Below are 56,327 nucleotides of genomic sequence, written 5' to 3'. Positions count from 1 at the left end.
CTGGCGCAGGGGTATCTATGTGTAAAAAAACCAATGCCAAATCATCTGTTCATGCAAGGAGTGCGAATTAATTCACCAGGTTTAGAGCTCGATCAAAGTTTGAAATTATTTCCGGTGTCGAGTGTAGAAATTTCACTGCAGGAACAATTTTCCGAACTGCTCTTAAATGACCGTGAAAGGTGACGATTCTCGACAGATCACCGAGGCCGCAAGCATGATTTCTCCGTGGAGATGCGTCCGCATCAAAGATGCTCATTTCTTCAAATCATCCTGTGCTTTGATGAAGAGCAAAAGACGAATTTGGAAATCAGGTTTTCGTCATTGAATATGGAATGAGGCTGCCGATGTTTCACCGACAGCCTGGGATATTCTTCCCAAGCCGAACGTCCGCCGATCAATGCTGACCGGCGGATGGCGCTCGGGGAATGTGATGGAGCAGGCTTGCCTGAGAGGCTGAATCCTCAGCCGACGAGGCGGCCGTATTTGTCCAGCGTCACCAGGTCCACATAGCGCGAGCCCTGGCTGGTGCCGGCGAATTCCACCTTGTAGCCGCCGAGGTCGCTGCGCAGTCCGGCCAGCGCTTCCTTCATGCGGCCGCGGGTCATGTTGCCGGCCTTGGCGGCGGCCATCGTGGCATCGACGGCGGTGCGCCCGGCGATGTAGCCCTCCAGCGTGGTGATCCCCATGCGCGGGTTGTCGCTCAGCAGCGCCAGGTCGCGACGGCACTGGGCCACCACGTTGACGCCCAGGGCGGTGGGGCGCGGCACGACCATGCTCATCACGCAGCTCTGGTGCCGGCTGGCCAGCGTGTCCAGAAGGTCTTGGCCGGCATAGGACGAGGCGTAGAACAGGCCGGGGTACTTGGCCTTGGTCATCTGGTCGATGATGGTGGCCACCGGACCGGCGTTGGCGACGAAGAGCACGCAGTCGGGCTTGGCCGCCATCAGTTCAGCCGTGACGCTGTCGAAGTTCGTGGCCAGGCGGTCGATGCTGATCGCCACCTTGGGATTGATGGAGACCGACGACAAGGCGTTGTTCATCGCCTCGAGGTTGGCCGGCGCGGTGTCGGCGAGGCGCACGAGGGCGACCTTCTGCAGGCCGACGTCGCGCAGGTAGTTCGCCATGCGCTTGAATTCCGCGTCGTAGCCGGCGCGGACGTGGAAGACACTGTGGGCGCCGGGGGTGCGCAGGCCCATGTTGCCGCTGGCGGTGCCCAGCATGGCCAGCTGGGCCTGGTCGATCATCGACACGCAGGCTTCAGCCGCCACGCCGTTGGTCAGGCCGATGAGTGCGGTCACGCCCGAGTCCAGCAACTGCGTGGCATTGGCGATGCACTTGCCGCGCACGCCGCCATCGTCGAGGCTGGTGAGTTCGAAGCGGACGCCGGTGGTGGCCTCCGCGGTGTTGGCCGCCGCGAAGGCCGCGGCAATGCCCGTTTGCACGTCGCGGCCATAGACCGCCTGGCCGCCGGTGAGTGATGCCGACTGTCCGAACCGGACGACACGGCTGGCTGAGGCGCGCGATGCGCTGACAGGCCACACGGCCGAGCTGCTCACAGCACCTGCGGCCATCAAGAAGGTTCTGCGCTTCATAGACACACTCCCAAATCACAGCGTCATGACGACGCGTTCCGGTCTTCGGCGTGTGTGAGGTGGGACTTAATACCGGGTTGCTCAGCCTTACCCGCGTAGCACTTTGTTTCCGCAGAATCAGTCGAGAAGAAAGCCTTTGGGAAATCACTCCCAATTGATTGACGAAACGCGGCAGTTGTTGACGAAGTTCTCCACCTCAGGCGTGTTCGATGCGCTGTGCGGACAAAGGTGTCTTCGGCTCATGAGACTTCATGACAGCCCCGAGATACGCTTGCCGGCGTGTGGAGCCTGCATGAATAACAACACCGATCCCGTGGTCACTGCTGCCTTCGAGCGCTTCGCCGACAAGGAGTGCGGCGACGAGCCGCTGTATGCCGCGCTGTGCCGCGTGGCCGTTGCCGAACCGGTGGTGCTGTCGCTGATGAACGTGGCGCCGCGCGAGCAGCGGCGCGCCAACCTGCTGCTGGCTGCGGTGCACTACCTGCTGCTGTCGGGCGTGAAGCATCCGCTCGCCGCCTATTACCCCAGCGTGGGCGGTAGCCGCGGCATCGACTCGGCGCTCCATGGCTGCTTCGTGGACTTCTGTTCCTCGCAGCGCACTGCGCTCGTGGATCTCATCGCCGTGCGCACCACGCAGACCAATGAGGCAGGCCGCTGCGCGGTGCTGTGGCCCGTGCTGCAGTGGATCGCGAAGCGCCGCGGCTTCGAGCGCATTGCCTTGCTGGACTTCGGCTGCAGCGCCGGCCTGAACCTGGGCGTGGACCGCTACCGCTACGACTACGGCCGCATGCACCTGGCGCCGGGCGGGCGCGACGCCTCGGTGCTGGTGTCGTGCAAGCTGGTGGGCCCGGCAGCCCCGCGTGCGGACCTCGGCCTGCGGCCGCGCATCGAGCGCCGGCTGGGCATCGACGTGGACCCCATCGACGTGCGCGACGACAAGGCCTCGCGATGGCTGCAGGCCTGCGTGTGGCCCTTCGACGCCTTGCGCCGCGAGCGCCTGCAAGGGGCGCTGCGCATCGCCCGCGACCACGGCTGGCCCGTGCAGCGCCACGCCGACTGCAGCCTGGCGGTGGAGCCCTGGGTGCGCGGCATCGAACCCGGCGTGCTGCCGGTGCTGCTCAACAGCTGGGTGCTCACCTACCTGACGCGCGATGCCCGCGAGGCCCACATCGCCCGCATGCGGCAGCTGGTGCAGCAGCACGGCATGGCATGGATCTCGGCCGAGTCCTCGGAGATCGTGATCGACCCGCAGATGGCACCGCCGGACGAACGCATCGCCATGGCGCAGGGCGGCACCTCCACGCCCTGGACGCTCACCATGCCCGGCGACGGCCGCACGCACTCGCAGGTGGTCGCCATCTCGCATCCGCACGGCAAGTGGATGCAGTGGCTGGTGGATTGAACCTGCCGCCTCGCTAAGATCGCGTCGCATTGGTCGTTTCCGAAGGGGGACCGAATGAGACGCCAGCGATTGCGCCTGTCGGCGCGCTTCACCTTGTCGTTCACGATGGCTGCTGCGCTGGCCGCGTGCGGCCTGCTGCCGCTCATTCCCGACCCGCAGGCCACCGCGCCGCGCCTGCCGGGCTATGGCGTGGTCGACCTGGCCGTGACCACCTCGTCGGCCGAGGCCCGCGAGCGCTTCGAGCAGGGCATGGCGCAGGCCTATGCCTTCAACGAAGCCGAGGCGGTGCGCATGTTCAAGGCGGCGCTCGCGAAAGACCCGGCCTGCGCCATGTGCGCCTGGGGCGTGGCCTACCAGCTCGGCCCCAACATCAATGCCCCCGAGCGTGGCGACTTGAGCGACGCGGTGCGCTATGTCGACCACGCGCTGAAGGATTCACAGGGCGTCTCTGCCAAGGAGAAGGCCTTGATACAGGCGCTGGCCCTGCGCTACGCCCACCGCAGCGAGGCCAGCAACACGGCCATGCTGACCGCGCCGACCTGCGGCGGCAAGGCCGGCGAGGAGAAGCCCGATCCGCTGGACGTGGCCTACGCCGAGCGCATGCGGGCCCTGGCCGACCAGTATCCCGACGATGCGGACATCGTCTCCATGTATGCGGAGGCGGAGATGATCGCGACCAAGGGCGACTGGTGGGACAACGACACCGGCAAGCCCGCCGGCCGCATGGGCGAGGTGGCGGATCGGCTGGAAGCGGCACTGAAGGCGCATCCCGACCACACCGGCCTCAACCACTACCTCATCCACGCCACCGATGCCTTGCCGGCGGCGCAGCGCGCGGCGGCGGCGGCCGACAAGCTTGGTCGTCTCGCGCCGAACTCGCCGCACCTGCTGCACATGCCGTCGCACACCTACGTCAACCTCGGCCGCTATGCCGATGCGAGCCGCGTGAACGAGCAGGCGTTGGCGGCAGACCGGACGCTCGCGGCCGACCTGGGCCAGCAAGGCTTCAGCGTCAGCAAGGACTGGCGGCAGCACAACGGCAGCTTCTTCTGGTACGCCGCGCTGATGGAAGGGCGCGGCGACGCATCGCTGGAGATGGCGCGGCAGCGCGCGGCGGCCAGCAAGGGCGACCATGAATTCGCCGAACTCTCGCGCAGCCGGCCGCTCCTGACGCTGCTGCGCCTGCAGCGCTGGGACGAGGTGTTGAAGGAGCCGATGCCCACCGGCGGCAAGGGCATGGCCGCGCTGCTGGGCCATCACGCGCAGGGCGTCGCCCAAGCGCGGCTGGGGCAACTGGATGTGGCGGGCAAGTCGCTCTCACAGGTGGAGGACGAGGCGGCGGCGCTCATCAAGGCACACGCCGGCACGTCCTTCCCGGACAAGATGATCCGCAGCGTGGCCACGGTCTCGCTGGAACGGCTGCGGGCAGAGATCGCCTTGGCCGGTGGACATTTCGACGATGCGGTGAAGCACCAGTCGGAGGCGGTCGCCGCGGCCAAGGATGCCGATTCGTCAGAGCCGCCGCTGCTCGGCGCAGGCATGCGGCTGGCGCTGGGCGACGTGCAGTTGAAGGCCCGGCGATGGACCGATGCGGAGCAGACCTTCCGCGCGGACCTGAAGGAGCATCCCCACAGCGGCTGGGCCTGGCGCGGACTCGTGGCGGCGTTGGAAGGGCAGGGCAAGTCGGCCGATGCAGCGGCCGCGCGTGCATCCTGGACCGCGAGCTGGAAGCAGGCCGATGCGGCCTTGCTGGCGATGAAGTGATGAGCCTGCCTGCAGCCTTCATTGAACGTGTCGAGTCGCTGCTGCGGCGCCCGCGACGCGTCGTCCTCGGCCTGGCTGGTCCGCCGGGTGCAGGCAAGTCGACGGTGGGCCAGTGGCTGCTCGAATCCTTCCGCGGGCGCGCGCAGCTCCTGCCCATGGACGGCTTCCATCTCGCGCAGGCCGAGCTCGAACGCCTGGGCCGCGCACAGCGCAAGGGCGCGCCCGACACCTTCGACAGCGAGGGCTACGTGGCCTTGCTGGGCCGTGTTCGCGCACAGTGCGCAGGCGAGGTGATCTACGCCCCCGAATTCCGCCGCGAGATCGAGGAGCCCATCGCAGGCGCGATCGGGCTGCGGTACGAGACGCCGCTGGTCATCACCGAAGGGAACTACCTGCTGGTCGACGATGGCCCGTGGGCCCGCGTGCGTGCACTGCTGGACGAGGCCTGGTACATCGACGTGGACGATGCCTTGCGCCGGCGGCGCCTGGTGGCGCGCCACATGCGCTTCGGGCGCACGAAGGAAGAGGCCGAAGCCTGGGTGGAGTCGACCGACGAACCCAATGCGCGGCTCATCGCGCGGGGCCGTTCGCGGGCTGATGCGGTGCTCGCAGTCTGAGCTGCGAACCGGCACGGCCGTTCGTTGACAGGGCAGGGCGATGATGTTGTCATCGCCCTCCCAGAACGAGCAAGGAGGAAGCGATGCGACACCCCATGCAATTCACCCGCCGCCGCCTGCTGGCCGCCGCGGGCCTGGGTGCCCTGGTCGGACATGGCCGCGCCCAGACAAGCACTGAACTGCCTTTCGCCAACGGCACGCGCCAGCTCGTGGCCTACCCCGAGAAGCGGCCGATGATCGTGCTCACCTCGCGGCCGCCGCAGCTGGAGACGCCCTTCGAGGTCTTCAACGAAGGCGTCATCACCCCCAACGATGCCTTCTTCGTGCGATACCACAACGCCGGCATCCCCACCTCCATCGACCCGGATGCGCACGTCATCAAGATCGGCGGCAACGCCGTGGGCAAGCCTTTCGCACTGACGCTGGCGGACCTGCGCACGCAGTTCAAGCCGGTGGAACTGGTGGCGGTGAACCAGTGCTCGGGCAACAGCCGCGGGCACTTCAGCCCGCGCGTGACGGGTGGGCAGCTCTCCAACGGCGCCATGGGCAACGCGCGCTGGACCGGCGTGCCGCTGAAGGACGTGCTCGCCAAGGCCGAGTTGAAGAACACGGCGCGGCAGGTCACCTTCAACGGACTGGACGAAGCCCTGTTCGGCGGCGGCGACTTCGTGAAGTCGCTGGACGTCGGCCACGCGATGGACGGCGAGGTGATGGTCGCCTGGCAGATGAACGGCGCCGATCTGCCCATGCTCAACGGCTTCCCCGTGCGGCTGGTGGTGCCGGGCTACTACGGCACCTACTGGGTCAAGCACCTGAGCGAGATCGAGGTGATCGACTCGGTCTACGAAGGCTTCTGGATGAAACCCGCCTACCGCGTGCCCGACAACGACTGCGCCTGCATCGAACCCGGGACCACACCGGCGGCGACGCGGCCCATCGGCCGCTTCAACGTGCGCTCCTTCATCACCTCGGTGCGCGACGGTGCTCGGGTGCAGGCCGGGCAGGCGCTGGCGGTGCGCGGCATGGCCTTCGATGGCGGGCAGGGCATCCGCGAAGTGGCCTGGTCGGCCGACGGCGGCCAGACCTGGCGTGGCGCGAAGCTGGGCGATGACCTCGGCCGATATTCCTTCCGCGAATTCAGCTTCGGCTTCACGCCGGCCCAGGGCGGCCACGACCTGCGCGTGCGCGCCTGGAACCGCTCCGGCCAGAGTCAGCCGATGGACGCGCTGTGGCAGCCCGCGGGCTACATGCGCAACGTGGTCGAGTCGGTGAAGATCGTCGCTGCTTGAAGGAGGACTGCATGAAGACACGTGTGTTCATCGCGGCCCTCGCCGCCGTGGCTGCCACCGCCATGCCCCAGGCGGCCACCAAGTCCATCACCCTGCCGCCCGACGGCGTGCAGCTCAAGGAGAGCATCCTGCCCGGCTTCGCCAAGGCGCAGGCGAGCTGCGTGGCCTGCCACTCCGCCGAATACATGCGCTACCAGCCGCCGACCGCCGCACGGCCGTATTGGGACTCCATGGTCAAGCGCATGAAGGTGGTGTTCAAGGCGCCCATCGACGACGCCGACATGCCCGCCATCGTGGACTACTTGGTGAAGACCTATGGCAACGAGCAAGGCAAGTAGCCACCAGCGGTTGCGCCTCCGCTAGAATAAATAAAGTTTGTAGATTAATCGGGATCCCGGGCGATGGAGACGAGTCAGATGTTCGCGGTGTGCGGCGAGGCCCTCATGGACGTGTACCCCAATGGCGCCAACGCCACCGGCATGGCGCTGGATGCACGCATCGGTGGCTCGCCCTTCAACGTCGCGGTGGGCCTGGCCCGCATGCGACAGCCGGTGTGCTTCGTCTCGGCCGTGTCCACCGATTTCCTCGGCGAGCGGCTGATGCGTGCCCTGTCCGATGAAGGCGTTGACTCATCCACCGTGGCGCGTACGGACGCGCCCACCACGCTGAGCATGGTCGGCCTGGACGAGCGCGGCGTGCCGTCCTATGCCTTCCATGGGGCGCATGGGGCCGACCGCCAGCTCGGGCTGAAGGACATCGAGACCCTGCCCGATGCCGTGCGTGCGCTGCACTTCGGCTCCTACGCGACGGTGGTGGAGCCGGTGGGCAGCACGCAGCGCGCGCTGGTGGAGCGCTCCAAAGGCCGGCGCTTCATCTCCTACGACCCCAATGTGCGCTTGAACGTCGAACCCGATGTCGACGTCTGGCGACGGCACCTCGCCTGGATGCTTCCACGCACCGACCTGCTCAAGGTGAGCGACGAGGACCTGGGCCTGCTGGTGCCTGGCGTGGCCCTGGACGACTTCGGCGCACAGGCCCTGGCTCAGGGGGCACGCCTCGTGGTCGTCACCCGCGGTGGCGAGGGCAGCGTGGCGTTCACGCGCCAGGCCCGTGCGAGTGCCCCGCCGGTGCCGGTGAAGGTGATCGACACCGTGGGCGCCGGCGACACCTTCCAGGCCGCGCTGCTCACCTGGCTGGCCGAGCGGCAACTGCTGGATGGCTCGGTACTGGCCGGCCTGCCGGCACAACGCCTGGGCGAAGCCTTGCAATTCGCGGGTGCTGCAGCGGCCATCGTCTGTGGCCGACGCGGTGCTGACATGCCGCGGCGTTCCGAACTGCAGGCCTGACAGGGGCCTTCGACAAGCCGATCGCGCCAGCTCAACTGTCGGGCTTGATCTTCGCCCGCGCCACCACCGCCTTCCAGCGCAGCTGCTCCTGGCCGATGAACTTCGCGAACTCGGCCGGCGAGCTGCCCACGGCGATGGCCGCGTCGGCCGCCAGCCGGTCCAGCAGCGAGGGCTCCTTCATTGCTTGCGCGCTGGCGGTCGCGAGCTTGTTGATGGCCGCCTGCGGCAGGTTGGCCGGCGCCAGCAGCCCGTACCACTGCGTCATCTCGAAGCCCGGATAACCCTGTTCGGCCACCGTGGGCACATTGGGCAACTGCGCAATGCGCTGCGTGGTGCCGGTGGCGATGCAGCGCAGCTTGCCGGTCTTGATGAACTGCAGCACCGCCGATGCACCCACGGAGGCCGCATCCAGGCGGCCGGCGATGAGGTCGGTGAGCTGCGGCCCCGTGCCGCGGTAGGGCACGTGGGTGATGAAGGTGCCCGTGGCCATCTTCAGGTATTCCATCGCCAGGTGGCCGGCGCTGCCGTTGCCGGCCGAGCCATAGTTCAGCTTGCCGGGACTCTTCTTGGCCAGTGCCACGAACTCCTTCAGGTCCTTCACCGGCAGGTCCGGGTGCACGAGGTACAGGCTGGGCACCTTGGCCAGCAGCGACACCGGCTTGAAGTCCTTGGTCGGGTCGTAGGGCAGCTTGTCGAAGATGTAGGGGTTCACCGCCAGCGTGCCGATGTGCCCGAGGATGATCGTGTGCTGGTCCTCGGCGCGCGCCACCTCGGCCATGGCGATGTTGCCGCCGCCGCCGGGGCGATTGTCCACGTACACCGACTGGCCCAGCAGCTTGGTGAGCTCCGCCGCCGAAGAGCGCGCGATGATCTCGGAGCTGCCCCCGGGTGCGAAGGGCACGACCAGCCGAACTGCCTTGGACGGCCACGCCGGCTCGGCACGGGACAAGGAGGGCAACGCGAGTGCCGCGCCGGCGGCCACGAGTTGTCGGCGGCTGATGAGCGTGTCGGTCATGGCAGCATCCTTCGAGGTGTGGGATGCGGCAGCTTATCGGCCGGTGGCCGCCTGCGGCCACGTAGAACTGCGTATGTCCATGACGACGTTGCCCCGGGGCCTTCGGACGGCGGAGCCCGCATCTGCGCGGGGGCATTGCGCGCGGGCATGGCGTCCAGTTGCGCTTGGCAGTACAAGAAGGCCCCCGGTCCCGCCTCGAAAGGAACAGCCATGGCCCAAGTTCGCAACGTCGCCGTCATCGTCGGCAGCCTGCGCAAGGATTCGATGAACCGCAAGCTCGCGCTCAACCTCGCCAAGCTCGCGCCCGACGGCCTCAAGCTGCACATCGCGGAAATCGGCAGCCTGCCGCTGTACAACCAGGACGACGATGCCAACCCGCCGGCGCCGTCAGTGGCGTTCAAGAAGCAGATCCAGGAAGCGGACGCGGTGCTCTTCGTCACGCCGGAATACAACCGCTCGGTGCCGGGTGTGCTCAAGAACGCCATCGACGTCGCCTCGCGCCCCTACGGCAAGAGCGCCTGGGACGGCAAGCCGGGTGCGGTCATCAGCCTGTCGCCGGGCGCCATCGGCGGGTTCGGCGCCAACCACCACCTGCGCCAGTCGCTGGTGTTCCTGAACGTGCCGGTGCTGCAGCAGCCCGAGGCCTACATCGGCGGCGGGGGCGATCTTTTCGACGAGGGCGGCAACATCAAGAAGCCCGAGACGCAGGAGTTCCTGCGCAAGTTCATGAATGCCTTCGCGGCGTGGGTGGAAGCCAACCCGGCCAAGCTCAAGTAGCGCCGAAGCGCTTGAAGGCCTCCTGGCGGTAGCGCTGGACCAGGCCTTCGGCCTTCATCTGTCGCAAGGTGGCGGCCAGCAGCGGCGCGATGTCCTTGTGCCGCTTGTTCAGGTGCGGGTACAGCGGCAGCACGTCGGCCACGTCGATCAGCTTGCGCACGGCCGACATGCCGCGGTACTCAGGCGTGCGGGGCATGGCCAGCACCACGATGTCCAGCCCGCAGATGAACTCCACGCGGCCGGTCAGCAGCATCTTCACGGCCTGCTCGGTGAGCCCCACGTCGACGACCCGATCGGGCGACAGCAGGGGGACGAGCGGCCGTTCGCATTCGACCAGGCCGCGCGGCCATGCCACGCGCCAGGGCTTGTCGGCGAGCTCCGACAGCTGCTTGATCTGGTAGGACGGCTCGATGACGAAGAGCGCAGGCACCATCTCGAAGATGGGTTCTTCCACGCGGATGACCGAGGGCAGGTCCTTGGCGAAGTTGAAGCCGCGCGAGGCTTCGACGTCGATGTCGCCGTTGTCCAGCAACTGGCCCAGGCGCATCACCGGATGGACCTCGAAGCGCACCTTCGCGCCCATGCGGCGGAAGGCCTCGGTGTAGATGTCGCGCGTCCACTGGCCGACCACGCTGTCTTCCGGGCGGGTGGTGCCGACCACGTAGGTGGGCACCGTGCTCGCCTGGGCCAGCGCTTGCGGCTCACCGGCGAGCCACAAGCCCAGCAGCATCACGCCCATCCACCAGCGCATTCCGATTCCTCGTTCCTGTTCGCGGCTCCCTGGGCGGATCATCGCGCGGCCGGCAGAGCCTGCGCCAGTGGGTTTCACCCGCGGTTGGAAGGCAGCAGCTGGTTCAGCGCCGCGACGATGTCCGCGAGCGCTGCCGGCTTGGGCAGGAGCCGGCAGGCGGCGGGAAGCGTCGGTGCCTGCCCGGGCTGTCCGGTGACGATGAGTGCAGGCACCTCCAGCTCCCATTCCTGCCGCAGCGCATGGACGGCGTCGACGCCGGTGGCGGCGGCGTTCAGGTCGAGGTCGAAGACCAATGCGTCGGGAAAGCGCACGTGCTCCGCCAGGCTGCGCCTCAAGGTCTTCAGTGAGCCGGCCGACACGCATTCGGCGCCGGTGGATTGCAAGGCGGACACCAGGGCAGCGCGTGCCGTGTCGTCATCGTCCAGCACGGCCAGCAGCTTGCCGGTCAGGGTCTCGCCGGGGGTGTCGCGCCAGCGCAGGGCCGGCGGCAGCACCACCCGGAAGCGCGTGCCTCGGCCTTGCCGCGAACGCACCGGGGCGAGCTGCATGCCCAGTTGAGCCACCAGCCCGCGCACGATGGCCAGCCCGAGTCCCCGTGAGCCCCTGGCCGTGCGGGCCTGGCCGCCCAGCTGCACGTAGGGCTGGAACACTTCCTCCAGCTTGTCGCGCGGGATGCCGTCGCCGTTGTCCACCACGTCGATCGCGAAGCCGCCATGGTGCGGACGCACGCCCACCAGCACCAGCGAGCGGCGCGGCTGCTCGGCGCGCAGGCTGTGCCGCACGGCGTTGCCCACCAGGTTCTGCACGATGCGCTTGAGCTGCATCGGGTCGGTGCGCACCCAGGCGTTGCGTCCGTAGGTGTGGATGTCCAGCGGCTCGCCGCGGTGGCTCTCGCGCTCCCATGCGGCCACCAGGTCCACGATCTCGCGCACGTTCACCCGCTGCATCTGCGAGTTCAACGCACCGCGTTCGATGGCGGCGAAGTCGCTGAACTGGTCCAGCATGCCGATGGCGTCGTCGGTCGCGCGCAGTTGCTGGCGCAGCGCATCGCCGTCAGGCGAGTCGGGCTGGCGCGCGAGCATCGCGTCCGCATGCAGGCGCACGGCCCACAGGGGCTGGCGCAGGTCGTGGCCGATGCCGGCCAGCAGGTGCGTGCGCTCCTGTTGCAGCGCGAGCAGTTGCTGCTGCTTGGCATCCAGGTCGCGGATGAGCGAGTCGCGTTCTGCCAGGGTGGCGAAGAGCCGCTGGTCGGTGGCCTGGATGTGCCGGCGCTCGATCCACACGAACACCGCGACCAGTGCCAGGCACACCGGCCACAGGCCCGCGAAGCTGGTGAGGGCCAGGTCCCAGGCGACGATGGACGCCGCCGTGGACAGCAGCAGGGCCAGGCCACCGTGGCGCCCTGATTGCCAGCCCAGGCTGGCCATGCCCGCGGCGAGCAACAGCACCATGGCCGGCACCGACCCGCCCGCCGCGAGCCGCGAGGAACCCACCGCGATGCCCGCGGCCACGGCCCAGGCCGCCCCCGCCTTGCCGGCCCGCAGCGGCCACAGCGCGAGCAGCGTGAGAAGTGCCCACGCGAGGCTCACGACCCGTGGCGACAGGTCCGGCCGGCCCAGGGCCTGCGCCAGCCTGGACCAGGCCATCACATCGTACGGCAGCAGCCACTCGGCGAAGGATTGCGCGGCCACTGCGGCCACGGCCAGCATCAGCAAGGTGATGCCGATGCGCCGGCGCCGCCGCGGGGCCTCGGCGCGCACGTCCTGCGATGCGGTGGGCTCAGGCCTCGTCATCGCTCGCGGCCGTGGCGCCCATGCGATACCCATGCTGGCTGAGGGCCACCAGCGCCTTGGTGCGGTTGGACACGCCCAGCGCCTGCAGCGCGGCGGTGACGTGCTTCTTCACGGCCACTTCGGAACGGTCGAGCTTGCGGGCGATCTCCTTGTTGCTCAGCCCTTGCACCACGTGGCCCAGCACCTCGATCTGCCGCGGCGTGAGACCCAGGGAGGCAAGCTCGGAGAGATCGCGTCCGCCCTCGTGCCGATTCGACACCGACTGCGGCAGGTGGATGGCGCGGTGCACGAGCACTTGCGTGAGCGCGCTGCGCAGCTCGTCCGGCGGCGCGGCCTTGGAGATGAAGCCCATGGCGCCGGCGTCGAGCGCGGCCAGCACGGTGTCGCGATCGTCCTGCGCGCTCACGATGACCACCGGCACGGCGGTGTGCTCTTCGCGCAGTTTTCGAAGGCCTGCCATGCCGTGCACGTCGCCCAGCGTGAGGTCCAGCAGCACGAGGTCGGTGGCCGAACGCGAGAGTGCGTCCAGCCCTTCGGCCAGCGAGCCCGCGAGGTGCACCTGCACCTGTGGCAGCGCCTCGTTGATGAGCAGCTGCAGGCCATGGCGCACCAGGCCGTGGTCGTCGATCAGCAGAACGTGGCGTGGTCGCGAAGGCATCACCGCAGCATAGCAACAGACCCTACACTCGCTGCATGAAGCGGCGCACCCTTGTCTCCCTGCTGGCACTGAGCGCGACCGGCGTGCGTGCCGAAGACGACAGCTTCATGCTCATCACCCAGCAGCAGCTCGATGACGAGCAGCGCGCGCAGGCCACGCAGCGGCCCGAGCCGCCGCCCTCGCGCAAGCGCGGGGTGTTCCCGATGATCCGCGTGATCGACCCGCGTGCCGGAGACGGCGGTCTGCCGTCTCCGCTGCGCTTGGAGTTTCACTTCGAGACCTCGCGGGACGCGCACATCGTGCCGGCCACCTTCCGCGTGCTGTACGGCATCCTCAAGTTCGACCTCACCGACACGCTGCGTCCGCATGCACATTGGAACGAGCAGGGCGTGGTGGTGGCGCAGGCGATGGTGCCAGCAGGAACGCATCGCCTGCTGGTGCAGATTGCCGATGACAAGGGCCGCGTCAATGAGCAGGAGCTGAAGCTGAAGGTGACGGGCTGACCGCCACTTCCTGGCCGAACGGCCGCTCCAGACCGATCACGGCGAAGCCGGCCCAGTGGAAGGGCTCGGGCCATTTTTGCGCCGTGTCGCGCTGCGCCATGTGCAAGGCGGTGGGCGCATCGTGCGTCTTCAGGTGGGTGTAGAACCGGGTCATCAGGAACGAGGTGGAGGCGTCGTCCACTTCCCACAGGCTGGCCACGATGGTGTCGGCGCCCGCGAACATCAGGGCGCGGTACAGGCCGATCACTTCATCGCCCGACTTCACCGTGCCCAGGCCGGTCTCGCAAGCACTGAGCGTGACCAGGCGCGCGCCGATGCGCATGCCGTAGAAGTCCGAGGCGGTCAGCGTGGTGGCGCCGCCCTGGCCGTCGCTGAGATACAGGGACGACTGCAAGGGCCGTTCGGCATCGAACTGGCTGTGCGTGGCGAAGTGCAGGACCGTGGCCTGCGCGCTGTGGCTCAGCACGTTGGCCTTGGAGGCCTCGCGGCCGGTCAGGGCCTGGCCGGCACCGACGATGCGGGTCACCTGGTCGACCTCCGCTTCGGTGTTGGGCAAGGACTGGAGCTGCCCGCCGAAATCGGGGTTGCCGAAGGCCATCACCGACATGGCAGCGGCCTGCCGCGGGCGCTCGTTGAGCAGCGGCAGGATCGATGCGCTGGGCAGGATGCGCAGCGACACCGTATCCGGCAAGGCGCCGCCGGCGGTTTGCAATGCAGCGAAGGGCAGGGCATGCAGCGAGCCCGTCGGCACGACGGAGAGCTTGTCGAAGCGGTTCATTGGCGCGAGCCCGGCGAAGAGCTGCTGTGCCAGGTCGCGGGTGAGGCTCGCGCTGACCGAATGCTGCTCGATCGCATGCCGCAGCAGGCCCACGCGGCCGTTGACTTCGCCGGCCGGCAGGCGCCAGTGGCGAAGCTCATCGCGCGACACGGCGAAGGCCACCAGCTCATTGCCAACCGGCACGAAGCTCAGCAGCACTTCATGGGCATCGAGCCGCGCGCGGATCTCGTCCAGCGTGTAGCGCTTGATGTGCGTGAGTGCGGCCAGTTGCGTGTCTTCAGCCTGGATGCGCTCGCCCAGGCTCTTCAGCGCATTGCGCCGCAGCGTGGTCTGCGCGGGCTTGTCCTGCAGGATGGCCAGGCGTGCTTCGCTCTCCTGCGTTTCCACCAGCTTGAGCAACTCGCCGCGCTGCGCCACCTGCGCATCCAGCGCCTGCGTCCAGTCGCGGGTGGCGAGGATGTCCAGCAGAGCCCTCGCACGCGCCTGCTCGGACAGCTCGAAGGCCTGCGCCACCTGGCCGCGCTTGAGGCGCAGCTGCATCAGCCTCTGGTAGACCTGCTGCTTGTCCGAGATGAAGCCGATCTTGGCCGCCTCGGCCGCGATGTTGCGGCGCGTGGCTTCGATGACGTCGATGGCGCGCTGGTAGAAGGCGATGGCCTCGTCATCGCGTCCGGCCTTCTCGTGCCATTGGCCGAGGTCCGCATAGACCTGCCACTGGATGGCGGGCTGCGACTGCAGCACGGCGTCCTGTTCCAGCAGCTTCTTGTAGGTGGCGTCGGCCTTGGCGTCGTCGCCGGTGTCGCGTGAGATGCGCGCCACGGCATACCAGCGCTGCGTCAGGTCCCAGGTCGTGTCCTTGCCGGCGATGCGCGACACGGCGAAGGTGATGACGGAGGCGGCAACGCCCAGGATCAGCGTCGCCGCGGCTGCGATGGCGTTGGCGAACGCCGTACCCAGGGACGCGGCAGGCGCGGCCGACAGCGCCGCCGCCGTGAGCAGCGCGTAGATCAGGATGCCGCCGCTGAGGAATGCGCCGCCCACGCGCAGGTTGCGGCGGTACTGCTCGGGGTCGGCATCGGCCGCCTTCTTGGCTGCGGCGAGGCGGCCCGCCGCCATGTTCGCGAAGGCCAGGCGCGACTGCTTGTAGCCGTCGAGTTCGCGCGACACGTGCAACTGCTCCAGCTCGGTCAATGCGGAGATGGCCTGCGCATCATCGTGGCTCGCGCTGCTGGCGATGGACAGCGAGCCCAGCAGGTCGATCCACCAGGCGCGTGAGTCGTCAGAGCCTGCGCCTTCCACATCCTCGAAGCGCCATACCTCGCTTCCGTCCATGATGGCCGCGAGGCTGAGCCGCCGATCCTTGCCGTACGGCCACTGGTGGTTGACCATCTCGCGCGCTTCGCTCAGGCGCTGCCGTGCGCCCGCGAAGTCGCCGGTGTCCAAATCGATCTTTCCGCGCAGGTACTGGGCACGCCACCGCAAGTTGTGCAGTGCGAGAATCTTCTCTACGCCGAAGCGCGACTCGCGCCACCGGGGCGACAGCTTCTTGCCGTCGAAGGCTTCCGACTCCAGCGCGCTGACCAGCTCGCGCGACTTGAAGTGGCGCACGCCTGGGTTGGCGTACTCCTCGTTCAGTTGTTTCTCCACCTCGCGATCCAGAATGGCCTCGGCCGCCGACAGTTCATTGAGCAGGCGGTCTGTGCATTCACGTGCCTCGGAGTAGTTCGCAACCGCGAACACCAGTCCGCAGTGCGCTGCGATGTCCGTCAAAGCCGTCGGCCCGCTGCGATACAACTGCCGGGACTGCGCCAGCGCGGCGAGGAAGTCGCCGTCCTTCAGACCCTTGTCGCGGTCCTTGCGCGTGGTGTCGATGGTGGAGGCGCACCCTGCAAGGATGGCCACGCCGAGCGCCAGCATCACGCCGCATGCGACGCGCTGAAACTGCTTTCCGAGCTGCAAGAACTCCCCCGATCGATGCTGGTTGTGCGTCGGATTGTCGTTGCAGTGCGGCACCGGCCGAAGTAGCCCAAGGTATAGCGGCCAGCCGCGTGTAAAGCTTTCCGTTCCCGCAATCCCTACAAGCAAAGTTCACGTTTTGGCGTTGCTTTTTTGGCGTCTCAAAACGGTGCACCCGCAGGCGCCGTTGCTTCTTCGCCGCAGCATGTAACGAAAGGCACGTTGATTGCCAAAAATGACCATCGGTTCAAGGGAGTGCCCATGGCTGGTGTCACATCTTCGGCGTACGCTGCTGTGCATGTACTCGTTGGCCGGAAGTGGGGGTCGACATGAATGTGATGGGAGAACTGCATGCAAGCCTTGACGCCATGGGCGTCGAGCAGCAGGCATGTGTGCTGGCGTTCCTGGTGAGTTATCCGCTCACCCTGGGCGCGTTGTTCGAGCAGCGTGGCCGCCGCATGGCAGCCGGCGTGGCGGCGGTCTCGGTGGTGTGCTTCGGCATCTTCACCGACCCGTGGTTCCATGCGGTGCTGCTGGTGGCCCTGGCCATCGGCGCCATCGGGCTGTTCATCATGACCGTCTACGTCATCGACCGCGTCTCGCGGCACTACGCCTTCAAGGGCCTGCCGATCGAGGAAGTGGAGTTCGTCGACAGCGACGAACCCGATGCCGAACCCGCCCTGCCGCAACCGGCCTCCGGGCATCCCAGGTTCCCTGTGGTGGGCGTGGTGTCGGTCAAGCACTGACTCGCATCAACCCCTGACGAAGGACCTCACCAGCGTGAGGTCGCCGATCTTGCGCATCGGCACGTTGAAAGTCTCGCGTCGCTCGGCCGGCGTGTTCTCGTCGAACACCAGCGTGATGCGCGCGCTGATCACGTCGCGCTGGCGGGTCTTCTCGTCGAAGTGGTAGCCCCCCGCGCCGAAGTTGCCCCAGTAGTTGACGTACACGTGGTAGGTGCCGGCCATCGGCGCCGTCATCGAAAACATCTCGGGGCCTGCGCCATCCACGCTGTCCACGTCCAGCCCGCCGCCGTTGGTGAGGATGGGCGCTGCGAAGAAGGCATGCTGGCCATCGGGCGTGATCACGTGCAGGTCAAGCTCGGCCTGCGGGTCGTCCCACGCGAGGATGATGCGCACCCGCGCGGAGGTCTTCGTGCGGTTGGCCTCGTAGAACTGCACCCGCTTGATCGTCTTGCCCTGCGCGTCGCGCACCTCGATGCCGTTGGAACCCGGACCGAAGGCGTAGGGACGCGAGTAGCTGCCGTCCTCGCCGGCGTACAGCGGCATCGCATTGCCGTTGACGACGATGGTGGGCGTGCGCCGGTCATTGCCCATCTTGCGCAGCTTGCCCTCGATGAGCGTGCGTCCGCGCTGCCCGCCGCGGTCGATGAGGTTGTTCGGATAGGCGTAGCTCACCTTGGACGGATCGTCCGAGATCCCGCTGTAGGTCCAGCCGCCGGCCGGGCGTTGCACGGTGGTGTCGCCTGCGGTCTGCCCCACCGCCAGCGTTGAGGCGAGCAAAAGCGCCGAGATGATGATGAGTTTGTTCATGGCACGATGAATGAGCGCACGAGGGTGAGTTCGCCCGGCTTGCGCATGGGCACGCGGAACACCTGCTGCTTCTCGCGCGAGCTGCCTTCGTCCTGGACGATGGTGACTTGCGCGACGGTGATGACGTCGCGCCGCTCGCCCGAGCCGTAGTAGTTGACGTAGACGTGGTAGATGCCTTGCACCGGGGCCGGCGTGGCGTAGATCTCCGGCCCGAAGCCGGTGGTCACGTCCACGTCCAGCGCGCCGCCGTTGGGCGACACGCGGTTGCCGTAGAACACGTGCTGGCCGTCGGGCGACACCACGTGCAAGTCCAGGTCGGTGTTGTCGCTGGTCCAGTTGAGGATGACGCGCAGCCGCGTGGGCACGCGGTCCTTCTGCGCCTCGAAGAAGGTGGTGCGCTTGACCTGGCCGTCCGGCGAGCGCACCTCGATGCCGTGCGCGCCGGAGCCGAAGCTCCACGGACGCTCGAATCGGCCGTCTTCGCCCACCACCATGGGCATGGCGATGCCGTCCACCACCAGCGTGGCGGGGCGGCGCGCCGCCTGCGGGTTGTCGGCCTTCTTCATGCCGGCGATGTGCCCGCGGATGAGTGCCGCCGCCGAGGTGGCATTGGTGTTCACGTTGGAGGCGGGGTAGTGCACTTCCTGCAGGAAGTCCTTCTGCTGCGTGGGGGCCACGCGCCAGCCGGCCTTGGGGTCGTCGATGCGCACCTGCGCCGCCGCGCCTGCGGCGAGGAACACGGCGCTGAAGAGGGCGAGCGTTTGGATCTTCATGAATCAGCCAGTCGTTGGGCGAGCCGCTCGATGGCGGCTTCGTCGCGTCCTACCGGGTGGTGGCGGTACGCGAGGTGGAGGAATTCGTGGATGAGGGTGACGCGGCCTTCGCGCGTGGACCACTCGCGGATGCGGATGACCAGGCGGCGCTGGTCGGAATGCGGCGTGCCGGTTTCGAGGCGGCACACGCGCAGCGCCTCGCCCACCGGCTCGAAGCCCGACTGCTCGCGCAAGGCGGCGCGCCACCGCTGCTGCCTGGAAGCGAGCCACTGCGCGGCCTGCGGCAGCTCTTCGCATTCGCCGCTGCCCTGCGCCGCGCCGAGCGTCGCACCGGGGTAGGCACGGCGCAGCATTTCGTCGAAGCGCATGCCGCCGCGGCCTTGCGCGACGGCTTGCTGCCACGAGAGCACGCCCTGCGAGGCGCGGGTGCTGTGGTAGCGCACGGGCACGCCGTCGAGCACCATGCCGTCGGTGAAAGCCGCTGCGGCGCGGGCCGATGCCGTGGGCGGGTTGGGGCTCACGCGCTGGGCGCGGCTGTCGTCAGCGATGAGGCGGCAGCCTTCACCCGGCGTGCTGTTCTGCAGCGCGTAGGTGCGTGCGGCCACGGCCAGGGCACGCGCCGCCTGCACCTCGCTCGCGTCGCCCTCGCGGTCGACGACGCGGGCCACGTAGTCCTCCAGCGCGAGGCGCGCGCTGATGCGCGGTCCGTCGGTGTCGCGCTGCAAGGTCATGGCGGGCACGGCTTCGATCACGAGTTGCTGGCCGTTCACGAAGCCGATGCGGTAGCGGCCGTTCATCGCGCCGCTGGCCGCATCGCCGCCGTGCAGCGGTGCGACGGAGCGGATCGGGTAGCGCTGGAAGAAGCCCACCTCGATGCAGGGCTGGGCGTTCACGGCCGGCGCATCGGGGGCGGTGGGCGACGGCCATTGCGAGCCGATCCATGCGGCGTTCGCGTTGAGCGCCGTCTTGCTGGTGCCGGGCGCCCCGAACCAGAAGGGCGTGCCGTCCAGCAGCCAACCGGCGGCGCCGCCGGCACGCTCGCCCTGAATCTGCCAGGACCAGGTCTTGTAGCGCGGCCCCGAGCCCAGGGCCGCGGCCACGCTGGAGTCGCGCAGCGCCACGGGCATGAGCGCCTGCCGTGCGGCGGTCTTCTCGTTGGCCGGAATGCGTTCGATCGCCTTGAGCAGGTCAACGACCGGCACCTGCGTTGCGGGCTGCATCGCATCGAGCTTCGTGAGCCACTCGGGCGCGTCCTGCGCCTTCCAGAACCGCATCCAGTCCGCACCGTTCACGCCCAGCCGTTGCGGATCGAAGTACGGCCCGCAGGAGTGGGCCAGCGCTTCGTCGCGCGACACGCTCTGGCCGGGCTCGCAGCAGTACTCGTCATCGGGCTGGCGCTGGCCCACCTGGCAACGGTAGGCCGGCTCCTGCACCGCGTTTGCATGCAGGTAGGCGTGCATGAACAGCTTCCAGCTGCTGCCCAGCGGCGTGCGCCATTGGGTCGCATGGGCCGCGTCGACGGGGGTGGACGCGTTGCGCTGCACGGCCGACAGCTCGCCGCCATGCCACCACGCCAGCCGCGTGGGCGGCGGGGCGGCATGCGCGCCCACACTGCCGAGTGCGGCAGCGAGGAGGGCGAGGCGAAGTCTGCGGTTCACGGCGCTCAGTCCTCAGCGCACTTCCACGCTGGTCCAGCGGCCGCTGGTGTCGAAGGCCTTGGCATCGGGCTCGTACATGCGGTGCAGGCGGGTGGGCGGCAGCTTGAACTGCCCCCGCTGGGCGAAGCGCACCAGATGGCGGAAGGTCACGGCGTTGCCCGACCCGATCTTCTCCAGCGGCACGGCGTAGCCCTGCGCCGTGGGCTGGTGCTGCGCGCGTTCGAGCGGCTGTGCATTGCTGCCGGTGTCCAGGTCGATGCCCCAGGTGCTGCTTTCCACCGCGGCGCCGGGTGGCAAGGCGGCATCCACCAGCGCCCAGCGCATGTTGCGGTTGGCCGTGACCTTGATCTGGTCCAGGTACAGGCTGTTGGTGTCCAGCGGCGTGCCGGGCTGCACCAGTTCCAGCTTGGCGTCCATGTGGCCGTCGCTGCTCGGCGGTTCGACGGCAGGCTGCCCACCCTTGGGCGCGGAGGCCGGCTTCTTGGCCGAGGACTTGCCCTGCGGCACCACGCGCCACAGCGTGCGCTCGATGGTCGCGGGCAAGGCGCTGGCCTGCGGCTCGCTGCTCTCGTAGTTCACGAACGCCCAGGCCGCCTTGGAGCCCGCCGGCAGCGCGAGGCTGGTCGGCAGGTTGGCACCGGCTGGCAGTTGCCACACCGCTTCGCCGTGCGCCGTTGCGGCACGCTTCCACGGCGCGGGCAGCGAGGCGACTTCGGCACGCGCCTGCGGACGGCCACCCAGCGCGCGCTGCAGCCACATCAGCGTCTGCGCACGGTCGAAGGTGGGCACGTCGGCGCGCACCTGGCCGAGCACGGCCGATGCCTTCTCGGGGCCGACGCGCTTGCTCATCATCAGCAGCGATTGCACGAGCGGCGATTCGATGGGCGTGAGCCGCGCGGCGGCGGCATCGGCTGCGCTGCGCTGTTCGGCGCTCACGTTGGCCTTGGCCAGGCCCGCGGTGTTCACCGCCAGCACCAGCGCCATGTCGCGGGTGTTCACCTCGTCGCCGTCGACCAGCACGTAGCTGCCGCGATGCTTGGTGAGCTGCTCGGCATCGGACACGGTCTGCGCCTGCAATTGCTCCAGCAGTGCGGACAGCTGCGAGCTGACCGGCAGGCCCATCTCCTGCATCCACGACAGCACCAGTGCGCGCTGGAGCGCCGGCAGCTTCACGCCTTCCTTGGCATACACCTCCAACAGGCGCTGCCAGTGCTCATCCGGCAGGCTGGTGCGCAGGGCCTGCGTGGCGCGCCAGTCGGCGTAGTAGGCGTAGCCAGTGAGGAAGGCGTCGCTCGCCATGTCGCGACCCCACCAGCCGAACTGCGCCTGCGGGCCGGCCATCTGCGCCAGCGAGAGGCGGGCGGTGGACAGCCGCTGCGTCAGCATCGGCGCCACCGACTGCTGTGCGGGCGACAGCGACTGCAGTGCGATGGACAGCGGCAGCATGCGGCTGGCCGTCTGCTCCACGCAGCCGTAGGGGAACTCGACGAGGTCTTCCATCCAGCGGTTGAACTCGCCGGCGGCGGCATCCTGCGCGAAGGACACGCGAACACGGGTCGCATCGGCGGGCAGCTTGAGCGCGGCGGTGCCGGTGCTCATGTCGATGGCGAGTTCACGCGGCGAACGCCAGGCGACCGGCAGGCTGGACACCGGCGTCTCCAGCCGATCGACCACGCGGCCATCCTGCTTGAGCGTGAGCGACACGTTGGACGACCCCACCTGCGCCACCGCCAGCGGCAGCGTCATGAAGTTGGCGCCCGGCGCCACGCTGACAGTCTCCTTGCGCTCGACGCCCGTGCCCTTGGCCTCCCATTCGACCTTGGCGTCCTTGCCGGTCTGGTTGAACAGCGCGATGGACGCCTGTGCCTTGTCGCCTTCGCGCTGCCAGTCGGGGCTGGTCCACTTCGCGTAGAACGGTTTGTCCGAACGCACCCAGCCGACCTGCTGGCCCACGCTGCCGTTGGCATCCATGGCGCGGCCGGTGATGCGCCAGCGCGTGAGCGAGTCCGGCATCGTGAAGCTGAAGCGGGCCTTGCCGGATGCATCGGTGGCCAGGCGCGGCAGCCACAGCGCGGTGTCGATGTTGTCGCGGCGCGGGCGTTCCAGCACCTTCACCGCGCGCTGGTTCACCTGGCGGCTGGAGGGCGCATCGCCCAGCTTGCTGGTGGCGAGGTCGTAGCCGATGAAGCTCAAGCTGGCGCTCGTGCGCACGTTGTTGCGGCGCGGGTGGAAGAAGAAGTCGTCGATGGTGGGCGCGATCTCCGGCTGCAGCACGTAGATCATCTCGTCCACCACGCCCACCGTCACGTCGGCGGCCACGGGCTTGCCGTCCAGCACGGTGCTCACGTCCACGGTCACCGTCTCGCCCGGCAGGTACACCGCCTTGTCGGCCTTGAACGTCACGCCGATGCGCGGCTGCTCCACCATCACGCCCTGGTTCTGGAACACGTAGTCGCCGTTCTTCACGTAGGCGACCGACAGCGTCATGTTCGGGCTCATCTCCTCGCGCACCGGCAGCGTCAGTTTCCACTGCGTGGGCGCGATGCGTTCGCTGCGCACCCAGTCGGCGCGCTGGCCCATGAGCGCAGTGGCCTCGACGCGGTCGCGCTCCAGGCTCAGCAACGCGTTGTCGATGGGCTCGGGGAAGCTCACCAGCACCTCGGCGGTGTCGCCGGCCTTGTAGCTGGCGCGGTTGAACACCATGCCGATGCTGCCGGCCGGCGCCTTCAGGCCATCGCCACTCACCCAGTGGCTGGTGGCGGCCACGATGCGGCCCTTCTCGTCGCGCAGCGTCAGCGTGTACGAGCCGGGCTGCGGGAAGCTCAGGCTCAGCGCATCGCCCGCGGGCATGTTGCCGGACTCCTTGGCGCGGTTTTCCAGCCGCACCCATTCCCACTTGGCGGGCTTGGTGAGTTCGACCGAGGTGTTGCCTCGCAGGCTGGTCGACATGCGGAAGCTCACCGCCTCGCCGGGCTTGGAGAACTGCTTGTCCGGGCTGAGCTTGTAGGAACCGCTGCCGCGCTCGACAAGGATTTCCTTCGAGGTGCGAACGCGGTAGGCGGCGCCATCGGTGGCCAGCGCCGTGAGCACGTAGCGGCTGGGCTGGTCGGAGGCGGGCAGGGTGAACTTCGCCACGCCGCTGCCATCGGTCACCAGCTCATCCTGCGTGAGCTTGAGCGGGAACTGGCCGGTGTAGTCCAGCTCGCCGTCCACCATGGTGAGCTTCTGCGCACGCGCCGTCAGGCTCACCCGGGCGTTCGCCACCGGCTTGCCGTCGGGATAGTTGAGCTGCAGCTTGCCGCTGATGGCCTCGCCGGTGGTGAAGTCATTCTTGTCCAGCACCAGGCCGATCTCGAAGTGCGGCTTCTGGTAGTCGGCCACGCGGAAGGCGGCGGTGTAGGTGTCATCGCCCATCGTCATGCGCAGCTCGTAGCCGCCGGCCGCCGCGTTGTCGGGCAGCGCGAAGCGGGTGTCCGCGCCTTGCGTGCCGCTGAAGCGGATGCTCTGCGTGGCGATGACCTGGCCCGCGGGGTCCAGCACCGTCACGCCCATGTCGGCATCCTTGAGCGGCACCGACTGGCGTGCATTCTTGAACTCGCGCGCCGCGACCTTGAGCTGCACCCAGTCGCCCGGGCGGTACAGCGGCCGGTCGGTCACGGTGTAGACCTTGGCGGCGTAGATCTCGCTGTCGTAGTAGAAGTTCTCGCTGATGAACACGCCGCCGGACGGGTCCTCGCCCATCACGTAGGTCTGCTCGGGGCTCTTGCGGTCGAGCTTCGCCACGCCTTGCGCATCGGCCGTGCCGCTCTTGAGCAGGCCCACGCCGTCGGTCCACACCACGCGGGTGCTGGGCACGGGCGCGCCGGTGGCGCGGTTCGCCGACCACACCAACATCTGCTCGCCGGAGACCTTGGTCAGCGCGACGGTGTCGGAGACGAACAGCAGCGTCGTCGCGCGGTGCTGCCCGGCGATGGCTTCCACCAGGTACAAGCCCGGCGCACGCTTGCCGATGGGCACGAACACGTTGCCTTGCGAGGGGTTGATGAACTCGCTGCTGCTGCCTGCGAGCTTCAGGTCCTTCGGCGGCTCGATGGGTTGGGCCGCCTGCACGGGATAGCGGAAGCGCTCCACCACCGGCAGGCCGGCGATGGGCTTGAACTGCGTGGGCTCCTCGAAGGTCGAGGGCTTGGTCAGTGCCTTGGGCGTCTTCAGGTCGGGCGCCTGCTGCGTCACCGCCTGCCGTGCGTTGGACGAGAAGAGCTTCTGCCACGACAGCCGCGACTTGACCACCCAGTTGTCCCACACATGCGTGAGGGTGTTGGCCAGGCCTTCGTCGGTCGGACGCGCTTCCACCTGCACGCGGTGCAGGTCCTTTTGCCGCTGCAGGAAGGCCAGCGGCTCGGGCACGCGGTACACCAGCACGTCGATGCCGCCGGCCTGCTCCAGCATCTGCGGGTTGTTCACCTCGATGCGGACCTTGGCGAGGTCGGCGCTGCCATAGGTGGCGTCCGACAGCAGGAAGAAGGGCTCGCCGACGAAGGCGGTACGGTAGTTCTGCAGCGGCACCGGCTTGGGCGCGTTGGCCGCGACCACCGGCTGCGTGAGCATGGCGGCCGCGAGCAGGGCTGCAACCAGCGTGTGGCGCAGCGAGGGAGGGGTGAGAGAAAAATGAGTGCGCATGTTCATCCTGCGTTTCATCGAGCGAGGAAAGCCAGCCGATAGACGCCCGAGAAATTCGGGTTGTCGGCGGACGGTCTCCAGCGCGTGTCCTTCCATTCGAGAAGCTGGCTCGCGCGCAGGGCGCGCAGGCCGTTGTCTTTCGCATCGCTGCGGCCGGTGTGGTAGGCGATGTAGCGGCCCATCCAGACCATCAGGTGCTGTTCGTCGCCGAGGTCGAAGAACAGCAGGTCGCCAGGCTGGGCCTGCGTGAGCTGCTTGCCCACGAAGCGGGTGTTTTCCTGCACCAGCTCCAGCGCGCCGACGTAGGCGTTGCGGGTGCCGTCCACGCGGCGCCAGGCGTTGCGCAGCGTCTGCGTCTGCTGCGGGGGGATGTCCGGCGGCACGCGCGTGCCCAGCATGCCGTTGGCACGCTTCCAGTCCAGGTCGTGCTCGCGCAGCGTCTCGCCCACGGCGAAGCGCACGAGGCCGGCGCAGTCGCGGTGCGTCCAGCGCGGCGTGGGGCCGCGCTCGATCTGCGCATGGATGAGCAGCGTGAACCAGTCGCGGAAGTGCTGCGTCTGTTCGCGGTCGAGCGTGGCTACGGCATCGCGTGTCGTTTCCGTCGTCGCGGCGAACGCGAGGGGGCTTGCTGCCAAGCCCGCGATGAGGAGGCGGCGCTTCATGGCTTGGACGGATTGATCGGCTGCCAGTCCACGGCCACCCAGCCCATGGAATCGGGCGTTCCCACGGCCACCGCGCGTGCGGCCGGCAGCTTGCGCAGCGCCTCCAGGCGCGGCACGAGGTGCGTCTTGGCGGCCTGTCGGAAGATCTCCTGCTCGGGCGGCAGCACGTCGAAGGCTTCGCGCTGCGCAAGGTCGGCGACCTGCTTGGGCGTGATCACGGCGAGCGTGGGCGATTGGGCGGGCAGGGCGTCGGCCGCACTGGGGTAGCGGCGGGCCTGCGCGTCGAGGGCGAGGTCGACCAGTGCGTCGTCGGGCGAGAAGGTGATCCAGCGTCCCTGGCGCGCCAGCGTCGGCTTGTAGCTGGTCTGGTCGCCCGCACCGTGCGGGCCCCAGGGCGCGACGACTTCACGCTGCCAGCGGTCGGCGCCCTTGCGCTGCGGCTGGCGGGTGTCTGCGGGTTGCGAGGGGTTGGCCGGCAGCAGCCAGGCCGACAGGCTGTCCAGCGCGGCCGTGGGGTCGGGGCCGGCGGCCTTGGTCAACGCCACCAGCACTGGCGTGTGCAACTGCGACTTCGAATACCAGCAGATGGCCGCCGGGCCTTCGAGCGCATCGGCCAGCGCCGTCCATGCGGCTTTCTGTTCCTTGGTGACGGGCTTGCCGTCCGCCTTGTCGACCACCGCCTTCACACGGGCCCAGTCGGCGGGCAGCAGCGTACAGGCGGCGGGGTTCATCGGCAGTGCCTGCCAGACTGCGCGGTCGGCCGGCGAGGCGGGCAAGGCGGCCGGGCCGGCCACGCGCAGCTGGGTGCGCAGCGAGGTGCCGTCCTTGGCCAGGTCGAAACGCATGGCCTTCAGGCCGGGGAAGAAGTGCTGGTAGCCGAAGGACAGCATGCGCGCATCCGCCACCACCGTGTGGCCGGTGCCCGGGTCGCCCAGGCCCAGCGTGCGGCGGTACACCGACTGTGCCTTCGCGTCGCCCGACAGCAGCTCGGCGATCACGTCGCGCGAGGCGGAGTCCGCCTTGCGTTCTTCGTCGAACAGCAGGCCCGGGTCGCTCAGCACCACGATGCGGTTGCCCTGCGACACGAAGGCCAGCGTTCGGCGCGGCGAGAGTGTGAGGGAATAGACCGTGGCCGAGGAACCGTTGAAGCGCAGCTCGTCGATCACCTTGAGCTGCTTGTCCTTCGTGGCGATGGTGGCCATGCCTTGCAGCGACTTCGCCAGCGTGCCGCGCGTCATGGCCACCAGCCAGTACCGCGGCGCACCTTTCGCATCCGTCCACATCGCGACTTCGGCGGGTTCGTCGAGGACGATCTCCAGCAGCTTGTCGGCCAGCGTGGTCTCGTGCTCGTAGGCGATGCGCTTGACGGCGCCGCGCAGGCCGAGGCGGTCTTCGTGCTCTTCGTAGTAGAAGGCGAAGTCCTCGGTGAGCAGGTCGCGTGCGACTGGCGCCTTGATGAGGTCGCGCGGCAGCTTGGACAGCGCCGGCGTGGAGATGTACGCATCGGGCTTGGCGAGGTCCACCCCCAGCCCGTTGATGCGCCCGGTGAAGCGCGCCCAGCCCATGGTGATGCCCACCACCGTGGCCGCAGCGGCCGTGGCGGCCACGCCGCCGATGATCCAGATCTTCTTTCGACTCAGCACGAGATTCCTTCCTCCGCAGGTGTGCGTCACGCCGGATCTTCCGTGGGCCTCGTCGGGGCCGTATGAAGGGGGCGTGAAATCGAGGTGAAGTATCGCCGTGAGGCGGCCCCCTCCGATGGGGGTGAGGCCCCTAGCGGAAGGGCCTTGACACGTACATGGATCCGGCCAGGCCGAAGCGCCAGGGCACGTCGATGGCCTTGGAGATGCCGATGCGCGGGCCGCTCACGGTCTTGGCGCGGCGGCCGGGCACGATCAACTCGAAGGGCGGTGCATCCAGCGGCAGGCCGTTGAAGTCGCGGGTCACGCCCATCGCCTGGCACAGGCGGCCCGGTCCACTGCACAGCAATCGCACATCCTCCACGCCGCGCCGCTCGCGCATGCGATCGATGCCGTGCGTGGGCTCGATCGCGCGGATCAGCACCCCCGCGCCGTGGCCCTCTTCGCGGCACACGAAGTTCAGGCACCAGTGGATGCCGTAGGAGCGGTACACGTAGACGCGGCCCGGCGGCCCGAACATGACGGCATTGCGTGGCGTCGGCCCAGAGAAGCTGTGCGAGGCCGGGTCCTCGCGGTCATAGGCCTCGGTCTCCACGATGCGTCCGCCCACGCCGTCGATCAGCACCGTGGTGCCGATCAGGGCGCGCGCGACTGTCTCCGAGTCTTTCGAGAAGTCGATCACGTTTGCCATGTGCCCATGGTGCCCGAAGGTCAGTGGAAAAGTTCACATCTGCAGGCTTGTAGGAAAAGTTCGTACAGCGCGCTTGTCGGGCCGCTGACTGTTCAGCCTTCAGGGTCATCCCTAAAGTCATCGCATTCGATCGAAGGCAGGCGGTATGGGGTGCCGACGGTCGATGCCAGACCAGCGTTGCACCATGTCGCCCCGAGGGGATGCGCCGATACGAGCGCCGAGGCGTACGCAGCAGGTCAGACGATCCGTGTTCGCAGGCGTGCATCCGCCGGGGCGCGGCCAGGTGTTGGGCGCTCGTTGATGGCCCGTGAAAGACACCAGAGTCGTCGGCATGCCGTTCTCAGATGGTGGGCCGACTGGGAGTGGCCATGGTGAAGCGTCTCGAGTTCCTGCGCGGCAAGTTCGTCTTGCCCATCATCGTGTTCAGCGTCGGCGCTGCACTGTCCGCCGTCCTGGCCGTGACGGCACACCAGGAAATCGAGCGGGGCGCCCAAAGCAGGTTCGATGCGGTGTCGCTGGATGCCGCACGCAAGGTGCAGGATCGCTTCGACGGCTACACCGAAGTCCTCATCGGCCTGCGGGCCCTGTTCAACACCAGCGAGACGGTGTCGCGCACGCGCTTTCGCCAGTACGTGACCGGCTTGAACATCGCCGAGAAATTTCCCGGCTTCCAGGTCCTGAACTACGCGCCCTACGTGCCGGCCGCCGCCAGGGCGGAGTTCGAAGCCTCGCTGCGGTCGGACCCCGCGCTTGCACCGGCACTCGCGTCGAAGATCGCCATCGTGCCACCGGGTGAACGTGCCTTCTATCACCCGCTGGCCTACATCGAGCCGCTGGCCGGCAACGAGGCCACGCTGGGCCGCGACCTGAGCGCGGTGCCCACGGCCATGAAGGCGCTGGAGCAGGCCCGCGACAACAACGGGCTGACCTCGTCGGGCCGCAAGATCCAGATCAAGGGCCGCGAATCCGACATTGGCCTGGCGATGCGCCTGCCGGTCTACCGCGGCGACATGCCGCACGACACGGTGGACGAGCGGCGCGCGGCCTACATCGGCTCGGTCGGCGCGGGCTTTCGCGTGGCCGAGATGATGAAGGACGTGGCCGGCATCAGCGGCAACGAAGCGCCCCGTATCCGCCTGTACGACGCCGGGCCGAGCAAGGGCAGCTCGATGGGCGCCACCGATCCGGTGCCCGTCGATCAACTTCACACCAAAGACGCCAACCTGCTGTTTGACACGCAGCAGCCGGCGGCCGACGACAAGGCCGCCGCTGCGGCCTTTGACCGCACCTTCGTCTTCGACATGGGCGGCCATTCATGGCTGGTGCAGACCTCGCAGCCCCCCGACCAGGTGATGGGCTGGCTGGACCGTTCCATCGGTGCCGTGGTCGCGCTCTCGGGGTTGGCCATCAGCGCCCTGCTCGCCGGCATCGTGTATTCGCTCAACACCTCGCGCGGCCGCGCCGAGGGCATCGCCCGTTCGATGACCCAGCACCTGCGCGTGAGCCAGCGCCGCCTCGACGAAGCCCAGCAGGTGGCCAACCTCGGCAGCTGGGTGATCGACGTGCACTCCGGCGAAGTGCATTGCTCCGAGCAGGCCATGCGCATGTTCGGCCTGCCTGAAGGCCAGCCGGTGGAGCTGGCCACCTTGCTGTCGCGCGTGCCTTCCGAAGAGCGCCGCGACGTGACCCGCCTGCTGGCCGACGCGCAGGAGTCGCGCGAGCGTGCCGAGTGCGAGCATCAGCTGTGGCTGCCCGACGGCACGCGCCGCTGGGTGCACACCATCATCCAGGTCGCCGAGGAAAACGGCCGCCTGTCGCTGCGTTGCACCGTGCGCGACGACACGCAACGTCGCAAGGCCGTGATGCGCATGCGCCTCGAACACGAGGTGGCGCAATTGCTGGTCTGCGACGGCGAGCATGAGACGGTGATGTCCGGTGCGCTGGCCGCGGTGTGTTCTCACATCGGCTGGGACTGCGGCAGCCTGTGGACCATTCGCGACAACAGCGCCGTGCGGTGCAGCGCGGCCTGGCAGGAAGGCACGGACGAAGCCATCGAGCAGTTCGTGCGCATCAGCCGCACGCTGAGCTACCGTGCCGACGAAGGCTCGCTGGGGCGGGCTTTCCTGGCCGGCGAGGCGGTGGTGGTGGACACCTCGCGCAGCACCGACCACTTCACCCGCGACGCGCTGGCCGGGCAGGCCGGCCTCGTGTCGGGCCTGATCGTTCCCATGCTCAGCGTGGGCAAGTCGTCCGCGCTGGAGCTCTTCAGCCGCCGCCCCTTCGACATCGACAGCGACATGCTGGACACGCTGCGCGCGATCGGCCTGCAGCTGGCGCAGTACGAGCAGCGCAAGCATGCCGAGCAGGCGCTGCGCTACGTGGCCACGCACGACTCGCTCACCGGCTTGTCCAACCGCGCCACCCTGCAGCGCGACATGGCGCGCGCCATCAAGCGCAGCAACCGCCACCAGAAGCGCTTCGCGGTGATGTTCGTGGACCTGGACCGCTTCAAGCGCATCAACGACACGCTGGGCCATGGCGTGGGCGACGCGCTCATCAAGGCCTGCGCCGAACGCCTGAGCGGCGTGCTGCGCGAGGACGACGCGGTGGCCCGCTTCGGCGGCGACGAATTCGTGCTGGTGGTGGAGAACCTGTCCAAGGCCAGCGATGCGGCAGTGGTCGCGGAGAAGGTGCTGGCCTGCTGCGCCGAGCCCTTCGTCATCGACGGGCGAGAGCTCAATGTCAGCGCCAGCATCGGCGTGAGCGTGTACCCGGAAGACGGCACCGACGGCGAGACGCTGCTGAAGAACGCGGACACGGCGATGTACCGCGCCAAGGACAAGGGACGCGGCGGGCATGAGTTCTACGCCGCGCAGATGAATGCTCAGGGAACCGAACGCCTCATGCTCGAAAGCGGCCTGCGCCGGGCACTGGAGCGCAACGAGCTCGAAATGCACTACCAGCCCAAGATGGACCTGCGCACGCAGCGCATCGTGGGCGTGGAGGCACTGATGCGCTGGCGCCATCCGGTGCTGGGCATGGTGTCGCCGGCGCAGTTCATTCCGATCGCTGAAGAGACGGGCCTCATCGTGCCCATGGGCCTGTGGGCGCTGCGTACTGCCTGTGCCGAGGCACGCGACTGGCAAAGCCGCGGCCTGCCGCCGGTGCAGATGAGCGTGAACCTGTCGGTGCGCCAGTTCGCGAGCGACTCGCTGGTGGAAGACATCGCCGGCGTGCTCAACGAGACCGGGCTCAACCCCGAGCTGCTGGAGCTGGAGATCACCGAGAGCGTGATGATGAAGAGCCCCGAGACCACGGCGCAGCTGCTGCAGCAGATCCGCCGGCTCGGCGTGGGCCTGGCCATCGACGATTTCGGCACCGGCTACTCGTCGCTGTCCTACCTCAAGCGCTTCCCGCTGACGACGGTGAAGATCGACCGCAGCTTCGTCAACGACCTCTCGCAGGACCCCGATTCGCAGGCACTCGCCGACGGCATCGTGACCTTGGCCCACGGCCTTCGCATGAAGGTGGTGGCCGAAGGCGTGGAGACCGCCGAGCAACTGGCCTACCTGCGCGCCCACGGCTGCGACGAGATCCAGGGCTACTGGCTGTGCAAGCCCATGCCCGCCGAGGACGTCTGCGCCTTCATGGCGCGCCACCTGCGCACCCAATTCGCTGTCCCGGTGGCCGCCTGAAGCGGCCCACGGGCAGTGGACCCCACGACCCGGGGGCGGTCGCTCCTGGGCGTTCAACGCCCCCTCATGGAAGTTCTCATGACCCTTTCCAACCCGAAGAAGACCCTGGCCCAGACGGTTGCAGCGATCCAGGCGATGGACTTGAGCATGATCAAGTTCAAGGCCACGCGCAAGGAAGATGGCTATGGCTGGTCCGACGAATACGCCGATGCGATGGAGCTCGCGTACAAGCGCTACCTCACGCTGCATGCGAAGTACCCGGAGATGACCCTCGCGCCCGAGCAGGACATCGACCGCTTCTGGCACATGCACATCCTGGACACGCGCAAGTACGCGGCCGACTGCGACGCCACCTTCGGCCGCTTCCTGCACCACTTCCCCTACCTCGGCCTGCGCGGCGAAGAGGATGCGAAGGCGCTGGACAACGCCTTCGACAAGATGCAGGAGCTGTACCTCAAGGAGTTCGGCGAGGAGATGCCCAAGGCTTCGGCCTGGTGCGCGGTGGAGCCCTCGGTGAAGGCCGCGTGGTGTGCCGTGGAGCCCAGCGCGCAAGGCAAGGCTGCGTGGTGCGCCGTCGAGCCGTCTGCCGAAGCCAAGGCGGCATGGTGTGCCGTGGAGCCCCAGGCCGAAGGCAAGGCCGCATGGTGTGCTGTGGAGCCTTCCGCGAAGGCGAAGGCTGCCTGGTGCGCAGTGGAGCCCACTGCCGTGGCGAAAGCAGCATGGTGCGCGGTGGAGCCGACCGCCAAGTCCGACGCGGCCTGGTGTGCCGTGGAGCCGGTGAAGGCCGAGGCGGCGTGGTGCGCCATCGAGCCTGCCACTCGCGAAGCAGCCGCCGCCTGGTGTGCCCTGGAGCCGACCGAGCCGCGTGCGAAGGCCGCGTGGTGCGCTGTCGAACCCAGCGCGAAGGCGGCCTGAACCGCCCGTGCAAGTTCTCCCTCTTCCCTCGCGGGAGAGGGCCGGGGTGAGGGGGCCGATGGCGCGAGCCGAAACTCCCTCGGGCCGTCCACTCCTCACCCCACCTCCGCCGATTCACAGGCTATGATCTGCCGCGTGAATCTCCCGACCCGCCCAACGCCCCGCGCCGACGCTCCCTGCGTCTGGCCTGCGTTCGCGGTCGAATCCATTCAGGCCTCCATTCGAATTCGCAAGGATCGTTGAGCTGCGGCGTCGCGCCGGTGCTCAGCGGTCCCCCTGCCTGCACTCGCGCGCCGACTGGCGCATCATGCAATCCGAACCGAATGGAGTACCCCCATGTCTTTCGCAGTCGCCGACACGCCCGTTGCGTCGTCCGCCCCTGAGCTTTCCAGCGACTTCCCGACCCTGGCCGACATCGAGCGCACCGCGCAGCGCCTGCGCGGCAAGGTGCTGGAGACACCCGTGTGGCAGTGGCGCACCGGCATCGTCGAGCAGGCGCTGCATCCCAGCACCGAGGTGTGGCTCAAGCTCGAACTCTTCCAGCGCACCGGCACTTTCAAGCTGCGTGGCGCGCTGAACAACGTGGCCTCGCTGGACGCCGCGGCGCTCAAGCGCGGCGTGGTCGCCTGCAGCGCGGGCAACCATGCGATGGCGGTGGCCTACGCTGCCAAGGCCTGCGGCACGCATGCCAAGCTGTGCATGCCTCGCCATGCGAGCCCCGCGCGCATCGCGGCCTCGCAGGCCGACGGCGCCGAGGTGCTGCTCACCGACACCATCCACGAGGCCTTCGCGCTGGCCAATCGCCTGGTCGAGGAAGAGCGCCGGACGATGATCCATCCATTCGACGGCCCGCTCACCGCACAGGGCACCGGCACCATCGGCCTGGAGCTGATGCGCCAGGTGCCCGATCTCGATGCGGTGGTGGTGCCCGTGGGCGGTGGCGGCCTGTGCGCAGGCATCGCCGCGGCGGTGAAGCAGGTCAACCCGCGCTGCGAGGTGCTGGGCATCGAGCCTTTCGGCGCGGATGCGATGTACCGCAGCTTCCGCGAGCGCTCGCCGGTCAAGCTCGAACGCGTGGACACCGTGGCCGACAGCCTGGGCGCGCCGTATGCACTGCCCTACAGCTTCGGCGTGTGCCACCGCTTCGTGGACGACATCGTGCGGGTGTGGGACGAGGAGATGTGCCGCGGCATGTTCTACCTGTTCCGCGACATGAAGCTGGTCGCCGAACCCGCTGCAGCCGCCGCCACCGCGGCGCTGCTCGGGCCCCTGCGAGGCCGGCTGGACGGCAAGAAGGTCGCGCTGATCGTGTGCGGATCGAACATCGACCCGGCGAGGTTCAGCGAACTGGTGGCTCGCGGCGCGGAGGGATGATTGCGTGATGCGTGGTCCCGCTTGTTCAGTGACGAACGGGATCAGGTGTGGCGTTGAAGTTGACACAGAGAACACAGAGGGCCACAGAGCCCACAGAGATTTGATTTGTCTCTGTGGGCTCTGTGGCCCTCTGTGTTCTCTGTGCTTGAAGTGGGCCTTGCGCGACAGCCGGCCCCCTCTCAATCCACCTTATTTTTCAACAAACGCACGTTCGATCACGTAATCGCCCTGCTCACCCTGGCGCGGGCTGATCTGGAACCCACGCGCATCCAGCAGCTTGCAGGTGTCCTTGAGCATGGCCTCGCTGCCGCAGATCATCACGCGGTCGCTGGCGGGGTCGATCATCGGCAGGCCGATGTCGGCGCACAGCTTGCCCGACTCGATCAGGTCCGTCAGCCGGCCCATGTTGCGGAACTGCTCGCGGGTGACGGTGGGGTAGTAGATCAGCTTGTCCTTGAGCATCTCGCCCAGGAACTCATGCTCGGGCAACTGGTGCTGGAAGAAGTCGGCATAGGCCAGCTCGTCGACCTGGCGCACGCCGTGCACGAGCACCACCTTCTCGAAGCGCTCGTAGGTCTCGGGGTCCTGGATGATGCTGATGAAGGGAGCCAGGCCCGTGCCCGTGGACAGCAGGTACAGGTTGCGGCCGGGGCGCAGGTCATCGAGCACCAGGGTGCCCACGGGCTTGCGGCCCACGATGATCTCGTCGCCGGGCTTGAGGTGCTGCAGCCGCGAAGTGAGGGGGCCGTTCTCGACCTTGATGCTGAAGAATTCGAGGTGCTCGTCGTGGTTGGCGCTGGCCACGCTGTAGGCGCGCAGCAGGGGCTTGCCGTCCACGGGCAGGCCGATCATGACGAAGTGGCCATTGCGGAATCGCAGCGCGGGGTCGCGGGTGGTGCGGAACGAGAACAGGGTGTCGTTCCAGTGGTGCACGTGCAGGACGCGTTCGGTGCCGAGGTTTGCCATGATCGATTGCTGAGGTCTGATACAGATGCCAAGGGTGCTCGGGGCCGCCCCTGGCCGCTATCGCCCGGGAGACAGGAGAATTCCGGGCTACGGATTAACCCGCAATTGTATCGACCGGCTTTTCCCAGGTTAGATGATGTCGGCGTAAGCAAAGACATGAAATCGCACAAGGAAGGAGTTTGATATGTCAATCGCCATACGAAGAGCGACCCCGAAGGACGCCGCGGCCTATGCCCGGCTGATGAGTCACCCGGACATATTTCCGAACCTGATGCAGCTTCCGTACAACGACGAGGAGCATTGGCGGGCCCGCCTGACCGAGACCTGTGCTCCCGGCAAGACCGACCTGCCGCTGGTGGCCGAACTGCACGGCGACGTGGTGGGCAACGCCGGGCTGCATCCTGCGGGGCCTGCCCTGCGCAGGCGGCACGTGATGACGCTGGGCATCTGCGTGGCCGCGGAGTCGCAGGGGCGTGGCGTCGGGTCGGCGCTGATGGGCGCCATGCTGGATTTCGCCGACAACTGGGCCGGCGCCCTGCGCATCGAGCTGACCGTGTACTCCGACAACGACCGTGCCATCGCCCTGTACCGCAAGTTCGGCTTCGAGATCGAGGGCACCTTCAAGGGCTACGTGATGCGCAATGGCCAGTTCGCCGACGCCTACGCCATGGCCCGCTTCCACCCCCACCCGCCGAGAATCCACGCATGAAGCAGTTCCTGGGGCGCGCCGCCCTCGTCATCGCCACCGCCTGCCTGACCGGGCCGGCCGCCGCGCAGATGGCCGTCAGCATTCCCAGCTCGGACCTCTCCCGCGGTCCGGGGTTGATGCTCAAGGGCTTCTGGTTCCAGGTCGAGTCCGCCGCGCCGGCGCCGGCCGTCGTCCTGCTGCATGGCTGCGGCGGGCCCTACGACAAGAAGGGCGTGCTCAGCCAGCGCATGCTCGACTACGCCCGGATCATCAACAAGGCCGGCATGCACGCGTTGGTGGTGGATTCGCTCACGCCGCGCGGCGAGACGCAGATCTGTACGCAGAAGATCGGGAAGCGCCTGATCACCCAGGCCAACCGGCGCCTGGACGCCCTCTCGTCGCTCGAATGGCTGGCCGCGCGCAGCGACGTGGACGCCGCCCGGCTGGGCCTGCTGGGCTGGTCCAACGGCGGCAGCACCGTGCTTGCGGCCACCAACGAGCACCACAAGGACGTGGCGGCCGCGACCGTGAAGCCTGCCTTCGCCATCGCCTTCTACCCCGGCTGCGAGGCGGACCTGCGCCGTGGCTACGAAACCACCACCCGGCTGCTGATGATGGTGGGCGAGTCCGATGACTGGACGCCCGCCGAGCCCTGCCGCAAGCTCGCCGAGGCCGCCGCGGAGCATGGTCAGCCGCCTGAGTTCGAGGCCTATCCGGGGGCGTACCACGGCTTTGACTCCACCGCGCCGGTGCGTGTGCGCACCGATGTCCCCAACGGAGTGCATCCCGGCAAGGGCGTCACGGTGGGCGGAAACCCGCAGGCGCTGAAGCTCTCGCGGGAGCGATTCGTGCGATTCCTGGACTCGGTGGCGTCCCAGAAGTCCTGAGGGCCGTTTCACCATACCAGTTGCATGCCTGTAGTGAGCAAACGTTCACGCCAATCGTCAATTACGCTAGTTGCGCCAGGGACTTGGGCCGATAGCATGGGTCATCCCCACCCCCCTTGTCGGCGACGATGTCTAGCAAGAGCTCGATGGCAGTCTGGGCTGCTCCCCAACGGTGCGCGCGCCGCGCCGGCGCATGGTTCTCACTGGCGGCCCTGAGCCTCTTCGTGGGGCATGCCGCCGCGTCGCCGGCGCAGGTGGGCGCCATCGTCCCCGAATCCTGGCCCGACAAGGCCCGTGGCGAAGACATCCGCGACGGCATGCAGCTGGCGCTCAAGACCTGGCCGGGCCAGACGCCGACGCTGGTGGTCAAGGACAGCGCCTGCGACGCGAAGAAGGCCGCGGCCGCCGCCAAGGAACTGGTGGCCTCGAAGGTCGACGTGGTGGTGGGCGGCTTCTGCGTGCTGGGCACCGTGCCCAAGCAGATCCGCGACGCCGGCATCCCCTTCGTCTCGGCCAACGCCGAACGCTTCACCATGAACGCCGAGGGCATCATCCAGCTGGGCGACGTGCCGCTGAACCTGGCCGACACCATCGCCGCCAAGCTGCGCTCGGAAACCGGCCTGCGCGTGACCTCCAGCACCGCCTGCTGGATCGACTTCGAAGCCAAGATGCCCGACGGCTACGACGCCGTGCTGTGCCCCATGCTGCACGTGAACGGCACGCGCTGGGACGACATCGCCCCGGCGTTCTCCGCGGCCTACCGCAAGCCCTTCAGCGTGGCCGCAGCGCGGGGCTACGCCGCCATGCAGGTGGCGCTGGCGTCCATCAAGCAGCCCAAGCCGGGCGTGAAGATGGTCAAGGCCGACCAGAAGGAAGTGGACACCGTGCTGGGCAAGGTGCGCATCGGCGAAGAGCGGGCCACGCCCGACGACGCCATGCTGCTGAGCTTCGCGCCCAAGCTGCCGCGCATGTCGCCGGCGCAGAAGGCCAAGCTCGATGAGGTGCTGAAATCGAAGGCCTGCGGCTGTGCCCAGTCCGGCGCCTGTGGCGCACCCACGGCATGGAGCCCGATGCCTTTCGTGATCGCCGACGGCAAGACCTGCGGCGCCAAGGGGCTGGTCAACCGGCGGTGATCCTTCGTTCAGCCGGGGCCGCTCAGGCGCTCTGCTGCCGGCGGCGTTGGACCTCTGACATCACGTCTTCGACGCGGTCGCCCGTGAGGGCGATGATGTCGACCAGCTCGGACTCGTCGATGTCGAACTCGAAGGCCCAGTAGGCGCGCTCCCACGCTTCGGCGATGCCGACCGAGGGTCCCAACGTGCGCTGCGGGCGATGAATCGCGTGGCTGCTTTTCATGGCTCTTTGTTTTTGGCGAGAGAACAGGCGCAGTTATAGAACTGCTGTCTGACCACGCCCTGAAACGTTCTGAACACCTCGGGTTTCCCCCCGCCGGCCTAGCCTTGTCCGAGCATGCGCGCGACGATGCGTGCGATCTTCGTGTGCGATTCGTTCAGCTTGGACGCCGGCAATGCAGAGCCGCTGAGGAAGACCGAGATGACGACCGGCCGGCGTCCAGGCGGCCAGGCCGCGGCGATGTCGTTGACCGCGCCGCGCGAGCCGGTGCCGGTCTTGTCGCCCGCGTTCCAGTCCGCGGGCAGGCCGCCACGGATGCGCTGAAGGCCGGTGCTGCAACGGCGCATCAGGTCGACGAGACGTTCGCGCGATGGTGCCGACAAGTGTTCGCCCGTGAGCAATGCCGCGAGGCTGTGCGCCATGGCCTGCGGCGTGGTGGTGTCGCGCGGATCGCCGAGGAGGTTGGTGTTCAGGCCCGGCTCGTTGCGGTCCAGCCGCGTGACCGGGTCGCCCAGCGTGCGCATGAAGCGGGTGAAACCTGCCGGCCCGCCGATGAGCGGCAGCACCAGGTTGGCCGCCACGTTGTCGCTCAGCAGCACCATCGCATCGCAGCATTCGCCCAGGCTGATGCGGCCGGACGCCAGGTGCTTCTCGGCCACCGGCGCGTGGGGCACCAGGTCGCGCTCGCTGAAGGCGATGGACTGCTCCAGCGACAGCTCAGCGCGGTCCACGCGGGCGAACACCGCGGCGGCCAGCGGCAGCTTGAAGGTCGAGCACATGGCGAAGCGCTCGCCGGCTCGGTGGCCGAGGTGCTGGCCGGTGTGGGTGTCGAGCGCGAACACGCCCACCTGGCCGCCGGTCTCGCGTTCGATGTCGGCGATCTGCGCCTGGACCTCACGGTCTGGTTCTGGTTCTGAGGCGCAAGCCGTGGCGGCCATTCCGGCGGCACCGGCAAGCAGGAGGGATCGGCGGCTGATCTTCATGGCTCACGTGGAAGTGGCGATCCGCGGCATTGTCAGACCCTGCTTCCCACGTTTTGTGCTTGACGTGCGAAGCCCGCTTCCCACACGATGCGTGCAGGCAGGAGAACCCATGCTCACCACCCGCGCCGCGCGCTTTGCCGCCGTTGCCATCGTCGTGCTGGCCGTTGCCAGCGCCTTCTTCAGGGTCAGTACCGCACCCGAGCGCATCGCCAAGCGGCGAGCCGCCGAGGCGCAGATCTGTACCAACTCGGGCGGAACGATGACGAAGGTGGGGGTCGAGGATGTGTGCGTGAAGAAGTAGGGCCGTTCAGCGGCGGATCATCTTCACCACCTCCAGCGCCAGCTCGTTGGGCACCGGGATCGTCAGGTGGTACTGCTCGATCTTCCACTGGCCGTCCACCCGGCGCAGCACGCCGGTGCCGCGGCAGCGGCCGAGCGAGGCGTTGTCCAGCAGTTCGTCGAAGGACGCATGGCGGTCGTCGGCGGAGACGAGGATGTGCCGCTCCACCTTCGTGTAGGTCCAGCCCTTGCCCTTGTCGAAATGCGGCTTGGCGTAGGCCTTGAACTGCTCGACGGTCCAGCGTTCGGTCGCGTCGGTGCCGATGAAGACGGCGTCTGGCGCGAGGAGGCCGAAGTAGTCGTCGAACTTCGCCTGCGAAGCGGCGAGGTGGAAGCGGTCGAGCAGGCGGTCGACGTCCGCCTCCGGGCCGGCGGCCCAGGCGGGATGGCAGGCGGCAGCGACAAGGCCGATGAACAGGGCGCGACGAAGTGAAGGCATGGCGGCGGCGTCCAGTGGCGACGCGCCACTGTGCCACCGATCAGCCCGGTCCGAAACTCATGACCACCAGGTCCGATTCGGCATGCGCCACGCAGGGCAGGAAGTAGCCCTGGGCTTTCTCGTCCGCGCTGAGCCCGGGCCAGTCGATGCGGTAGCTGACGCGCCCCGCGCTCAGCCGCGCGATGCAGGCGCGGCAGGTGCCGTTGCGGCAGGAGCTCGACAGCCCCGCGCCGGCAACCAGCGAGGCGGCGAGCACGGTGCTGTTCGTGCCGGCCTCGAACGAGGGCCGGCCATCTGGCAGCGTGACCTTGAAGCGGGGTTCCTTGTCCATGAGGCGAAGCGTGTGCAGCGTGATTTGACCATCCCGCCGCACGCGCTTCGGCCGGTCATACCACGCGGCTGGCCACCAGACCGCACACCGCGAGCGTCCAGACGATGACGGCCCCTGAAGGCAGGTCCAGCACCGCTGACAAGGCCAGCCCCAGCGCGTAGCCCAGCGCACCCACGCCGTAGGCCACGACATGGCGGCGCGTGCCGCTGGACTGCCGCGTCGCCAGCGCCGGGATGATGAGGCTGGAGAACACCAGGTACACCCCCACCAGCTGCACCGAGGCCGTCACCGCGATGGCGAAGGCGCCGTAGAAGCCGAAGCGGCCCAGGCGCTGCACCAGCCCAAGCTTCATCGCCGCCAGCAGCACGGCCGACACCACGGCCAGCCACATCAGCTGCGTGCCGTTCACCCACAGGATCTGCCCGACCAGCAAGTCCTTCAGGTGCTCGCCGCCATGCGGATTGCCCGAGAGCATGAGGATGCCCGCGCAGGCCGCGAGGATGAACATCACGCCGATGAGCGCCTCCTGCTGTTGAGGCGCCTTGCGTTCGGTCCAGGTGAGCACGAGCGCGCCCAGCAGGGCGGCCACCACCGCGGCGACCTGCACCGCCACGCCGCCTTCGGGCAGGCCCGCGGCATCGGCGGCGATCACGCCCAGCCCCGCGATCTGCGCAATGGCCAGGTCGATGAACACGATGCCGCGGTCCAGCACCTGCGTGCCCAGCGGCACGTGGGTGGCCAGCACCAGCAGGCCGGCGATGAGCGCCGGTCCGAGGATGCCCCAGTCGAGCGCGCTCCAGTTCATCGTGCGGCTCCTGCCGAGACGAGCTTGGACACGGTGTCGTCGAAGAGGCCGAACAAGTCCTTGGCCGCATCGGAGCCGCCCACGGTGAAGGGGATCTTCACCGCGGCGATGCCGGCGTTGCGGCTGAGCCATTCGGAGGACTTCGAATCCTGGTAGGCGGCGTAGATCACCATGCGCGCCGGCGTGGCCTTCAGGGTGGCGAGCACGCCTTGCAGGTGCGGCGCGGTGGGCTCCACGCCCGGCTTGGGTTCGAGCACCGCCACCTCCTTCAGGCCCAGCCAGTCATACAGGTAGACGAAGCCCTTGTGCTGCGACACCACCGCCGCGCCCTTGAGCGGCGCCGCCTGTTGCTGCCACTTCGCCAAGGCCTGCTGCCAGCGCGCGGAGAAGTCGGCCTGGCGCTTCGCGTACTCGGCGGCGTTGGCCGGGTCCACCTGCTGCAGCCGGGCCGACAAGGCGGTGGCCACGGCCGCGATGTTGCGCGGGTCGGTCTGGATGTGCGGGTTGCCCGCGGCATGCACGTCGCCTTGCGAGCGGTCCAGCTGCGTGGGCACTTCGAGCTTGCGCACGAAGTCGGCCGCGGCGAAGTTGCCGGGCTGGCCGGCCTGCACCTTCGCATTGCCCGACTGCTGCAGCAGCACCGGCAGCCAGCCGATCTCCAGCTCGGCACCGGTGCACACCACCAGGTCGGCATTGCGTGCGCGGGCGATGAGGCTGGGCTTGGCCTGGATCTGGTGCGGGTCCTGCAACGCGCTGGTGGCCACGGAGACATCCACCAGCTTGCCGCCGAGTTCGGTGGCCAGCGCGCCCCACTCGGGTTCGCAGGCGAACACGCGCAAGGCGGCGTGGGCGGGCAGGGCGGCGAGCATCAGCGGCGCCGCGACCAACGAGAACAAGGTCTTGAACTTCATGGTGATGATCTCCTTGATCAGTAGCTGTGTGCGCCGTGGGCGCCCAGGCTCATCTGGTATTGCAGGAAGAGCTGGTTGTCACCCTCGAACACGCGGGAGCGGTCGCGAGCGAATTGCAAGCGCACGCGAGAGAACTCGCTGGGGCTGTAATCGAGCATTAGTGTGGTCTTGCGTGGGTGCCGGGCTTCGAACATGAGCGGTGACATGTTCGTGTCGAACGTCGGCACTCCCGAATTCAGCCGCTCGGTGCGCAGGCCAGCGCGCCAGCGCGGCATGAACTGGTAGACGCCCTGCAGGTACCAGCCCGATTGCGCCACACGGTAGACGCTGTCCATCGGGCCACCCGAGTCGTAGGTGATCACGCCGTCGCGCCGGCTGCGGATGTACTCGCCCTGCAGCTTGAAGTTGGTTCGGGTCGCGTTGCCGTTGGGTGCCCACTTCCACACGGCATCAGCCACGATGACGGAGGTGTTGCCATTGAACACGCCCGGGCTGACCGCGAGGGGGTCGACCAGCGTCTGGTCGCTGGCCTTGGCTCGAAGGTAGGAAACGCCGGCCCGCCAGTTGTGGCTGTCGCCGATGTCCCCGCCCGTGTGCGCCGTGACGGCCGTCATGCCCGCACCATTGCGGCTTGCATCCGAGCCCGGGAAGCTGCGTCCGCGGCCCAGCTCCAGACCCAGCTCAATGAACTGGTCCGTCGGCGCGAGCCAGGTGAACTGCACGCCGTCGTCGCCGTACTGCGTGCCCAGCATCGCCTGGTAGGCCAGCGGGTTGTCGACGAAGTCCCAGGTGTGGGCATGCTGCGAATTCAGGTAGCCGATGCTGGAGAAGAAGCGCCCGGCCTTGATGCCCAAGCCATTGCCCAGCGAGGTGGTCTGGACAAAGGCTTCCTCGACTGACACTGAATCATCGGGATGCAGCGAGATGTTGGCCGAGCCACGCAGCCATGGGTCGATGTTGGCGGAGATGCCCAGCTCAGTCTCGGCCAGGCTGAAGCCGCGGGTGCCCGGGCCCACCTCAGCGCCTTCGGGCAGCTTGAAGCCATTGATGAAGTAGCTGGACGGGTCCTTGGAGGTCCGTGCATAAGTGCCCGAGAGGATCAGCGACATCGCCGGATTGAAGCTGTTGCTGTTGCCACTGGCGGCAGTGTTCGCCGCAGGTGCGGGCGCGGCAGCAACGGGCGGTGCCGGGGGCGCGGCCTGCGCCGTGGCCGGCGCCGCCGAGGAGGCTTCGGCCGCCTTCAGCCGCTCCTCCATCTGCTTGAGCCGCGCCTCGTAGGCCGCGCGCATGTCGGCGATTTCCTGTTTCAGTGCGGCAATGTCGGAGGTGGTGTCGGCCATCGCCCCCATGGGCGCGGCCAGGGCGAGCGCGATGCTCGCCGGCAAGAGTCTGTGCATGGTGTTTCGCTGTGATCAATGACGAATGAACGACCTGCCCCGTCAACGACGGCGGCAGGTTCGGCAAGCGGGTCAGACCAGAGCGAAGGGAGGGGCGCGGCTGAGGTAGCGGCGGATCGGTGCGGCGACCACCGGCGTGGCGCCGTCGCGCACCGGAGCTTCGTGCGTGGTGACCTGCAGCGCAATGTCAGGCGCCTGGCTGGCCGGTGCTCCACCGGTCACGGCTGCCGCGGTCAGGCACAGGTCGCAATGCGCGAAGTGCAGTGACTGCTTGCTGTCCGGATCGGCCTCGGTCGAGGCCGACACGTGCGAGATCGCGTGCCAGTTGGCCGCGGCCTGCGCGAAGGGCAGCAGCAGCGCGAGCCACAGCATCCACGCCAGGTGGCGCGGGGTCCGGACTCGTCGTTGGGCTGCACGCATGAAGGCGCCCATCTTAGCCGTCCCGGTACTTCCTCACGTGTGACATGTTCGTGACACGCACTTCGCAACACTTGAAACCGGCCATTCGCATGGGTCTGGCTTCCTAGAGGCTCCACATCCACAAAGGAGACAGACATGCATGCGTGGACGGCAGCGGTCTTCATGGCGAGTGCGCTGGTCTTGGGCAGCGCGACTCATGCGGCGACGGTCAAGCTTTCCTGTGCCGCGGTGGGCCAGGAGCTCGAGTTGTGCAAGGAGGAGGCCGAGGCCTGGTCGCGCAAGACCGGCCACACGGTCCAGGTGGTGCCCACCCCCGCCAACGCCACGGCGCGCCTGGCGCTGTACCAGAAGGTGTTCAACGAGCGCTCGGATGCCATCGACGTGATCCAGCTCGACGTCGTGTGGCCCGGCCTGCTCAGCCGCCACTTGCTCGACCTGAAGCCGCACACCGGCGGCATCGAGCACGATCACTTCGGCGGCGTGGTCGCGAACAACACGGTGGAAGGCCGGCTCGTGGCCATGCCCTGGTTCATGGACGCTGGCCTGCTGTACTACCGCCGCGACCTGCTCGACAAGTACGGCCTGAAGGTGCCCAAGACCTGGGCTGATCTGGCCACTGCCGCCCGCCGTGTGCAAGAAGGCGAACGTGCCGCGGGCCACACGGCAATGTGGGGCTACGTCTGGCAGGGCCGTGCCTACGAAGGGCTCACCTGCAACGTGCTGGAATGGGTGGTGAGTTTTGGCGGCGGCAGCTTCGTCGACCAGGGCGGACGCAGCACCGTGCGCAACGACCGCGCGGTCAAGGCCTTGATGACGGTGCAATCCTTCATCGGCACGATCACGCCGCCGCAGGTGATGGACTTCGGCGAAGAGGAATCTCGCGCGATGTTTCAGGCCGGCCATGCGCTGTTCATGCGCAACTGGCCTTACGCATGGTCCCTCGCGCAATCGCCTGACAGCCCCGTGCGCGGCAAGGTGGGCGTGACCGTTCTGCCCAAGTCCGACAGCGATGGCGGACGCTTCGCCGCCACCATGGGTGGGCAGCAGCTTGCGGTGTCGCGCTACTCGAAGAACACCGCGATCGCGGCCGACCTGGTGATGTACCTCACCAGCGCGCAGGTGCAGAAGGAGCGGGCCATCAAGGGCTCGTTCAACCCGACGCTGTGGCCGCTGTACGCCGACCGCGACATCCTCAAGGCCAACCCGTTCATGGGCGAACTCTTCGGCGTGCTGGCCTTCGCCGTGGGCCGCCCCGCCACGGTGACAGCCGCCCGCTACAACGATGTCAGCGAGGCGATCTGGATGAACACGCGCGACGTGCTCTCGCGCAAGGCCGACCCCACCGCTGCCGTGCGCAAGCTCGACGACGAACTGCTGCGCATCGGCCGCAACGGCCGCTGGGATTGAACGCCATGGGCCGCGCATTCTTTCCCGCAGAGCGTTGGACACCCGCTCGCCGCAAGACCGATCTCGTGCCGCCCGAGCCCGCCGACCTCGATCCCGACGAAGCCCTGGCACGGCTGCGCCGGCTGATGAACCAGTTGCAAAGCTTCGCTGCGCACTGGGATGCCGCGCAGGGATACGAAGTGCACATGGATCTGCGCGTGGCGATGTCGATGGCGCAATGGCCGCGACAGTGGCGGCACTGAGTCCGCAGGGTGGTTCGAGCGCAGCGGGCCCACCCTGCCAAGTCATGTGGTTGCGAGCGTGACGCTCGCCCTGCAACGAACGAAATCTTCAATTCAAACCGGCAAGCCCCAATGGCGGCCAGACGCGGCACACGGTGAACGGGTGCCGGGTTCCACACACAACAGGAGACACTCATGAAGAGCAAGTACAGCGCGGCGTCGGGCCGCGCAACGGGTCGGGTCGTGCGCTTGAGCCTCATGTCGTCGGCGGTGCTGGCGGCGCTCGCCAGCATGTCGGCGCAAGCGCAGGATGCAGCACCGGCGCCTGCGGCGGCGGCCTCGGCGCCCGCGCCCAAGGCACCGGTGGAAAAGCTCGAAGCGGTGATCGTCACCGGCACCGCGCGTTCCGAAGGCCTGAAGAAGCTCGACGCCAGCTTCAGCATCACCACGGCGGGGGAGGAGCAGATCAAGGACGCGGCGCCTGCGAGCGCCGCGGACCTCTTGAAGATCGTGCCGGGCGTGTCGGTGGAAACCACCGGCGGCCAGACGGGCAACAACATCGAGGTGCGCGGTTTCGCCGCGACCGGTGACGCCCCCTGGACGTCCTTCCAGCTCAACGGCGCCACCATCTACGCCGTGCCCACGCTGTCGTTCTTTGAAGGTTCGTCACTGTTCCGGCTGGACGACACCATCGAGCGCGTGGAAGTGCTGCGTGGCGGCCCGTCGCCCATCTTCGCCGACGGCAACCCTGGCGCCACCGTCAACTTCATCATGAAGAAGGGCGGCAACGTGCCCGAAGGCGGCCTGCGCGTGACCACCGGCACCGGTGACCTGCGCCGCGTCGACACCTACTACGCCGGCAAGATTTCCGACGGCTGGTACGGCAGCTTCGGCGGCTTCTACCGCACCACGCAAGGCGTGCGCGACACGCAGTTCCCGTCCGACCGCGGCGGCCAGTTCAGCGCCATGCTCACGCGCAAGCTCGAAGACAACGGCGAGCTGTCCATCTACGGCCGCGTGCTCAACGACAAGAACACCTTCTTCCTGCCGATTCCGCTGCTCACCAGCAACGGCGGCCACACGCTCGATTCCTACCCCGGCTTCCCGGCGCAGACGGCGACCTTCATCGGCAACGAGCTGCGCCAGGTGGCCTTCGAGTCCACGCCTGGAACGCCGCCGGGCAAGACGAAGATCGACATGGCCGATGGCCGTGGCGTTCAGATGCAGCTGTACGGCGTCAACCTGGACAAGAAGCTCGGCGACTGGACCATCGCGAACAAGTCGAACACCATGTCCGGCACGGTGCCCACCTATGCGTGGTTCACCGGCGCGAATCCGTCCACGCTCGATGAGTTCATCGCTGCCAACCTCAACGGCAGCACGGGTGGCTCCGGCACCTACGTGAACAATGGCGGCGGTGCGGTGGCAGGCACGACGCAGGTGTTGCCGGTGTCGGCCTGGGCCGTCGTGAAGAAGCTGCAGAGCTTCACCAACGACTTCCGAATCAGCCGCGACCTGAACGAACGCAACACGCTCACGCTGGGCGCCTACTTCTCCGACTACTCCTCGCAGGACGACTGGTCGCTGGGCAACACTTTCCTCACCACGCTGCAGCAGAACGGCCGCCTGGTGGACGTGACGCTCACCGGCAACCCGGCCGGCGACAAGGTGCTCACGAAGAACGGCCAGCTCAGCGGCGCCTTCTTCAACCTCAACGCCAACTACAACGGCCAGAACATGGCGCTGTTCGCGGCCGACGAATGGAAGGCCAGCGAGAAGCTGCGCGTGGACGGCGGCGTGCGCTACGAGCGCCAGCGCATCAACGGCACCATCTCCAACGCGAGCGGCGTGGACCTGGACGGCAACCCCAACACGCTCTACAACAACGGCGTGTCGGTGGTGAACGGCACGGCCAACACCGTGAGCCAGACCGACCACCACGTGTCGTGGACGGCGGGCGCCAACTACTACCTCACGCCGGACATCAGCGCTTTCGGCCGGCTGAACTCGGGCTTCCAGTTTCCGTCCTTCGACGGCCTGCGCAACGGCCAGAAGCAGACGACGACCGTCAAGCAGTACGAGGTCGGCGTGAAGACCAGCACCAAGCTGTACAGCCTGTACCTCACCGGCTTCTACAACGACTTCTCCGGCCTGTCGTTCCAGCAGATCACCACCACGGGGATCATCACCAACGTGGCCGGCTCCAAGGCCAAGGGCATCGAGCTGGAAGGCTCCGTCCGGCCGCTGCCGGGCCTGGAGCTGACGGCGACGGGCGACTACCTCGATGCGAAGTACGCCGACTTCGCCGTCGGCCCCGGTGACGACCGCACCGGCAACCGAGTGATCCGACAGCCGAAGATGCAGTTCCGCTTCACGCCCAGCTACAAGTTCAACACCGAGCTGGGCACGTTCAAGGCCTTCGCCACCTTCAGCTACATCGGTGAGCGCTTCAACGACACGCAGAACCTGCAGATCCTGCCCAAGTACCACACGCTGGACGCCGGCTTCGTGGCTCACCTGGCCAATGGCATCGACGTGCGGCTGACCGGCACCAACCTCACCAACAGCATCGGCATCACCGAAGGCAACACGCGGGTGACGACCGCGGGGGTGAGCAACGGCGTGTTCCTGGGCCGTCCGATCTTCGGCCGTGCGGCCGAGCTGTCGGTGGGCTTCAACTTCTGAAGCGGCGGCGATGCAGTACGCACAAGCGCAACGCCAGCCGGGCAAACACTCGATCGGCTTCGGCGTGGTGGTGCTGCTCCACGTGGTGGTGGTCTATGCCCTGGTGACGGGGCTGGCGAAGAAGGTGGTCGACGTCATCAAGCAACCCCTGGAGACCAAGATCATCGAGGCGCCCAAGCCGCCCCCGGAGGCGCCGCCTCCACCACCGCCACCGCCCAAGCTGGCCCCGCCGCCCCCGGATGTGTTCGTGCCCATGCCGGAGGTGCAGATCCAGGTGCCGGTGACGCAGTCGCCGCCGGCGATCACGGCGGTGACGACCAAGCCGCCGGAAGCACAGCCGCCTGCGGTGGTGGCAGCGCCGCCAGCCAAGCCGGTGCCAGTGGCGGTCGGCGTGGCCTGCCCGAACTCGCAGAAGGTGCGCGCCGAAGTGGCGTACCCCCGCGAGGCGCAGCGGCAGGAACTGGAGGGCGACACGCTGGTGGAGTTCACCGTGGACCGCGAGGGCCGCGTGAGCGATGCGCAGGTCGTGAAGTCATCGCACCGCGTGTTCGACGCGGTGTCGCTGGCGACGGTGCGCTTGTTCAAGTGCGTGGGGCAAGGACAGGACGTGAAGGTGCAGGTGCCTTTCGTCTTCAAGTTGGACAGATGAATCTGAAGTTGGAGCGAGACATGATTTTCGGCAAGCAGAGTTGGAAGTGGTGGGTGGCGTTGCTGCTGGTGACGCTGGGCTGGGTGGCGATGATGGACATGGCGCTGGCCCAGGGGCCGGCCGCCGCGGTGAGCAAGGAGGCGGTGGACAACCCCTACGGCATCAAGGCGCTGTGGGAGCAGGGCGACTTCGTGGCCAAGGGCACGCTGATGATCCTGGTGGTGATGTCGATGGGCAGCTGGTACATCCTCATCACCAAGCTGTATGAGAGCCTGAAGATCAGCGGCGAGTCGCGTGCGGCCCGCAAGGGCTTCTTCAAGCATGCGAACCTGGGTGATGCAGCCAAGACGCTCAAGCAAGGCAGCGCGTTCCGCTTCATCGCCGAGACGGGCATCGAGGCGGACAAGCACCACGAAGGCGCGCTCACCGAGCACATCGACCGCAACACCTGGGTCACGATGAGCGTGCAGCGCTCGGTGGACGACGTGCAGTCGCGCATGCAGGATGGGCTGGCCTTCCTGGCCACAGTGGGTTCGACGGCGCCCTTCGTGGGCCTGTTCGGCACGGTCTGGGGCATCTACAACGCGCTGACCGCCATCGGCATCGCCGGGCAGGCGTCCATCGACAAGGTGGCTGGCCCGGTGGGCGAGGCGCTGATCATGACGGCCATCGGCCTGGCCGTGGCCGTGCCTGCGGTGCTGGGCTACAACTGGCTGGTCCGCCGCAACAAGGTCGCGATGGAATCGGTGCGCAGCTTCAGCGCCGATGTCCACGGCGTGCTGATGGGCGCCCGCACGGCGGCCCGCTGAAGGAGTCGCGCGCATGGCCATGACCGTGGGAGGCGACGGCGGCGACGAGGAGGTCGTGTCGTCCATCAACACCACGCCGCTGGTGGACGTGATGCTGGTGCTGCTCATCATCTTCCTCATCACCATCCCCGTGGTGACGCAGACGGTGCCGGTGAAGCTGCCGAGCGAGACCAACATCGCGCGGCAGACCAAGCCGGAGAACATCGAGATCTCGGTGAGCAAGGACGGCGACGTCTACTGGAACACCCAGCTCGTGCCCGACAACAACCTGCTGGTCGAGAAGCTGAAGAAGGTGGCGGTGATGAAGCCGCAGCCCGAGGTGCACATCCGCGGCGACCAGGAGACGCGCTACGAATCGGTGGGGCGGGTGATCTTCGCGGCGCAGCGCGCGGCCATCATGAAGATCAGCTTCGTGACGCAGCCGCCGGCGAAAGGATGACGCCATGGCAATGACATTGAAATCCGGCGGCGGCGATCCGGACGTGATGGTCGACATCAACACCACGCCGCTCATCGACGTGATGCTGGTGCTGCTGATCATGCTGATCATCACCATCCCGATCCAGCTGCATTCGGTGAACCTGGACATGCCGCAAGGCAATCCGCCGCCGCCTGCGAAGGAGCCCGTCGTCGTGACCATCGACGTCGACTTCGACGGCACGGTGCTGTGGAACGGCGAGGCGCTGGGCGATCGCGCGGCGCTGGAGTCGAGGCTGCAGCAGGCGGCAGCGCAGGCCGACCAGCCCGAGGTGCACCTGAGGCCCAACAAGCTCGTCGCCTACAAGAGCGTGGCGGCCGTGATGGCCTCTGCGCAGCGGCTTGGTGTGACCAAAATCGGCATCGTAGGCAACGAGCAATTCGCGAAATGAAGAATGCGTCGGTGGGACTGGCGATGCTTGTCGCCGGATGCGGTGCGTGGGCCCAGTTCACGCATCAGCCGCACATCGCGGTGGACAACACCGCGGCCGTCCAGCCCGAGGATGGCAAGAAGGCGGACACGGTGCGTGTGGAGATCGGCAAGCCGTTGCAGGCGGCCCAGGAAGCGATGAAGGCGCAACGCTTCACCGATGCCTTGGCGAAGATCGCCGAGACCGATGCTGTGCCGAACAAGACCGCGTACGAGGTGCTCACCATCGCCCGCATGCGCGGCGCGGCGGCCTTGTCGGCTGGGCAGGCAGAGCTGGCGCTGAAGTCCTTCGAGACGGTGGTGTCGTCGGGCCTGCTGCCGGCCGCCGAGCAGGCCAGGACGCTGCAGGCCATGGCCAGCGTGGCCTACCGCGCCAAGGACTACGCACGGGCCGCGTCGCTGGCACGCCGCTACTTTGACCTGGGCGGCAGCGATGCAGGCACGCGCACCGTGCTCGTCCAGTCGCTGTACTTGAGCGGAGGCCATGCCGACGCGGCCAAGGAGTTGCAGGCCGTGCTGCATGAACAGGAGAAGGCCGGACGCGTTCCGGACGAAGACCAGCTCAAGCTGCTGGCGAGCTGCCATGCGAAGCTGAACGATGCGAACGGCTACCAGGCCGTGCTGGAGCAACTCGTGGCCCATCATCCGAAGAAGGAGTACTGGACCGACCTGTTGCGTCGGCTGCCGCAGCGGCCGGGCTTCGCGCCACGACTGTCGCTGGACGTCTACCGGCTGCAGCTCGCCACGGTCGGCCTGGCCAGTGCGTCGGACCACGTGGAGATGGCGCAACTGGCGCTGCAGGATGCCTCGCCCGCCGAGGCACGCCGCATCGTGGACCGCGGGTTCGCCGCCGGCGTGCTCGGCACGGGGCCGGACGCCGATCGCCACAAGCGCCTGCGCGAACTGGCGGCCAAGGCCAGTGCCGAAGAGCAGCGCTCGCTGGCCAATGCGGACGCCGAAGCATCGGCCGCCGCGGCGGCTGCCAATGGCACGGGGCTGTTCAACCTCGGCTGGTCCCTGGCCCAGCAAGGCCAGGCCGACAAGGGCCTGGCCCTGATGGAGCTGGGCCTCAAGAAAGGCGGCCTCAAGCGGCCTGAGGAAGCCCGCCTGCATGCGGGGGTGGCGGCCTGGCAGGCCCGGCAATACGCCAAGGCCACCGCCTTGCTGAAGACGGTGGATGGCCGTGACGGCGCGGCCGACATTGCCCGGTTGTGGCTGCTGGTGCCCAACGATCCGTGAACAAGCGCGCAATAACCGCGGGGCATTAACAATTGCAATTCGCTGGTGGTGAGAATTTGATATCTACTCACCCTACAGAGTGCAGGGGAACTGCCCGTGATGGAGACAAGCAAACCGCGGATCCTCGTCGTGGACGACGAGAACGACATGGTGTCGTACCTGGTGGACCTGCTGCGCCAGTCCGGCTTCGAGGCCGACGGCGTGGGCAGCGGGGCCCTCATGCACGACGCCCTGGCCCGCCACGCCTACTCGCTGATCCTGCTGGACCTGCGGCTGAAGACCGAGGACGGGCTGACGCTCGCCCGCGAGCTGCGCCAGCACTCGGCCATCCCGATCGTGATGATCAGCGGCGCGAGCGATGAGACCGACCGCGTGCTGCTGCTGGAGCTCGCGGCCGACGACTTCCTCGTCAAGCCCTTCAGCCCGCGCGAACTGCTGGCGCGTGTGCGTGCAGTGCTGCGGCGCTACGCGGTCGAGACCGGCGCACCGCCGTCGAACGCGCCACGGCCGCCCAAGCCCACCAGCCGCGACCACGTCCGCTTCGGCACCTGGGTGCTGGACCTGGCCGAACGTGAGCTCGTCCACCAGGACGGCTCGCCCTGCGCCTTGACCCAGGCCGAGTTCCGATTGCTCGAAGCCTTCGTGCGGCAGCCCCAGCGGGTGTGGACGCGAGACCAGTTGCTGGAGCAGACGCGCAGCCTGGAGACGGAGGTGTTCGACCGGACCATCGACGTGCTCATCCTGCGCCTGCGGCGCAAGATCGAGCCGAACCCCAAGCATCCGCAGTACATCTGCACGGAGCGGGGCATCGGCTACGTGTTTGCCGCGCAGGTGACGCGAGGCTAGATGCGTCTCTTGCCCCGCTTCAGCGTCGACCGCGTGCGCACGCGGCTGCTGGCGGCGTTCACCATCCTGCTGCTGGCCGGCGTGGCGCTGGCGGTGGTGGGCTGGCTGGGCATGCGCAGCATGCAGCGGGAGCTGGCGGGCTACGAGGAAGAGGTGTTGCCAGGCATCGCCCGTGCACTGGAGCTGGCCGAACGCACGGCGCAGATCGCGGCCATCGCCCCGCATCTGGCGGACTCGCGCACGCCCGAGACGCTGGAGACCAATGCCGCCGTGGTGGCCGGCCTTCTGGACGACATCAAGCGCCGCTCGCTCACCCTGCCGCCCAGCGGCGAACTCCAGCCTGCGATGAGCCGCCGGCTTGAAGGCGTGGACCGCGATTTGTCCAACCTCATCATGCTCACCAAGCTGCGCCAGTCCATCGACTCGCGGCTGGAACGGCAGATCATCGTGCTCAGCCACATCGGCACGCGCATCCATGCGTCGGGTCGGCAGGGCAAGCCAGGCGATCCGGCGGTGGCGGAGATCTGGTCCAGCCTGGTGCTCGGCGCCACCACCGACAAGGCCGCGACGCTCGGCCGGCTGCAGGCCGACGTGGAAGCCCTGCTCATCGCCGCACGCCAGCGCCACGCCTTCGATGCCTTCGACGAGGAGTTCGTTCGCGAGGTGGAAGCGCTGGCCACCGGCCCTGACAACATCCTCAGCCTGCGGCGCGACCTGCTGGACTATGAGTCGCGCACCAACTACCTGGTGGCGCTCACCCGCTCCAATGCCGACCGCCTGAGCGACGAGGTGGCGCAGCACGTGGCCCAGCTGCGCAACACCGCCGCGCTGCGCAACGACAGCGTGCAGCGCGCCATCCGGCGCGGCGAGACCGGCATGCTGGTGCTGGCCATCGTCTGCGTGGTCATCGGCCTGGGGGCGACCCGCTATGTGCGGCGGCTCATCGCGCAGGTGGAGAACATCACCCACGTCATGTCGCGCCTCGCGCAGGGCGACGTGGCGCAGGAGACGCCGGCCACGACCCGGCGCGACGAACTCGGCGAGCTGGCGCGAAGCTTCGAAGTCTTCCGCGACAACCTGCTGGCCAAGCAGAAGCTGCTGGCCGACCTCAAGAACCAGCGCGAACTGCTCGAAGCCGTGCACGAGAGCCTCACCGATGCGCTCGCGGTGTTCGACCATGAACATCGGCTCATCCTCTGGAACCCGCAGCTCGTGAAGCTCCTCGGGCCGCTGGGCATCACGCCGCGCGATGGCATGACGCGCAAGGAGATGCTGCAGTCCCTGCCGCGCGGCACGGCCTGGTGCCACGCGGGCGATGCCGAGGCGCAGCCGCTGGACCCCGAGCGCATCGACGGCGTGACCGTGTTCGAGCACGTGGAGCTGCGCCTGCCTGAAGGCCAGGTGCTGGACCTGCGCAGCCGCGCCATGCCCGACGGCGGCACGGTGACGCTGATGACCGACATGACCGCGCGGCGCAACATCGAGGCGCAGCTGCAGCATTCGCAGAAGCTGGACGTCCTGGGGCAGCTCACCGGCGGGGTGGCGCACGACTTCAACAACTACCTCGGCACCATCCTCGGCAACCTCTCGCTGCTGGAGGAGCGCGTCGCCGGCGAGGTGCAGACCCATGCGCAGTGGAAGCGGGTGCAGCGCGCGGCCACCAGTGCGGCGGCCCTGACACGCCGGCTGCTGGCCTTCGCCAGGCGCCAGCCGCTGCAGGCCGAGCATGTGCCGGTCGACGAGATGGTCGAGGAGATGCAGGACCTGATCGAGTACAGCGCCGGGCCGCAGGTGGCGGTGAGCTTCGATCTCCGCTCCGAGCCGGCACAGCTCCACGTCGACCGCGGCCAGCTGGAGAACGCGCTGCTGAACCTGGTGCTCAACAGCGCGGCGGCCATGCCCGATGGCGGCGAGTTGCGCGTGGCGACCCGCGCCGCCGGCGGCATGGTGGAGATCGACGTCAGCGACACCGGCCGCGGCATTCCCGAGCACCAGCAGCGCCAGGTGTTCGACCCGTTCTTCACCACCAAGAAGGCCGGGGAGGGCAGCGGGCTGGGGCTGTCCATCGTCTACGGCTTCGTGAAGCAGTCCGGCGGCGACGTGGGCCTGCAAAGCCGCCTGGGCAAGGGCACGACGGTGACCCTGCGCTTCCCGGCCCAGGCGAGTGCCGCGGCCGCAACGGATGCGCGCCATGCCGCTGCCCCGCCCGTGCCGCTGGACAACGTGCACGTGCTGCTGGTCGACGACGACGATGCCTTCCGCGCCACGCTCACCGACATGCTGGTGCGCGAGGGACTGCGCGTCACGGCCGTGCCCTCGGCCGAGCAGGCGCTGACCCTGCTGGAGCGAGGGGCATCGCCCGACGTGATGTTGTCCGACATCTGCCTGGGTTCGGGCATGGACGGCCTGCGCTTCGCCCACCTGGCGCGCGACCGCTGGCCGGAATTGCCTCTGGGCTTGATGTCCGGCCTGTCGCCCGAATTGTTGCCCAATGCCGAGCAGTGGGACCCGGCCTTCGCCTTCGTGCACAAGCCCTTCGAACCGGCGCAATTGGCCCACTGGCTCGCCCGGCTGCTGGCCGATGCGAATGAAAGGCCTGAAACATCGTCTGCAACCTGATGACGATGCGCCGGCCGGGCTTTTAACAATCGAAATCTGGCATTCACCTGGACGCGGTCTGATGCGTCTCACGGACAAGATCACCGGAGACATCAGATGCAACGTTCGACCCAGACCGTCATTCAGGGCGCCGTCGGCGCCGCCGTGCTCGCTTTCGCCTTCGGGGCGCAGGCGGCATCCATCAAGATTTCCTGCTCGGGCGTCGGCCAGGAGCTGGAGTTCTGCAAGGGCGCTGCCGAAGCGTGGGCCAAGAAGACGGGCAATGAAATCCAGATCGTCACGCCGCCCAACGATGCGAGCGAACGCCTGGCGCTGTACCAGCAGGTGCTGAGCGCGGGCTCCGACAAGATCGACGTGCTGCAGGTGGATGTCGTGTGGCCGGGCCTGCTGGGGAACCATCTGCTGGACCTCAAGCCCTTCACCAAGGGCGTGGAGAAGGAACACTTCGCCGGGTTCATCGCCAACAACACCAACAACAACCGCCTGGTGGCCATGCCCTGGTTCGCCAATGCAGGCCTGCTGTTCTACCGCAAGGACCTGCTGCAGAAGTACGGCCAGAAGGTGCCCGACACCTGGGACGAGCTGGGCGCCTCGGCCAAGAAGATCCAGGACGGCGAGCGCGCTGCCGGCAACGACAAGATGTGGGGCTACGTGTGGCAAGGCCGTGCGTATGAAGGCCTGACCTGCGACGCGCTCGAATGGGTGGCCAGCTTCGGCGGCGGATCCATCGTCGAGGACAACGGCAAGGTGAGCATCAAGAACCCGAATGCCTCCAAGGCGCTGCAGACGGCGGCGTCGTGGGTCGGCGGCATCTCGCCCACCGCCGTGCTGAACTACGCCGAGGAAGAGGCGCGCGGCGTCTTCCAGGCCGGCAATGCGGTGTACATGCGCAACTGGCCGTATGCCTGGTCGCTGGCGCAGAACGACGACAGTGTCATCAAGGGCAAGGTGGGCGTGGCCACGCTGCCCAAGGGCGGCGCGGGCGGGCGCAATGCCGCGACGCTGGGCGGTGAATCGCTGGCAGTGTCGAAGTATTCGAAACATGCTGCCGAGGCCGCCGACCTGGTGATGTACATGACCAGCGCCGCGGTGCAGAAGGACCGCGCCATCCGCGGTTCGTTCAACCCCACGCTGGGCTCGCTGTACAAGGACCCGGAAGTCGTCAAGGCCAACCCCTTCATGGGCGAGCTGTACGGCACCTTCACGAGCGCGGTGGGCCGCCCCACCACGGTGACCGGCGCACGCTACAACCAGGTGAGCAACCAGTTCTGGAACGCCGCGCACGAGGTGCTGTCGGGCAAGGCCAAGCCGGATGAGGCCCTGGGCCGTCTCGAGGAATCGCTGACCCGCCTGTCGCGCGGCGGCAAATGGAACTGACCGCACGCGAATCCAGCGCGCTGCCGTCGAAAGGTTCCGAAATGAAGGCCAAGGCCACGGGCGGCCTGCGTGCGCAGCGCGTGCGCCGTGCCTGGCTGGTGACGCTGCCCATGCTGGTGGTGCTGCTGATGGTGGCCGGCTGGCCGCTGGGCCGCACCATCTGGTTC

Annotated in this window: 50 protein-coding genes (1 of these 50 running past the window's edge); 28 read left to right on the top strand and 22 right to left on the bottom strand. The window is 67.9% G+C overall.

The window, feature by feature from the left end:
* Positions 1-461: 461 nt before the first annotated feature.
* On the bottom strand, positions 462-1,571 hold the full coding sequence (locus tag DZC73_RS00505) for an ABC transporter substrate-binding protein (protein WP_161974403.1): 1,110 nt from the start codon (positions 1,569-1,571) through the stop codon (positions 462-464).
* A gap of 313 nt (positions 1,572-1,884) precedes the next feature.
* Between DZC73_RS00505 and DZC73_RS00500 the strand changes: the two genes are divergently transcribed.
* The 6 genes from DZC73_RS00500 (at position 1,885) to DZC73_RS00475 (ending at position 8,010) form a co-directional block, all read left to right on the top strand.
* Positions 1,885-2,994: a DUF2332 domain-containing protein gene (locus tag DZC73_RS00500; protein ID WP_161974402.1), complete on the top strand. Its 1,110-nt coding sequence runs from the start codon at positions 1,885-1,887 to the stop codon at positions 2,992-2,994.
* A gap of 54 nt (positions 2,995-3,048) precedes the next feature.
* Positions 3,049-4,758 carry a hypothetical protein gene (locus DZC73_RS00495; RefSeq protein ID WP_124538248.1) on the top strand — a complete coding sequence of 570 codons (1,710 nt, stop codon included), beginning with the start codon at positions 3,049-3,051 and terminating at the stop codon, positions 4,756-4,758.
* The gene (locus DZC73_RS00490) at positions 4,758-5,375 is read left to right on the top strand and encodes a nucleoside/nucleotide kinase family protein (protein ID WP_124538247.1); all 618 of its coding nucleotides are present in this window, start codon (positions 4,758-4,760) and stop codon (positions 5,373-5,375) included. Before DZC73_RS00495 ends, DZC73_RS00490 begins: the two co-directional genes overlap by 1 nt.
* A gap of 95 nt (positions 5,376-5,470) precedes the next feature.
* Positions 5,471-6,664, top strand: a complete 1,194-nt coding sequence (gene sorA / locus DZC73_RS00485) for a SorA family sulfite dehydrogenase catalytic subunit (protein WP_235834937.1) — start codon at positions 5,471-5,473, stop codon at positions 6,662-6,664.
* An 11-nt stretch (positions 6,665-6,675) separates the two neighbouring features.
* Positions 6,676-7,002 carry a SorB family sulfite dehydrogenase c-type cytochrome subunit gene (sorB, locus tag DZC73_RS00480; protein ID WP_124538245.1) on the top strand — a complete coding sequence of 109 codons (327 nt, stop codon included), beginning with the start codon at positions 6,676-6,678 and terminating at the stop codon, positions 7,000-7,002.
* Positions 7,003-7,065: 63 nt separating this feature from the next.
* Entirely contained in the window at positions 7,066-8,010 is a 945-nt protein-coding gene (locus DZC73_RS00475) for a carbohydrate kinase family protein (RefSeq protein WP_235834936.1), read from the top strand.
* Positions 8,011-8,041: 31 nt separating this feature from the next.
* Here DZC73_RS00475 and DZC73_RS00470 read toward each other — a convergent pair whose 3' ends face one another.
* The gene (locus DZC73_RS00470; protein WP_124538244.1) at positions 8,042-9,025 is read right to left on the bottom strand and encodes a Bug family tripartite tricarboxylate transporter substrate binding protein; all 984 of its coding nucleotides are present in this window, start codon (positions 9,023-9,025) and stop codon (positions 8,042-8,044) included.
* A 210-nt stretch (positions 9,026-9,235) separates the two neighbouring features.
* Here DZC73_RS00470 and DZC73_RS00465 point away from each other — a divergent pair, with 210 nt between their 5' ends.
* Entirely contained in the window at positions 9,236-9,802 is a 567-nt protein-coding gene (locus DZC73_RS00465; RefSeq protein ID WP_124538243.1) for an NADPH-dependent FMN reductase, read from the top strand.
* On the opposite strand, the gene DZC73_RS00460 is transcribed toward DZC73_RS00465, so the two are convergent.
* The 3 genes from DZC73_RS00460 to DZC73_RS00450 form a co-directional block, all read right to left on the bottom strand.
* Positions 9,795-10,553, bottom strand: a complete 759-nt coding sequence (locus tag DZC73_RS00460; protein WP_124538242.1) for a substrate-binding periplasmic protein — start codon at positions 10,551-10,553, stop codon at positions 9,795-9,797. The genes DZC73_RS00465 and DZC73_RS00460 overlap by 8 nt on opposite strands.
* A gap of 74 nt (positions 10,554-10,627) precedes the next feature.
* Positions 10,628-12,346 carry a hybrid sensor histidine kinase/response regulator gene (locus DZC73_RS00455; protein WP_124538241.1) on the bottom strand — a complete coding sequence of 573 codons (1,719 nt, stop codon included), beginning with the start codon at positions 12,344-12,346 and terminating at the stop codon, positions 10,628-10,630.
* On the bottom strand, positions 12,333-13,004 hold the full coding sequence (locus DZC73_RS00450; RefSeq protein ID WP_124538240.1) for a response regulator: 672 nt from the start codon (positions 13,002-13,004) through the stop codon (positions 12,333-12,335). Before DZC73_RS00450 ends, DZC73_RS00455 begins: the two co-directional genes overlap by 14 nt.
* Before the next feature lie 35 nt (positions 13,005-13,039).
* On the opposite strand from DZC73_RS00450, the gene DZC73_RS00445 reads away from it, so the two are divergent.
* On the top strand, positions 13,040-13,507 hold the full coding sequence (locus DZC73_RS00445; protein ID WP_124538239.1) for a hypothetical protein: 468 nt from the start codon (positions 13,040-13,042) through the stop codon (positions 13,505-13,507).
* Here DZC73_RS00445 and DZC73_RS00440 read toward each other — a convergent pair.
* A complete protein-coding gene (locus tag DZC73_RS00440; protein ID WP_124538238.1) occupies positions 13,470-16,244 on the bottom strand; it encodes a CHAT domain-containing protein in 2,775 nt (924 codons plus the stop codon). The genes DZC73_RS00445 and DZC73_RS00440 overlap by 38 nt on opposite strands.
* 326 nt (positions 16,245-16,570) lie before the next feature.
* Here DZC73_RS00440 and DZC73_RS00435 point away from each other — a divergent pair, with 326 nt between their 5' ends.
* Positions 16,571-16,987, top strand: a complete 417-nt coding sequence (locus DZC73_RS00435; RefSeq protein WP_124538237.1) for a hypothetical protein — start codon at positions 16,571-16,573, stop codon at positions 16,985-16,987.
* A 6-nt stretch (positions 16,988-16,993) separates the two neighbouring features.
* On the opposite strand, the gene DZC73_RS00430 is transcribed toward DZC73_RS00435, so the two are convergent.
* From DZC73_RS00430 to DZC73_RS00400, 7 genes are all read right to left on the bottom strand, one after another.
* Positions 16,994-17,794, bottom strand: coding sequence for a YfaP family protein (locus tag DZC73_RS00430; RefSeq protein ID WP_124538236.1), 801 nt, complete (start codon positions 17,792-17,794; stop codon positions 16,994-16,996).
* Positions 17,791-18,567 (bottom strand): YfaP family protein, encoded by a 777-nt coding sequence (locus DZC73_RS00425; protein WP_124538235.1) that lies wholly within the window; start codon positions 18,565-18,567, stop codon positions 17,791-17,793. Before DZC73_RS00425 ends, DZC73_RS00430 begins: the two co-directional genes overlap by 4 nt.
* The gene (locus DZC73_RS00420; protein ID WP_124538234.1) at positions 18,564-20,225 is read right to left on the bottom strand and encodes a DUF2300 domain-containing protein; all 1,662 of its coding nucleotides are present in this window, start codon (positions 20,223-20,225) and stop codon (positions 18,564-18,566) included. The genes DZC73_RS00425 and DZC73_RS00420 overlap by 4 nt, the downstream gene beginning before the upstream one ends.
* Before the next feature lie 12 nt (positions 20,226-20,237).
* Positions 20,238-24,911, bottom strand: coding sequence for an alpha-2-macroglobulin family protein (locus tag DZC73_RS00415; protein WP_161974401.1), 4,674 nt, complete (start codon positions 24,909-24,911; stop codon positions 20,238-20,240).
* Positions 24,912-24,919: 8 nt separating this feature from the next.
* Positions 24,920-25,567 (bottom strand): DUF1175 family protein, encoded by a 648-nt coding sequence (locus tag DZC73_RS00410; protein WP_124538232.1) that lies wholly within the window; start codon positions 25,565-25,567, stop codon positions 24,920-24,922.
* Complete coding sequence (locus tag DZC73_RS00405) at positions 25,564-27,210, bottom strand: DUF2138 family protein (RefSeq protein WP_124538231.1); 1,647 nt, start codon at positions 27,208-27,210, stop codon at positions 25,564-25,566. The genes DZC73_RS00410 and DZC73_RS00405 overlap by 4 nt, the downstream gene beginning before the upstream one ends.
* Positions 27,211-27,340: 130 nt before the next feature.
* Positions 27,341-27,898 carry a DNA-3-methyladenine glycosylase gene (locus DZC73_RS00400; RefSeq protein ID WP_124538230.1) on the bottom strand — a complete coding sequence of 186 codons (558 nt, stop codon included), beginning with the start codon at positions 27,896-27,898 and terminating at the stop codon, positions 27,341-27,343.
* A 368-nt stretch (positions 27,899-28,266) separates the two neighbouring features.
* Between DZC73_RS00400 and DZC73_RS00395 the strand changes: the two genes are divergently transcribed.
* The 3 genes from DZC73_RS00395 (at position 28,267) to DZC73_RS00385 (ending at position 33,882) form a co-directional block, all read left to right on the top strand.
* Positions 28,267-31,593: a bifunctional diguanylate cyclase/phosphodiesterase gene (locus tag DZC73_RS00395; protein WP_124538229.1), complete on the top strand. Its 3,327-nt coding sequence runs from the start codon at positions 28,267-28,269 to the stop codon at positions 31,591-31,593.
* Between the two features lie 78 nt (positions 31,594-31,671).
* Positions 31,672-32,508: a glycine-rich domain-containing protein gene (locus tag DZC73_RS00390; RefSeq protein ID WP_124538228.1), complete on the top strand. Its 837-nt coding sequence runs from the start codon at positions 31,672-31,674 to the stop codon at positions 32,506-32,508.
* A gap of 336 nt (positions 32,509-32,844) precedes the next feature.
* Positions 32,845-33,882, top strand: coding sequence for a threonine ammonia-lyase (locus tag DZC73_RS00385; protein ID WP_124538227.1), 1,038 nt, complete (start codon positions 32,845-32,847; stop codon positions 33,880-33,882).
* Positions 33,883-34,071: 189 nt separating this feature from the next.
* Here DZC73_RS00385 and DZC73_RS00380 read toward each other — a convergent pair whose 3' ends face one another.
* Positions 34,072-34,848, bottom strand: a complete 777-nt coding sequence (locus DZC73_RS00380) for a ferredoxin--NADP reductase (RefSeq protein WP_124538226.1) — start codon at positions 34,846-34,848, stop codon at positions 34,072-34,074.
* A gap of 184 nt (positions 34,849-35,032) precedes the next feature.
* Here DZC73_RS00380 and DZC73_RS00375 point away from each other — a divergent pair, with 184 nt between their 5' ends.
* From DZC73_RS00375 to DZC73_RS00365, 3 genes are all read left to right on the top strand, one after another.
* Entirely contained in the window at positions 35,033-35,557 is a 525-nt protein-coding gene (locus tag DZC73_RS00375) for a GNAT family N-acetyltransferase (RefSeq protein ID WP_124538225.1), read from the top strand.
* A complete protein-coding gene (locus DZC73_RS00370; RefSeq protein ID WP_124538224.1) occupies positions 35,554-36,423 on the top strand; it encodes a dienelactone hydrolase family protein in 870 nt (289 codons plus the stop codon). The genes DZC73_RS00375 and DZC73_RS00370 overlap by 4 nt, the downstream gene beginning before the upstream one ends.
* A gap of 146 nt (positions 36,424-36,569) precedes the next feature.
* Positions 36,570-37,556, top strand: coding sequence for an ABC transporter substrate-binding protein (locus tag DZC73_RS00365; protein WP_161974400.1), 987 nt, complete (start codon positions 36,570-36,572; stop codon positions 37,554-37,556).
* Positions 37,557-37,578: 22 nt separating this feature from the next.
* Here the strand turns inward: DZC73_RS00365 and DZC73_RS00360 are convergent, their stop codons facing one another.
* Both DZC73_RS00360 and bla read right to left on the bottom strand, forming a co-directional pair.
* On the bottom strand, positions 37,579-37,779 hold the full coding sequence (locus tag DZC73_RS00360) for a DUF3606 domain-containing protein (protein ID WP_124538222.1): 201 nt from the start codon (positions 37,777-37,779) through the stop codon (positions 37,579-37,581).
* 98 nt (positions 37,780-37,877) lie between these two features.
* Positions 37,878-38,759, bottom strand: a complete 882-nt coding sequence (gene bla, locus DZC73_RS00355; protein ID WP_124538221.1) for a class A beta-lactamase — start codon at positions 38,757-38,759, stop codon at positions 37,878-37,880.
* A 109-nt stretch (positions 38,760-38,868) separates the two neighbouring features.
* Between bla and DZC73_RS00350 the strand changes: the two genes are divergently transcribed.
* A complete protein-coding gene (locus tag DZC73_RS00350; protein ID WP_124538220.1) occupies positions 38,869-39,060 on the top strand; it encodes a hypothetical protein in 192 nt (63 codons plus the stop codon).
* 6 nt (positions 39,061-39,066) lie between these two features.
* Here DZC73_RS00350 and DZC73_RS00345 read toward each other — a convergent pair whose 3' ends face one another.
* The 6 genes from DZC73_RS00345 to DZC73_RS00320 all read right to left on the bottom strand — a co-directional run bounded on the left by DZC73_RS00345 (position 39,067) and on the right by DZC73_RS00320 (position 43,401).
* Positions 39,067-39,537, bottom strand: a complete 471-nt coding sequence (locus DZC73_RS00345) for a nuclear transport factor 2 family protein (protein ID WP_124538219.1) — start codon at positions 39,535-39,537, stop codon at positions 39,067-39,069.
* Positions 39,538-39,577: 40 nt separating this feature from the next.
* Positions 39,578-39,868 carry a 2Fe-2S iron-sulfur cluster-binding protein gene (locus DZC73_RS00340; protein ID WP_124538218.1) on the bottom strand — a complete coding sequence of 97 codons (291 nt, stop codon included), beginning with the start codon at positions 39,866-39,868 and terminating at the stop codon, positions 39,578-39,580.
* 55 nt (positions 39,869-39,923) lie between these two features.
* Positions 39,924-40,673 carry a metal ABC transporter permease gene (locus DZC73_RS00335; RefSeq protein ID WP_124538217.1) on the bottom strand — a complete coding sequence of 250 codons (750 nt, stop codon included), beginning with the start codon at positions 40,671-40,673 and terminating at the stop codon, positions 39,924-39,926.
* Positions 40,670-41,584, bottom strand: a complete 915-nt coding sequence (locus tag DZC73_RS00330; protein WP_124538216.1) for a metal ABC transporter substrate-binding protein — start codon at positions 41,582-41,584, stop codon at positions 40,670-40,672. Before DZC73_RS00330 ends, DZC73_RS00335 begins: the two co-directional genes overlap by 4 nt.
* A gap of 17 nt (positions 41,585-41,601) precedes the next feature.
* Positions 41,602-42,981 carry a hypothetical protein gene (locus DZC73_RS00325; protein WP_124538215.1) on the bottom strand — a complete coding sequence of 460 codons (1,380 nt, stop codon included), beginning with the start codon at positions 42,979-42,981 and terminating at the stop codon, positions 41,602-41,604.
* Positions 42,982-43,053: 72 nt separating this feature from the next.
* On the bottom strand, positions 43,054-43,401 hold the full coding sequence (locus tag DZC73_RS00320) for a DUF2946 family protein (protein WP_124538214.1): 348 nt from the start codon (positions 43,399-43,401) through the stop codon (positions 43,054-43,056).
* A 135-nt stretch (positions 43,402-43,536) separates the two neighbouring features.
* On the opposite strand from DZC73_RS00320, the gene DZC73_RS00315 reads away from it, so the two are divergent.
* The 12 genes from DZC73_RS00315 to DZC73_RS00260 all read left to right on the top strand — a co-directional run.
* Complete coding sequence (locus DZC73_RS00315) at positions 43,537-44,808, top strand: ABC transporter substrate-binding protein (protein ID WP_124538213.1); 1,272 nt, start codon at positions 43,537-43,539, stop codon at positions 44,806-44,808.
* Positions 44,809-44,813: 5 nt separating this feature from the next.
* Positions 44,814-45,050 carry a hypothetical protein gene (locus DZC73_RS00310; RefSeq protein ID WP_124538212.1) on the top strand — a complete coding sequence of 79 codons (237 nt, stop codon included), beginning with the start codon at positions 44,814-44,816 and terminating at the stop codon, positions 45,048-45,050.
* A gap of 174 nt (positions 45,051-45,224) precedes the next feature.
* Positions 45,225-47,714: a TonB-dependent receptor gene (locus DZC73_RS00305; protein ID WP_198414752.1), complete on the top strand. Its 2,490-nt coding sequence runs from the start codon at positions 45,225-45,227 to the stop codon at positions 47,712-47,714.
* Positions 47,715-47,724: 10 nt separating this feature from the next.
* Entirely contained in the window at positions 47,725-48,363 is a 639-nt protein-coding gene (locus DZC73_RS00300; protein ID WP_124538211.1) for an energy transducer TonB, read from the top strand.
* 20 nt (positions 48,364-48,383) lie between these two features.
* A complete protein-coding gene (locus DZC73_RS00295) occupies positions 48,384-49,172 on the top strand; it encodes a MotA/TolQ/ExbB proton channel family protein (protein WP_124538210.1) in 789 nt (262 codons plus the stop codon).
* Positions 49,173-49,185: 13 nt separating this feature from the next.
* Positions 49,186-49,611: an ExbD/TolR family protein gene (locus DZC73_RS00290; protein WP_124538209.1), complete on the top strand. Its 426-nt coding sequence runs from the start codon at positions 49,186-49,188 to the stop codon at positions 49,609-49,611.
* A 4-nt stretch (positions 49,612-49,615) separates the two neighbouring features.
* Positions 49,616-50,041, top strand: a complete 426-nt coding sequence (locus DZC73_RS00285) for an ExbD/TolR family protein (protein ID WP_198414750.1) — start codon at positions 49,616-49,618, stop codon at positions 50,039-50,041.
* Positions 50,038-51,318, top strand: coding sequence for a tetratricopeptide repeat protein (locus DZC73_RS00280; RefSeq protein ID WP_124538208.1), 1,281 nt, complete (start codon positions 50,038-50,040; stop codon positions 51,316-51,318). Before DZC73_RS00285 ends, DZC73_RS00280 begins: the two co-directional genes overlap by 4 nt.
* A gap of 99 nt (positions 51,319-51,417) precedes the next feature.
* On the top strand, positions 51,418-52,164 hold the full coding sequence (locus DZC73_RS00275) for a response regulator (protein ID WP_124538207.1): 747 nt from the start codon (positions 51,418-51,420) through the stop codon (positions 52,162-52,164).
* A complete protein-coding gene (locus DZC73_RS00270; protein WP_124538206.1) occupies positions 52,165-54,783 on the top strand; it encodes a hybrid sensor histidine kinase/response regulator in 2,619 nt (872 codons plus the stop codon).
* Positions 54,784-54,879: 96 nt separating this feature from the next.
* Entirely contained in the window at positions 54,880-56,160 is a 1,281-nt protein-coding gene (locus tag DZC73_RS00265; RefSeq protein ID WP_124538205.1) for an ABC transporter substrate-binding protein, read from the top strand.
* Positions 56,151-56,327: the start of a carbohydrate ABC transporter permease gene (locus tag DZC73_RS00260; RefSeq protein WP_235834935.1), read on the top strand. It continues 789 nt past the right edge of the window; the window shows 177 of its 966 coding nt (coding positions 1-177); its start codon is at positions 56,151-56,153; its stop codon lies beyond the right edge, outside the window. Before DZC73_RS00265 ends, DZC73_RS00260 begins: the two co-directional genes overlap by 10 nt.

This window comes from Rhizobacter terrae (assembly GCF_003852895.1).
GTDB lineage: Bacteria > Pseudomonadota > Gammaproteobacteria > Burkholderiales > Burkholderiaceae_C > Albitalea > Albitalea terrae.
Note: the sequence above shows the minus strand (reverse complement) of the source record. Positions and strands in the feature narration are given on the sequence as shown.

What these genes read in the sequence shown, in the direction of transcription:
- DZC73_RS00425 (WP_124538235.1), bottom strand. Translation starts at nt 18,567, where the DNA reads ATGAAGATCCAAACGCTCGCCCTCTTCAGCGCCGTGTTCCTCGCCGCA.
- DZC73_RS00390 (WP_124538228.1), top strand. Translation starts at nt 31,672, where the DNA reads ATGACCCTTTCCAACCCGAAGAAGACCCTGGCCCAGACGGTTGCAGCG.
- DZC73_RS00345 (WP_124538219.1), bottom strand. Translation starts at nt 39,537, where the DNA reads ATGCCTTCACTTCGTCGCGCCCTGTTCATCGGCCTTGTCGCTGCCGCC.
- DZC73_RS00385 (WP_124538227.1), top strand. Translation starts at nt 32,845, where the DNA reads ATGTCTTTCGCAGTCGCCGACACGCCCGTTGCGTCGTCCGCCCCTGAG.
- DZC73_RS00275 (WP_124538207.1), top strand. Translation starts at nt 51,418, where the DNA reads ATGGAGACAAGCAAACCGCGGATCCTCGTCGTGGACGACGAGAACGAC.
- sorA (WP_235834937.1), top strand. Translation starts at nt 5,471, where the DNA reads ATGCAATTCACCCGCCGCCGCCTGCTGGCCGCCGCGGGCCTGGGTGCC.
- DZC73_RS00285 (WP_198414750.1), top strand. Translation starts at nt 49,616, where the DNA reads ATGGCAATGACATTGAAATCCGGCGGCGGCGATCCGGACGTGATGGTC.
- DZC73_RS00340 (WP_124538218.1), bottom strand. Translation starts at nt 39,868, where the DNA reads ATGGACAAGGAACCCCGCTTCAAGGTCACGCTGCCAGATGGCCGGCCC.
- DZC73_RS00365 (WP_161974400.1), top strand. Translation starts at nt 36,570, where the DNA reads ATGGCAGTCTGGGCTGCTCCCCAACGGTGCGCGCGCCGCGCCGGCGCA.
- DZC73_RS00465 (WP_124538243.1), top strand. Translation starts at nt 9,236, where the DNA reads ATGGCCCAAGTTCGCAACGTCGCCGTCATCGTCGGCAGCCTGCGCAAG.
- DZC73_RS00495 (WP_124538248.1), top strand. Translation starts at nt 3,049, where the DNA reads ATGAGACGCCAGCGATTGCGCCTGTCGGCGCGCTTCACCTTGTCGTTC.
- DZC73_RS00500 (WP_161974402.1), top strand. Translation starts at nt 1,885, where the DNA reads ATGAATAACAACACCGATCCCGTGGTCACTGCTGCCTTCGAGCGCTTC.
- DZC73_RS00315 (WP_124538213.1), top strand. Translation starts at nt 43,537, where the DNA reads ATGCATGCGTGGACGGCAGCGGTCTTCATGGCGAGTGCGCTGGTCTTG.
- DZC73_RS00400 (WP_124538230.1), bottom strand. Translation starts at nt 27,898, where the DNA reads ATGGCAAACGTGATCGACTTCTCGAAAGACTCGGAGACAGTCGCGCGC.
- DZC73_RS00370 (WP_124538224.1), top strand. Translation starts at nt 35,554, where the DNA reads ATGAAGCAGTTCCTGGGGCGCGCCGCCCTCGTCATCGCCACCGCCTGC.
- DZC73_RS00430 (WP_124538236.1), bottom strand. Translation starts at nt 17,794, where the DNA reads ATGAACAAACTCATCATCATCTCGGCGCTTTTGCTCGCCTCAACGCTG.
- DZC73_RS00330 (WP_124538216.1), bottom strand. Translation starts at nt 41,584, where the DNA reads ATGAAGTTCAAGACCTTGTTCTCGTTGGTCGCGGCGCCGCTGATGCTC.
- DZC73_RS00290 (WP_124538209.1), top strand. Translation starts at nt 49,186, where the DNA reads ATGGCCATGACCGTGGGAGGCGACGGCGGCGACGAGGAGGTCGTGTCG.
- DZC73_RS00300 (WP_124538211.1), top strand. Translation starts at nt 47,725, where the DNA reads ATGCAGTACGCACAAGCGCAACGCCAGCCGGGCAAACACTCGATCGGC.
- bla (WP_124538221.1), bottom strand. Translation starts at nt 38,759, where the DNA reads ATGAAGATCAGCCGCCGATCCCTCCTGCTTGCCGGTGCCGCCGGAATG.
- DZC73_RS00360 (WP_124538222.1), bottom strand. Translation starts at nt 37,779, where the DNA reads ATGAAAAGCAGCCACGCGATTCATCGCCCGCAGCGCACGTTGGGACCC.
- DZC73_RS00435 (WP_124538237.1), top strand. Translation starts at nt 16,571, where the DNA reads ATGAATGTGATGGGAGAACTGCATGCAAGCCTTGACGCCATGGGCGTC.
- DZC73_RS00325 (WP_124538215.1), bottom strand. Translation starts at nt 42,981, where the DNA reads ATGCACAGACTCTTGCCGGCGAGCATCGCGCTCGCCCTGGCCGCGCCC.
- DZC73_RS00375 (WP_124538225.1), top strand. Translation starts at nt 35,033, where the DNA reads ATGTCAATCGCCATACGAAGAGCGACCCCGAAGGACGCCGCGGCCTAT.
- DZC73_RS00475 (WP_235834936.1), top strand. Translation starts at nt 7,066, where the DNA reads ATGGAGACGAGTCAGATGTTCGCGGTGTGCGGCGAGGCCCTCATGGAC.
- DZC73_RS00410 (WP_124538232.1), bottom strand. Translation starts at nt 25,567, where the DNA reads ATGAAGCGCCGCCTCCTCATCGCGGGCTTGGCAGCAAGCCCCCTCGCG.
- DZC73_RS00280 (WP_124538208.1), top strand. Translation starts at nt 50,038, where the DNA reads ATGAAGAATGCGTCGGTGGGACTGGCGATGCTTGTCGCCGGATGCGGT.
- DZC73_RS00350 (WP_124538220.1), top strand. Translation starts at nt 38,869, where the DNA reads ATGCTCACCACCCGCGCCGCGCGCTTTGCCGCCGTTGCCATCGTCGTG.
- DZC73_RS00270 (WP_124538206.1), top strand. Translation starts at nt 52,165, where the DNA reads ATGCGTCTCTTGCCCCGCTTCAGCGTCGACCGCGTGCGCACGCGGCTG.
- DZC73_RS00490 (WP_124538247.1), top strand. Translation starts at nt 4,758, where the DNA reads ATGAGCCTGCCTGCAGCCTTCATTGAACGTGTCGAGTCGCTGCTGCGG.
- DZC73_RS00505 (WP_161974403.1), bottom strand. Translation starts at nt 1,571, where the DNA reads ATGGCCGCAGGTGCTGTGAGCAGCTCGGCCGTGTGGCCTGTCAGCGCA.
- DZC73_RS00320 (WP_124538214.1), bottom strand. Translation starts at nt 43,401, where the DNA reads ATGCGTGCAGCCCAACGACGAGTCCGGACCCCGCGCCACCTGGCGTGG.
- DZC73_RS00445 (WP_124538239.1), top strand. Translation starts at nt 13,040, where the DNA reads ATGAAGCGGCGCACCCTTGTCTCCCTGCTGGCACTGAGCGCGACCGGC.
- sorB (WP_124538245.1), top strand. Translation starts at nt 6,676, where the DNA reads ATGAAGACACGTGTGTTCATCGCGGCCCTCGCCGCCGTGGCTGCCACC.
- DZC73_RS00450 (WP_124538240.1), bottom strand. Translation starts at nt 13,004, where the DNA reads ATGCCTTCGCGACCACGCCACGTTCTGCTGATCGACGACCACGGCCTG.
- DZC73_RS00310 (WP_124538212.1), top strand. Translation starts at nt 44,814, where the DNA reads ATGGGCCGCGCATTCTTTCCCGCAGAGCGTTGGACACCCGCTCGCCGC.
- DZC73_RS00470 (WP_124538244.1), bottom strand. Translation starts at nt 9,025, where the DNA reads ATGACCGACACGCTCATCAGCCGCCGACAACTCGTGGCCGCCGGCGCG.
- DZC73_RS00380 (WP_124538226.1), bottom strand. Translation starts at nt 34,848, where the DNA reads ATGGCAAACCTCGGCACCGAACGCGTCCTGCACGTGCACCACTGGAAC.
- DZC73_RS00305 (WP_198414752.1), top strand. Translation starts at nt 45,225, where the DNA reads ATGAAGAGCAAGTACAGCGCGGCGTCGGGCCGCGCAACGGGTCGGGTC.
- DZC73_RS00295 (WP_124538210.1), top strand. Translation starts at nt 48,384, where the DNA reads ATGATTTTCGGCAAGCAGAGTTGGAAGTGGTGGGTGGCGTTGCTGCTG.
- DZC73_RS00335 (WP_124538217.1), bottom strand. Translation starts at nt 40,673, where the DNA reads ATGAACTGGAGCGCGCTCGACTGGGGCATCCTCGGACCGGCGCTCATC.
- DZC73_RS00455 (WP_124538241.1), bottom strand. Translation starts at nt 12,346, where the DNA reads ATGACGAGGCCTGAGCCCACCGCATCGCAGGACGTGCGCGCCGAGGCC.
- DZC73_RS00415 (WP_161974401.1), bottom strand. Translation starts at nt 24,911, where the DNA reads ATGAACATGCGCACTCATTTTTCTCTCACCCCTCCCTCGCTGCGCCAC.
- DZC73_RS00265 (WP_124538205.1), top strand. Translation starts at nt 54,880, where the DNA reads ATGCAACGTTCGACCCAGACCGTCATTCAGGGCGCCGTCGGCGCCGCC.
- DZC73_RS00395 (WP_124538229.1), top strand. Translation starts at nt 28,267, where the DNA reads ATGGTGAAGCGTCTCGAGTTCCTGCGCGGCAAGTTCGTCTTGCCCATC.
- DZC73_RS00460 (WP_124538242.1), bottom strand. Translation starts at nt 10,553, where the DNA reads ATGCGCTGGTGGATGGGCGTGATGCTGCTGGGCTTGTGGCTCGCCGGT.